This is a genomic window from Marinobacterium rhizophilum DSM 18822, from assembly GCF_000378045.1.
Taxonomy (GTDB): domain Bacteria; phylum Pseudomonadota; class Gammaproteobacteria; order Pseudomonadales; family Balneatricaceae; genus Marinobacterium_A; species Marinobacterium_A rhizophilum.
The window spans coordinates 230687-288357 of record NZ_KB899091.1 but is presented as its reverse complement, the minus strand read 5'-3'; the positions used below and the strand labels follow the sequence as shown (position 1 = coordinate 288357).

36 protein-coding genes (2 of these 36 running past the window's edge) are annotated in these 57671 nt (G+C 59.9%); 27 read left to right on the top strand and 9 right to left on the bottom strand.

What is annotated here, in order from left to right; genetic code table 11:
* Nucleotides 1-814: the 3' portion of a ferrochelatase gene (gene hemH / locus F451_RS0104705; RefSeq protein WP_020680195.1), read on the top strand. It extends 212 nt beyond the left edge of the window; the window shows 814 of its 1026 coding nt (coding positions 213-1026); its start codon lies beyond the left edge, outside the window; it ends in the stop codon at nt 812-814.
* A gap of 49 nt (nt 815-863) precedes the next feature.
* Here the strand turns inward: hemH and F451_RS0104700 are convergent, their stop codons facing one another.
* Entirely contained in the window at nt 864-2564 is a 1701-nt protein-coding gene (locus F451_RS0104700) for a VRR-NUC domain-containing protein (protein ID WP_020680194.1), read from the bottom strand.
* 122 nt (nt 2565-2686) lie between these two features.
* Here F451_RS0104700 and F451_RS0104695 point away from each other — a divergent pair, with 122 nt between their 5' ends.
* Nucleotides 2687-3454, top strand: coding sequence for a sulfite exporter TauE/SafE family protein (locus F451_RS0104695; RefSeq protein WP_020680193.1), 768 nt, complete (start codon nt 2687-2689; stop codon nt 3452-3454).
* Between the two features lie 856 nt (nt 3455-4310).
* Here the strand turns inward: F451_RS0104695 and F451_RS0104690 are convergent.
* The 4 genes from F451_RS0104690 to F451_RS0104675 form a co-directional block, all read right to left on the bottom strand.
* Complete coding sequence (locus tag F451_RS0104690) at nt 4311-7532, bottom strand: efflux RND transporter permease subunit (RefSeq protein ID WP_020680192.1); 3222 nt, start codon at nt 7530-7532, stop codon at nt 4311-4313.
* Nucleotides 7529-8602, bottom strand: coding sequence for an efflux RND transporter periplasmic adaptor subunit (locus F451_RS0104685; RefSeq protein ID WP_020680191.1), 1074 nt, complete (start codon nt 8600-8602; stop codon nt 7529-7531). Before F451_RS0104685 ends, F451_RS0104690 begins: the two co-directional genes overlap by 4 nt.
* A 75-nt stretch (nt 8603-8677) precedes the next feature.
* Complete coding sequence (locus F451_RS0104680; protein ID WP_020680190.1) at nt 8678-8899, bottom strand: YgaP family membrane protein; 222 nt, start codon at nt 8897-8899, stop codon at nt 8678-8680.
* A 26-nt stretch (nt 8900-8925) separates the two neighbouring features.
* Nucleotides 8926-9261 carry an ArsR/SmtB family transcription factor gene (locus tag F451_RS0104675; protein ID WP_020680189.1) on the bottom strand — a complete coding sequence of 112 codons (336 nt, stop codon included), beginning with the start codon at nt 9259-9261 and terminating at the stop codon, nt 8926-8928.
* A gap of 202 nt (nt 9262-9463) precedes the next feature.
* Here F451_RS0104675 and F451_RS0104670 point away from each other — a divergent pair, with 202 nt between their 5' ends.
* The 6 genes from F451_RS0104670 to F451_RS0104645 all read left to right on the top strand — a co-directional run bounded on the left by F451_RS0104670 (nt 9464) and on the right by F451_RS0104645 (nt 21208).
* The gene (locus F451_RS0104670; RefSeq protein WP_020680188.1) at nt 9464-10450 is read left to right on the top strand and encodes a permease; all 987 of its coding nucleotides are present in this window, start codon (nt 9464-9466) and stop codon (nt 10448-10450) included.
* A gap of 16 nt (nt 10451-10466) precedes the next feature.
* Entirely contained in the window at nt 10467-10703 is a 237-nt protein-coding gene (locus F451_RS0104665; protein ID WP_020680187.1) for a thioredoxin family protein, read from the top strand.
* A 164-nt stretch (nt 10704-10867) separates the two neighbouring features.
* The gene (locus F451_RS0104660) at nt 10868-12625 is read left to right on the top strand and encodes a transporter substrate-binding domain-containing protein (protein ID WP_020680186.1); all 1758 of its coding nucleotides are present in this window, start codon (nt 10868-10870) and stop codon (nt 12623-12625) included.
* Between the two features lie 52 nt (nt 12626-12677).
* Complete coding sequence (locus F451_RS0104655; protein WP_020680185.1) at nt 12678-14093, top strand: sigma-54-dependent transcriptional regulator; 1416 nt, start codon at nt 12678-12680, stop codon at nt 14091-14093.
* 563 nt (nt 14094-14656) lie between these two features.
* Complete coding sequence (locus tag F451_RS0104650) at nt 14657-16126, top strand: alanine/glycine:cation symporter family protein (RefSeq protein WP_020680184.1); 1470 nt, start codon at nt 14657-14659, stop codon at nt 16124-16126.
* Between the two features lie 261 nt (nt 16127-16387).
* Nucleotides 16388-21208 (top strand): NAD-glutamate dehydrogenase, encoded by a 4821-nt coding sequence (locus tag F451_RS0104645; protein WP_020680183.1) that lies wholly within the window; start codon nt 16388-16390, stop codon nt 21206-21208.
* A gap of 503 nt (nt 21209-21711) precedes the next feature.
* Here the strand turns inward: F451_RS0104645 and F451_RS0104640 are convergent.
* From F451_RS0104640 to F451_RS0104630, 3 genes are all read right to left on the bottom strand, one after another.
* Nucleotides 21712-22992: a TRAP transporter large permease gene (locus F451_RS0104640; RefSeq protein ID WP_020680182.1), complete on the bottom strand. Its 1281-nt coding sequence runs from the start codon at nt 22990-22992 to the stop codon at nt 21712-21714.
* Between the two features lie 17 nt (nt 22993-23009).
* Nucleotides 23010-23705, bottom strand: a complete 696-nt coding sequence (locus tag F451_RS24815; RefSeq protein WP_240476437.1) for a TRAP transporter small permease — start codon at nt 23703-23705, stop codon at nt 23010-23012.
* A gap of 201 nt (nt 23706-23906) precedes the next feature.
* Nucleotides 23907-24926, bottom strand: coding sequence for a TRAP transporter substrate-binding protein (locus F451_RS0104630; protein WP_020680180.1), 1020 nt, complete (start codon nt 24924-24926; stop codon nt 23907-23909).
* A 167-nt stretch (nt 24927-25093) separates the two neighbouring features.
* On the opposite strand from F451_RS0104630, the gene F451_RS0104625 reads away from it, so the two are divergent.
* Nucleotides 25094-25996, top strand: a complete 903-nt coding sequence (locus F451_RS0104625; RefSeq protein ID WP_240476436.1) for a LysR family transcriptional regulator — start codon at nt 25094-25096, stop codon at nt 25994-25996.
* A 218-nt stretch (nt 25997-26214) separates the two neighbouring features.
* A complete protein-coding gene (gene speB, locus F451_RS0104620) occupies nt 26215-27180 on the top strand; it encodes an agmatinase (protein ID WP_020680178.1) in 966 nt (321 codons plus the stop codon).
* Nucleotides 27181-27333: 153 nt separating this feature from the next.
* Here the strand turns inward: speB and F451_RS0104615 are convergent, their stop codons facing one another.
* Nucleotides 27334-28275: a LysR family transcriptional regulator gene (locus F451_RS0104615; RefSeq protein WP_020680177.1), complete on the bottom strand. Its 942-nt coding sequence runs from the start codon at nt 28273-28275 to the stop codon at nt 27334-27336.
* Between the two features lie 169 nt (nt 28276-28444).
* On the opposite strand from F451_RS0104615, the gene chvE reads away from it, so the two are divergent.
* From chvE to F451_RS0104525, 17 genes are all read left to right on the top strand, one after another.
* Nucleotides 28445-29503, top strand: a complete 1059-nt coding sequence (gene chvE / locus F451_RS0104610; protein WP_020680176.1) for a multiple monosaccharide ABC transporter substrate-binding protein — start codon at nt 28445-28447, stop codon at nt 29501-29503.
* Nucleotides 29504-29565: 62 nt separating this feature from the next.
* A complete protein-coding gene (mmsA, locus tag F451_RS0104605; RefSeq protein ID WP_020680175.1) occupies nt 29566-31089 on the top strand; it encodes a multiple monosaccharide ABC transporter ATP-binding protein in 1524 nt (507 codons plus the stop codon).
* Between the two features lie 13 nt (nt 31090-31102).
* On the top strand, nt 31103-32314 hold the full coding sequence (gene mmsB, locus F451_RS0104600; RefSeq protein WP_020680174.1) for a multiple monosaccharide ABC transporter permease: 1212 nt from the start codon (nt 31103-31105) through the stop codon (nt 32312-32314).
* A gap of 11 nt (nt 32315-32325) precedes the next feature.
* Nucleotides 32326-33291, top strand: coding sequence for an AraD1 family protein (gene araD1 / locus F451_RS0104595; protein WP_020680173.1), 966 nt, complete (start codon nt 32326-32328; stop codon nt 33289-33291).
* Nucleotides 33288-34088 carry an SDR family NAD(P)-dependent oxidoreductase gene (locus tag F451_RS0104590; protein WP_020680172.1) on the top strand — a complete coding sequence of 267 codons (801 nt, stop codon included), beginning with the start codon at nt 33288-33290 and terminating at the stop codon, nt 34086-34088. Before araD1 ends, F451_RS0104590 begins: the two co-directional genes overlap by 4 nt.
* Entirely contained in the window at nt 34085-35830 is a 1746-nt protein-coding gene (araD, locus tag F451_RS0104585) for an L-arabinonate dehydratase (protein WP_020680171.1), read from the top strand. Before F451_RS0104590 ends, araD begins: the two co-directional genes overlap by 4 nt.
* 85 nt (nt 35831-35915) lie before the next feature.
* Nucleotides 35916-37433, top strand: a complete 1518-nt coding sequence (locus F451_RS0104580) for an aldehyde dehydrogenase (NADP(+)) (RefSeq protein WP_020680170.1) — start codon at nt 35916-35918, stop codon at nt 37431-37433.
* Nucleotides 37434-37902: 469 nt separating this feature from the next.
* Complete coding sequence (locus tag F451_RS0104575) at nt 37903-39009, top strand: ABC transporter ATP-binding protein (protein WP_020680169.1); 1107 nt, start codon at nt 37903-37905, stop codon at nt 39007-39009.
* Nucleotides 39006-39935 carry a carbohydrate ABC transporter permease gene (locus F451_RS0104570; RefSeq protein WP_020680168.1) on the top strand — a complete coding sequence of 310 codons (930 nt, stop codon included), beginning with the start codon at nt 39006-39008 and terminating at the stop codon, nt 39933-39935. The genes F451_RS0104575 and F451_RS0104570 overlap by 4 nt, the downstream gene beginning before the upstream one ends.
* Nucleotides 39936-39951: 16 nt before the next feature.
* A complete protein-coding gene (locus F451_RS0104565) occupies nt 39952-40788 on the top strand; it encodes a carbohydrate ABC transporter permease (protein WP_020680167.1) in 837 nt (278 codons plus the stop codon).
* Between the two features lie 94 nt (nt 40789-40882).
* Complete coding sequence (locus F451_RS0104560; RefSeq protein ID WP_020680166.1) at nt 40883-42256, top strand: extracellular solute-binding protein; 1374 nt, start codon at nt 40883-40885, stop codon at nt 42254-42256.
* 105 nt (nt 42257-42361) lie between these two features.
* Entirely contained in the window at nt 42362-43879 is a 1518-nt protein-coding gene (gene arfA, locus F451_RS0104555; RefSeq protein WP_020680165.1) for an arabinosylfuranosidase ArfA, read from the top strand.
* A gap of 562 nt (nt 43880-44441) precedes the next feature.
* The gene (locus tag F451_RS0104550; RefSeq protein WP_026291503.1) at nt 44442-45308 is read left to right on the top strand and encodes an SMP-30/gluconolactonase/LRE family protein; all 867 of its coding nucleotides are present in this window, start codon (nt 44442-44444) and stop codon (nt 45306-45308) included.
* Between the two features lie 294 nt (nt 45309-45602).
* Complete coding sequence (locus tag F451_RS0104545; RefSeq protein ID WP_083928340.1) at nt 45603-46673, top strand: aldose epimerase family protein; 1071 nt, start codon at nt 45603-45605, stop codon at nt 46671-46673.
* 339 nt (nt 46674-47012) lie between these two features.
* Complete coding sequence (locus F451_RS0104535) at nt 47013-47405, top strand: hypothetical protein (protein ID WP_026291502.1); 393 nt, start codon at nt 47013-47015, stop codon at nt 47403-47405.
* A 649-nt stretch (nt 47406-48054) separates the two neighbouring features.
* Nucleotides 48055-49428 carry a TolC family outer membrane protein gene (locus tag F451_RS0104530; RefSeq protein WP_240476435.1) on the top strand — a complete coding sequence of 458 codons (1374 nt, stop codon included), beginning with the start codon at nt 48055-48057 and terminating at the stop codon, nt 49426-49428.
* A 70-nt stretch (nt 49429-49498) separates the two neighbouring features.
* Nucleotides 49499-57671 carry the 5' portion of a DUF4347 domain-containing protein gene (locus F451_RS0104525; RefSeq protein ID WP_020680160.1) on the top strand. The gene runs 12794 nt beyond the window's last position, so 8173 of the gene's 20967 nt are visible here — the first part of the coding sequence; its start codon is at nt 49499-49501; the stop codon falls past the right edge of the window.

Genomic DNA, 57671 nt, shown 5'->3' with positions numbered 1-57671 from the left:
GCCGCTTGTGGTGCTGAGTCAGCGCCTGCAGAAGGCCATGGGCGAGGCCTGGCTGCATGGCCCGGTGGAGCTGGCCATGCGTTATGGAGAGCCATCGATTGAAACACAGTTGCTGAAACTGGCCGGGCAGGGGATCAAAAAGGTGACCCTGGCGCCGCTGTATCCGCAGTTTGCCGACAGCACCGTGACCACCGTGGTTGAAGAAGCCCGGCGGGTATTGCGCGAGCGCAAACTGGCCGTGCAACTGTCGATACTGGAGCCTTTTTATGATCAGCCGGAGTACCTGGATGCGCTGGTGGCGAGCGCGAAGCCCCACCTGGCGCAGGACTTTGACCATTTGCTGCTGAGCTTTCACGGCTTGCCGGAGCGCCATCTGCGCAAGCTGGATGTGACCGGCAGCCATTGCTGTGGCAGCGCCAACTGCTGCGCCACGGCGCCGGCTGAAGTGCTTGAACACTGTTATCGCGCCCAGTGCATGCACAGTGCCGACGCGTTCGCCACACAACTGGGCCTGCCTTCCGACAAGTGGTCGGTGTCGTTTCAGTCACGCCTGGGGCGGGCCAAATGGATCGAGCCCTACACCGAACAGCGCCTCGAAGCCCTGGCGGCCCAGGGTGTGAAGAAGGTGCTGGTCATGTGCCCGGCCTTTGTCGCCGACTGTATTGAAACGCTGGAGGAGATCGGCGATCGCGGTGCCGAGCTGTTCCGCGAAGCCGGTGGCGAGGAGCTGGTGCTGGTGCCCTGCCTGAATGACCATCCGGATTGGGTGACGGCCCTGAATACACTGTGCGAGCGGGCGCATGTACGGGCTTAATGTCGGCAGTGAGGGGCTGCTGTAGCTGCATTGGTGCAGGCTGCGGCCCTCAGGTTTCACATTCGCTGTTGCCAGCGGCGCTCTCCCAACGAACGTGGCACAGCGCCACATCAATCCCGCTGGATAGACAGAATTCAAGCCAGCGGCGCTGGTGATCCTGCAGGCGATCGCCCGGGCCTTTTACCTCGATAAGACGGTAAGCACCGGATGCCGGCCAGAACTGGATCAGGTCGGGCAAGCCGGAGCGATGTGCCCGCAGACCTGCCAGCAGCCTTGAAAAGCAGGCCTGCAGGTCTTGCGGCGGGATGCAGTCCAGAGCCAGGCCCAGCAGTTCGCGGGTCAGTGTCGGCCAGTGAATAAAAGGGCAGGCGACCCCCTGTTTCTGTTCCCAGGTGTCGAACATGCGTGTTCGATAGTCCCCCGTATCCAGATCCGCCAGGCAGTTGTCGAACAGGGTCTGGCGCCGGGAGACGAAATCGTCCCGATCAAGGTCCGCGGGTGCCGCATGAAACGGGTGGAAAAAGGCGCCGGGCAGCGGGGCATAGAGCGCGGGCCAGCACAGCAGGGCAAAGAGCCCGTTCAGCAGCGTATTCTCGACATAGCACACAGGGGCATCGGGCTTCGACAGGTGGGCCACGACCGCCATTTCCACCGAGCCCTGCGCAGGCATGGGCAGCACCAGCTGGATGTCGGGGATCGCGGGTGGCCGGGGTACGCGTGCAATCGCCTTGCCAAGGCGCCTTGCCAGGCGCTGGCGAATCCGCACCAGGCCCTGCTGTTCGGCCGCATCGACGGGGGCTGCCAGGGCGTTACTGACCTGGCAAAAGACCTGTTCCGCCTCGCCGTGGCGCTCTTCCAGTCGCAGGCGCCGCAGCCGGGCCTCGCGATGGGCGCTGAGGCTGTAGGCTTGGCATGCCAGCGCTGCATCACCGGCGCGCTCTGCCATGCGCCCAAGGGTGAACAGCAGGCGTGCGCGGCGCGATTCCAGCCAGGGGTTAGGCGCCTGCTCGCGGGGGACTTCGGGCCAGATATTATCCGGGGCCTCACCGGCATCCAGCCGGTCGCGGCATGCCTGCAGGTGCAAATAACTGTCCACTTCACTGCGTTGGTGAAAGGCACGTGACTGCGGCGAGAAGGGCACGTTTTCATAGCGCTGTCGCCCGAGCTCAGCCAGCACGAACTCGGACCAGTCCTGGCGCAGGTTGCCGAAAAACATCAGCCGCAGGCGCTCAAACAAGGGGCCGCAGAGCAGCGCGACAACCGTATCCGCGATCTCCGGGCACCAGAGCTTTAGCGCAGCAGGGGCCGGCGATGTATCCGCCAGCGCTGCCAGCATGGCCTGCTTGGTGGCGCTGGGTTTAAGGCCGGCCTGTGCCAGCGGAATGCGCAGCGCTCGTGTCAGCTCAGCCCGGGTCAGCAAGGCAAACAGCTGCTCCAGCGACAGTGCAGGCTGAGGGTCGACCCACCCCTGGCTGATCAGCGGTTGCAGTGCCACTGCGGCCTGGCCGATCTCCGCATAGGCCAGTTTGGATGTGCGAAACTGATCCCCCTTGCGCATGACCATTCGCACCAGCAGTGCCTGGGACGCGTCGGGCAGCGCGTCGAATTGCTGCAGCCGGGCGGCTTCCCCGGGTGTCAACAGGTCGGCATGGTGTGTGGTTACCCATTGCACGACGCTGCGAAAATTCTGCAGGTAGTAGCGCGGGTTATCGAGGCTGGCCGTTACCGGCCGGTCGAATCCTGATTCCAAGCGGTTGTCCTTCTGTCGTGCAGGCAGCTGTCACGTTTAGCGATATCCTGTACACCTGCCGGAGCGTTCTATCGAGTAGAATGCCGCAAAAGCCTTTCCAATGCCCTATACCGGTTCGCTGCATGAGTGATATTGCGCACACCTTTTCGCTGCAGCTGGTGATGCTGCTGGCGTTTACCTTTGTTGCCGCCGGTTTCGTCAAGGGACTCTGCGGTTTCGGCATGCCGCTGATCGCAATTCCCGTGGCGACTTTGCTGACCGCTGTGCCGGTGACCACTGCAATGGGCTGGTCCATGGGGGCCATAGTGGCAACCAATGTGGTTCAGGTACTGCTGGGGCGTCGACATCTGCATGTCATCCGCAGACTCTGGCCACTGTTCGGCGCCATGTTGCTGTCGATGCTGGTGTCGGTCCAGCTGCTGGCCTACTTCAGCTCACAAGTGCTGTCGATGCTGGTCGGCATGATGATACTGGTAACGGTACTGTCGCAGCTGCTGCGACCCAGGCAAGTCAGCCCGCGCTGGCAGCCCGCGTTTCTGGGTGCGAGCGGGCTGATCAGCGGTGTGCTGGGTGGAATGACGTCCTTTTTCGGCTTTCCAGCCGTGCAGGCCCTGTTGGCGATGGAGCTCGAGAAGGGGGAATTCGTGTTTGCGATCAGCCTGATGTTCCTGTCGGGCAGCTTGATCATTGGTTCGGCGCTGGGGTCTCATGGCCTGATGTCATCGGACGATCTGATGATCTCCTTCAGTTGCGTGTTGCCGGCGCTGATCGGGCTCTGGCTGGGCCGCTTTGGCCGTGAGCGACTGTCGGTGGCGGCTTTTCAACGGATCGTGCAGGTGGTCCTGCTGGGCACGGGCAGCAGCATGGTGTTGAGTGGCTGGATGCACTAACAAGGCGGCGGGCCCCGGGTATTTTCTTCAGCCGCCTTTGGCATCCGCCTTGTAGTGGTAGGCGTACTACACCACCGGGATCACCAGCAGGGTCAGCAGTGTCGAGACCAGAATACCGAATATCAGTGAGACCGACAGTCCGCTGAATATCGGGTCATCGAGGATGAAGCCCTGACCGGCACCGGCACCGGCATGGCGGCCACCGCGGGCAGTTTAGGTCGCTGCATGTTGTCGTATTGTCATTTCACCGCCTTGTAGTGGTAGGCGTAGTACACGACCGGGATCACCAGCAGCGTCAGCAGTGTCGAGACCAGAGTACCGAATATCAGTGAGACCGACAGTCCGCTGAATATCGGGTCATCGAGGATGAAGCCCTGACTGGCACCGGCACCGGCATGGCGGCCACCGCGGTCAGTTTAAGGTCGGTGCATATTGTCGTATTGTCATTTCACCGCCTTGTAGTGGTAGGCGTAGTACACCACCGGGATCACCAGCAGCGTCAGCAGTGTCGAGACCAGAATACCGAATATCAGTGAGACCGACAGTCCGCTGAATATCGTGTCATCGAGGATGAAGCCCTGACTGGCACCGGCACCGGCATGGCGGCCACCGCGGTCAGTTTAAGGTCGGTGCATATTGTCGTATTGTCATTTCACCGCCTTGTAGTGGTAGGCGTAGTACACCACCGGGATCACCAGCAGCGTCAGCAGTGTCGAGACCAGAATACCGAATATCAGTGAGACCGACAGTCCGCTGAAAATCGGGTCATCGAGGATGAAGCCCTGACTGGCACCGGCACCGGCACCGGCATGGCGGCCACCGCGGGCAGTTTAGGTCGGTGTATGTTGTCGTATTGTCATTTCACCGCCTTGTAGTGGTAGGCGTAGTACACGACCGGGATCACCAGCAGTGTCAGCAGTGTCGAGACAAGAATGCCGAATATCAGTGAGACAGACAGTCCGTTGAAAATCGGGTCATCCAGGATGAAGAAAGCGCCCAGCATGGCGGCTACCGCGGTCAGTATAATGGGGCGCGCGCGTATGAGGGTGGCATCCACCACTGCCTGCTCCAGCGGCTTGCCGTCGCGCAGCTGCTGCTGGATAAAGTCCACCAGCAGGATGGAGTTGCGCACGATAATGCCGGCCAGGGCGATCATGCCGATCATGGAGGTGGCGGTGAACTGCTTGTCCAGCAGCGCGTGGCCGGGCAGGATGCCGATCAGCGTCAGCGGGATTGGCGCCATGATGATCAGCGGCAGGCTGTAGGAGCGGAACTGGGCCACCACCAGCAGGTAGATCAGGATCAGCCCCACCGAGTAGGCCAGGCCCATGTCGCGGAAGGTCTCAAAGGTGATCTGCCATTCGCCGTCCCATTTCAGGCTCCAGGCATAGGGGTTGTCGGGCTGCCCGGTGAAAAACTGCTGCAGCGGTGCGCCCAGGATTGGTTTTTCGGCCAGTTGTGACGCTACCTCGGCCATGCCATAGAGCGGGCTGTCCAGCGGCCCGGCCATGTCGCCGGTGACAAACATCACCGGCAGCAGATCCTTATGATAGAGCGTCTGGTCGCGGTTGCTCCAGCGAAAGTCGGTGACTTCGCCAACGGGCACCAGGGCGCCGGTGGCGCTGCGCACCCGCAGTGCGCCCAGCGCATCGATGTCGGCCTTGTTGCCCTCGCTGAATTCCAGCCGTATCGGTATGGGGTATTTGCTGTTTTCACTGTGCACGTAGGAGGCATCTTCACCGTGCAGGGCGGCACTGAGCGCATTCACCACGCTACGCTGGCTGACCCCCAGGTGCGAGGCGCGCTGCCGGTCGACGGCGACAATGAGTTTGCGCTGTGGCGCCTCGATGAAGTCGTCGACATCGACAATATCGGGGGTCGCTTCCATGAGCTGGCGCACGGCCCGCGCGGCCTCGATCTGGCCACCGTAGTCCAGCCCGTAGATCTCGGCCACCAGCGGCGCCAGCACCGGCGGCCCCGGCGGCACTTCCACGATCTTGACGTTGGCGCCCAGCGCGCGGCCGATGTCCTGCAACGGGGCGCGCAGGGCGCGGGCGATGTCGTGACTCTGGCGCTGGCGCAGATGCTTGTCGACCAGGTTGACCTGAATATCACCCTGATAAGGCGCGCTGCGCAGGTAATACTGGCGCACCAGACCGTTGAAATTGATCGGCGAGGCGGTGCCGGCGTAGGTCTGGTAGTCGGTGACTTCGGGGACGGTACTTATGCGGTCCGCCAGGGCATTGAGCACCCGGTTGGTGTCTTCCAGTGGCGTGCCCTCGGGCATTTCAACCAGCACCTGAAACTCCGACTTGTTGTCGAACGGCAGCATTTTCATGACCACCCACTGCATGCCCGCCATGCCGAAGGAGCCCGCGATCAGCAGCAGCAGCGCCAGCAGCAGCAGTACCCGCGCGGCGCGGCCGCGCCTTGCCCGCAGGAACGGCTGCATCAGGTGCGCGAACAGCACCTGCAGTTTGCTGCGGGGCTGTTGGGGTTCAGGGTGCTCATGGGCGGGGGGGGCCTTCAGAAACACCCGCCGGTACAGCCAGGGCGTGAAGACAAAGGCCACCACCAGCGAAATCAGCATGCCCATGCTGGCGTTGATGGGAATCGGCGCCATGTAGGGGCCCATCAGGCCCGATACGAAGGCCATCGGCAGCAGCGCCGCAATCACCGTGAAGGTGGCAAGAATGGTCGGGCCGCCGACCTCGTCGACGGCACCGGGGATTGCCTCGGTCAGGCTCTTGCCACCGAGGTGCATGTGGCGGTGGATGTTCTCGACCACCACGATGGCATCGTCCACCAGTATGCCGATGGAAAAAATCAGTGCGAACAGCGAGACCCGGTTCAGGGTGAACCCCCAGGCCCAGGAGGCGAACAGCGTGATCGCCAGCGTGACGATGACGGCCGCACCGACCACCAGCGCCTCGCGCCGGCCCAGGGTAAGCAGCACCAGTAGCACGACCGAGGCGGTGGCGAATGCCAGCTTCTTGATCAGGGTCTGGGCCTTGTCGTTGGCGGTTGCGCCGTAATTGCGCGTTATTGTGGCCTGTACCCCGTCGGGCAGGAAGGTGCCGCGCAGCTGCGCGAAGCGAGCGATCAGCTTGTCGGCCACCTCGACCGCATTCTCGCCGGGCTTCTTGGCCACGGCGATGGTCACCGCCGGCTGGCGTGCCATGGCCGCCAGGCCCTTGTTGCTGGCGGCAGGACCGGTGCCGAACTGCACGTAGCGCGCCGGCGTATCGGCCCCATAGCGAATGTCGGCGACATCGCGCAGAAACACCGGCGCGCCCTGGTTCAGGCCGACGACCAGGTCTGCCACCTCTTGCGCATTGATCAGAAAGGTACCGGCCTGGATCTGGATTTCACGGTTGTCCGCCACGGCGCGTCCGGCATCGCTGGAGGTGTTGGCCGCCAGCAGGGCGTGGCGCAGGTTGTCGATATCAATGCCGTGTCCGGCCAGGCGCTGCGGATCCAGCAGCACGTGCACCACGCGGTCGGGGCTGCCGATGGTGTCGATGTCGCGGGTGCCGGGCACGCGCTGCAGTTCCGCCTCGATGGCGTGGGCAATGCGGGACAGTTCATAGGCGCCGATGGCCGGGTCTTCGCTCCACAGGGTACCGGCGACGATCGGCACATCGTCGATGCCCTTGGGCTTGATCAGTGGCTGGCCGATACCGCTGTTGGGCGGCAGCCAGTCGCTGTTGGAATAGAAGGCGTTGTAAAGGCGCAGGATGGTATCGCTGCGTTTTTCGCCGACCTCGAACTGTACCGTCAGTACCGCCATGCCGGGCTGCGAGGCCGAATAGATGTGATCGACACCGGCCAGTTCCGACAGGATCTGCTCGGCCGGCGTGCTCACCAGCTGTTCCACCTCCTTGGCGGAGGCACCGGGAAAGGCAATGAAGACATTGGCAAAGGTAACGTCGATCTGCGGTTCTTCCTCGCGCGGCGTGACCAGCACGGCGAACAGGCCCAGCAGCAGACCGACCAGCGCCAGCAGCGGCGTTATTTCGGTGGTCAGAAAACGCCGGGCAACGGCGCCGGATATTCCCAGTCGTCTCGGCTCGCTCATGGGGTTACCGCGGTATTGAGGGCTGACTGCTGTTTCAGTGCGATGCCCGCGGCTATGGGTTCCAGCGCCACGCGCTCGCCGGCCACGAGCCCGGCCAGCACCGCAAGCTGGCCATCGGCGCGGGCGGTGCCGATGCGCAGCTGGCGAAACTCGATACGGTTGTCAGGGTGCACCACATAGGCAGCGGTGACTTCACTGCGCTGTACCACCGCGCTGGGCGGCAGCAGCAGTGCCTGTTCGCTGCCGCGCTTGAAGGCCACCTTCACCAGGGTGCCGGGGAACAGGCCGTGGTCGCCTTCCGGTAGGGTCACCTTGACCTGGAAACTGTGGGTCTTCGGATCCGCGGCCGGGGGAATGCGGACTTCGCTCGCCACCAGCTGTCCGCCACCGGGCAGGATAACGCGGGCCTGGCGATGTTCGCGCAGCGGGCCGATCAGGCTCTGTGGCACATCGACCAGCGCCCGCAGGTGCTCCAGCGACAACCCGGTCATCAGCGGCGTGCCAAGCGTGGCCATTTCACCGAGCTGGATATGCCGCTCTTCGACGATGCCGCTGTAGGGCGCGCGCACAACCATGTGCTCCAGGCGCTCTTTGGCCTGGTTGAGTACCGCCTGGGCCGCGTTTACCCGGGCCTTTGCTGAGGCATAGGCGGCGGTGGCGCTGTCCATCTGCGCTTTGGCAATCAGTTTGCGGGCATAGATGTCGCTGATCCGCTCGTAATCCTGGCGGGCCTCGTTGAGGCGGGCCTGGGCTTCGTGCAGGTTTGCCTCGGCGCTGCGTACCTGCTCCTGCTGTTCGGTGTCACGAAAGCGGACGATGACGTCGCCCTTCTGCACGTAGTCGTTCACATCAAAGGGCAGTTCGACGACTCGCGCATTGGTTTCGGCGGCCACGGTGGAGCGGTTGACGGCTTCCAGGCTGCCATCGAGCAGGGTTTCCCGATCGATGGTCTGCAACTGTGCGGTCATGGTCGCAAGCTGGGGTGCGCCGGGTGCCGGGTCGTCTGCAGCCGAGGCCAGCACGGCCGTCGCGGCCAGCACCCATCCGATAATCCGTTTCAAACGATGCATGAATGTCCTCCGGTCACACCAGCCTGGCGGGCCTTTGTGCCGCAAATCCGTATCAGGTCCGACCGGCTGTCAGGCTCAGTGGCTCTTGAACGCGGGTCCCGCGCTGAAGCCGAGCCATGCCAGTGCCCGTGCCAGCGGGCAGAAACCCGTGAATGAGGCCTGCAGCATGTTGGCGCCGACAAAGGCGGTGACCCAGAGCCAGTAAACCGAGTGTAGCTGCGAAAGCAGCAACGAGAGCAGGATAAAGCTGCCTGCCAGGCGGAAAATCAGGACGTCGATGTTGGTGGATGAAGTCATGGTGTCTCTCCTGCATGTGAGGCTGCTTAACAGTACTGTTCGTGCAGCAGTTCAATAATCTTCAGTGCCAGCCCGTTGGCGATACGGTAATGGATACTCTGGCTTTCGCGCCGGGTTTCCACCAGGCCATCGCGACGCAGCACTGACAGATGCTGCGACAGCGCCGACTGACTCAGTTGCACGCGGGCATTGAGTTCGCTGACCGACAGCTCGCCTTCGCTGAGCAGGCACAGAATCATCAATCGGTGTGGGTTGGCCAGTGCGCGCAGAAGCTGCGCGGCCGGTTCGATATGCTGGCCAATGCGAGACGGATCAGGGCGGCTTGGCGTGGCCGGGTTTCCTGCGCTGCGTGTACTGTTCATAGCGAACTCACATTGGTTTTTATTTACATATAATATTTCTAATTTAGTATAGTTGAATGTATCGAGTTGCACGCGGTTTGACAACGGTGCGCGCGAGTCGAAAGTCTCAGGACTGATCTGGATCAAGGAAGCGGGACGGTTTGCGGCTCAGACTGGCCGGGACCGGAATATTACAGGGTCACAAGCACTTAACGGAGCGATCATGCTGGAGATTTTTACCTACCTGGCCGATGTACTGGTGTACAACCTGGCCGGGTTGGATCCGTCGTTAAAAATCGCGGATGCACTGCATTTCTTTATTGAAGATACCACCAAGATCTTTGCGCTGTTGCTGTTGATGATCTATCTCATTGCGCTGGTTCGTGCCTCACTCAGGGTAGAGCAGATACGGCAGTGGCTGGGTGGACGCAATCGTGGGGCGGGTTATCTGCTGGGGTCATTTTCAGGCGCCGTCACACCCTTTTGTTCCTGCTCCAGTATCCCGCTGTTTCTGGGCTTCACGTCGGCGGGAATACCCATTGGCATCACCATGTCGTTTTTGCTCACATCGCCGCTGATCAATGAGGTGGCGGTTGTGCTGCTGGGCACCTTGCTGGGATGGAAATTTACGCTGCTGTATATCATCGTGGGCATGGCCGTTGGCATTCTGGGCGGCGCGGTGCTCGATCTGATCCGGGCTGAGCGGCTGCTGCAGCCCTTTGCGGCGAAAGCCTATCTACGAGCGGACCAGGCGGGAGTCACGGCTGAGCCGCTTCGCCTCACGCTGTTCGAGCGTCATCAATTTGCACTGGGTGAACTGCGCGATATTTTCACTCGAGTATGGAAATGGGTCATCATCGGTGTGGGTCTGGGGGCGGCACTGCACGGCTTTGTGCCCGAAGGCTGGTTTGAGCAGCACCTGGGGCAAGGGCAGTGGTGGTCCGTACCGGCGGCAGTGGTGCTTGGCATTCCCCTGTATTCCAACGCCACCGGCGTGATACCGGTCATGGAGAGCCTGATCACGAAAGGTTTGCCGATCGGAACCACACTGGCATTCTGCATGAGTACAGTCGCAGCCAGCTTTCCGGAATTCATACTGCTCAAGCAGGTCATGCAGTGGCGTCTGCTGGCGGTGCTTTTTGCGCTGCTGCTGGCCGCTTTCACGCTGGTGGGCTGGACCTTCAACCTGCTGGCCCCGTTTATTCTCTGACGACAGGCGTACAACGATGAAAACGTTCAAGGTACTGGGTTCGGGCTGCAGCAAATGTCAAAAGACGGCCTCCTTCATCGAAAAGGTCGCCGCGGACATGGGGGTCGAGGTGCGTGTTATCAAGGAAACCGACCCCATGGTGATCATGCAATATGGCGTCATGAGCACACCTGCGGTTGTGGCAGATGAAAAGCTGGTACATAGCGGATCCATCCCCTTGCGTGGCGCGATTGAAGGCTGGCTGGCCGCCTGACCGGGCGGCGGGACTCCGCTGACAGCAGGGTTGAAAGACGATGCTGTCACGGTCCCGCGTGTCCTTTGTCGTTCGTGATAGTAGGATAGGCAGGTTCGCTGAACCGGTGGCGGTGCCGGGCTCGGTGCTGATCCGTTTCCATCCTGACAAAGGCACAGTATTCCATGCAGTATTCCGCTAGCCCGGCTCCTTTTTGGGCACGGCTATTCAATGTGGTGGCGGTTGTCTGCCTTGTGGTGATCGCCAGCCCCGGCTGGGCCCAGTCGCGTGCGGTTGAAGGCGCCAGTACCCGGGCGCCTATTATCGTCGGCGGCGACCATTACCATCCCCCGTACGAGTTTCTCGACCAGGACGGCCAGCCGGCCGGGTACAACGTGGAGCTGACCCGTGCCATCGCCGAGGTGATGGGGCTCGAGGTGAATATCGTGCTGGGCGAGTGGGCCGATATGCGACAAGGCCTGGAGGACGGCCAGATCGATATCCTGCAGGGTATGTCCTATTCGCAGGAACGGACACAAGTCTTTGATTTCTCGCCACCCCACGCCATCGTGCACCAGTCGATATTCGCCCGCCGCGGTGATCCGGTGGTGGGTGTTGACGGGCTGCGTGGCAGGGAGGTGATCGTCCAGAACAAAGACATCATGCACGAGTACCTGCTGGCCCATCAGGTCGGTGCGCACTTTGTCACCACTGATACCCATGCCGATGCGCTGCGCCTGCTGGCGTCGGGCAAGCACGACTATGCACTGGTGGCGAACCTGCCGGCGCTCTATCTGAGCCAGCAACTGGGGCTGAGCAATATTGTGCCGGTGGCCAATCCGTTTTCGCTGCGTTACGGCTATGCGGTAAAAAAGGGCAATTCGGACCTGCTCGCCAAGTTCAGCGAGGGGTTGGCGATTCTCAAGAACACCGGCCGCCATCAGGCCATCTACGACAAATGGCTGGGGCCGCTGGAAGAGACCAGCAGCATTCCCTGGAAAAAAATCGGCCTGGTCGGGGCCGCAGCGTCGGCCGTCCTGCTGCTGATTCTCGGGGGCATCGTGGTCTGGAATCGCATGCTCAAGCGGGAAGTCGCCAGCCGGACCGACGAGCTGCGCCAGCAACAGCTGCAGCTGATCCAGGCCGACAAGATGACCTCGCTGGGCATTTTGGTGTCCGGCGTGGCCCATGAGATCAACAATCCCTGCAGCTTCCTGCTGTTCAACCTGCCGATCGTGCATGATGCCTGTCGGGACTCGCGCGAGATCCTGGAGGCGCATTACCAGGCGCACGGCGATTTCGAGTACGGCGGGCTGGCGTATTCGCGGATGCGGGACGAGATCCCGCTGATACTCGACGGCATGCATGAAGGGGCCCAGCGCATTCGGCGCATCGTCGGCGACCTCAAGGATTTCGCCCGCCAGGGCGATGCCGAGCTGAACGAGTCGCTGGATCTTAACGAGGTCGTGACCAAGGCGGTCCGCCTGGTCGACAAGTCGATCCATAGCGCCACCGACCGGTTCGAGACGGAGTTCGCGCCTGCCCTGCCTGCGGTCAGGGGCAACAGCCAGCGCATCGAGCAGGTGGTGATCAACCTGATCCTCAACGCCTGCCAGGCGCTGGACGGCCCCGGGCAGGGGATCTTCCTGCGCACCTATCAGGCCCCGGCCGCCAACCGCGTGATACTGGAGGTTCGAGACCAGGGCCGGGGGATCGATCCGGCCTCGAAGTCCCGGCTCACCGATCCCTTCTTCACCACCCGGCGCGAAAGCGGCGGCACCGGACTGGGGCTGTCCGTTTCCGCGGGCATCGTGCATGAGCATGGCGGCACCCTGACGTTCGATTCCAGCCCGGGGCAGGGGACCTGCGTCACGCTCTCGCTGCCGGCATTGGCCGCGAGTGGGTCCGATACCGTATTATCGGATCGGCCGGCTGCAGGCTGAATTTCGCCGCCTGCCGTTACCGCCCGTAAAAGATGCTTGGAAGTAGCTCCTGATGACCACAACCCTCTATCCCTCTTTCGGCCTGTTGCTGGTCGATGACGAACCGATTTTTCTGCACAGCCTGAGCCTCACGCTGGAGCGTTCCTGTGGTATCACCCATGTGCACCGCTGCGAGGACAGCCGGGACGTGATGGCGGTACTGGCCCAGGAGAATATCGGCCTGGTCACGCTCGACCTGACCATGCCGCACCTGTCCGGGGAGGCGCTGCTCAGCCAGATCGTGGAAGAGCACCCGGAGGTCGGTGTCATCGTCATCAGCGGTTTGAACCAGGTGGAAACCGCCGTCAACTGCATCAAGCTCGGGGCTTTTGACTATTTCGTCAAGACCGATGAACAGGACCGGCTGATCGACGGCATTCGGCGCGCCATTGAGCTGCAGGAACTGCGGCATGAAAACCAGGCGCTGCGCCGGCGCGTGCTGTGTGACAGGCTGGAACAGCCGGAAGCCTTTGCGTCGATCGTGACCGGGGACAAGGGCATGCGTTCGGCGTTCAAGTACCTGGAGTCGGTCTCTGTGAGCCGGCAGCCGATCCTGATCAGCGGTGAAAGCGGCGTGGGCAAGGAACTGATTGCCCGAGCAGCCCATCACTTGAGCGGGCGCAAGGGGCCACTGGTCTGCGTCAACGTGGCGGGGCTGGACGATAACGTCTTTGCCGATACCCTGTTCGGTCATCAACGCGGTGCCTTCACCGGGGCGGATTGCGCGCGTGCAGGCATGATCGAACAGGCGGCCGAAGGGACGCTGTTCCTCGACGAGATCGGTGATCTGAGTCCGGCGTCCCAGGTGAAACTGCTGCGGCTGTTGCAGGAAGGCGAATACTATCCGCTGGGCAGCGACCGTCCCAAGCGGATGCGTGCCCGCATCCTGGTCGCAACCCATCAGGATCTGGCGCAGAAGCAGGCGGCTGGGGAGTTCCGCAAGGATCTTTACTACCGGCTGCGAACCCACCAGGTGCATATACCGCCGTTGCGTCAGCGCAGGGGCGACATAGTGCTGTTACTGGATCATTTCCTGGCCGAGGCCGCGGCCGAACTGGGCAAGCACAAGCCGACGATACCGCGGGAGCTGCCCGTGCTGCTTGCCAATTTCGCCTTTCCGGGCAATGTGCGCGAGCTGCGCGCGATGGTGTTCGACGCCATGAGCGTGCACCGCTCGCGGATGCTGTCGATGGAGGTGTTCAAGCGCGCCATTGATCAGAATCAAACGGGCCTGAGTCATGAGCCGGTGCAAGGACAGTCTGTTTTCGTCGCCGACGAGCCGTTGCCGGCGCTGCACGACGTGGCCGACCTGCTGGTGGAGGAGGCGATGCGCCGTGCCGAGGGCAATCAGTCCATCGCATCGCGGCTGCTGGGTGTCTCGCAGCCGGCATTGAGCAAGCGCCTGAAGAAGCTGTCAACTGGCGACTGAACCCCTATAACCTGCGCATTTCCTATAACCTCGAAAGAATTCACATAACACTTTGATTAGTAAGTGCTTATTGTTTTTTTGTGAAATTCCGGTGTATTTGGTTATACCCCTTCGATATTAAACTCGATCTCCTCGTTCGTTCTTTAGTTATTTAAAAACAAAGAGTTAGTCGGTGTCCGTGAGGCTGGCACACTGCTTGCTCTATTCAATTGGACGGCTACCCGCCTGTGGCACTCAGCAGCGCTCGACGCCAGAACGCCAGGGCAGGGAATATCTGAGCGATATTCCCTGCCCTGGCGTCGGTACTGAATTCGGTAGCGGTGATCTGCACAGCCGCGCTCGAAGAGACGCGGGATGCCGTCACGCAGCGGGGGTGGTTTCCATGTGGCCTGTCCAGCAGTGTGCCGGGCCTGGCGTTTTCCGATGTGTCGGGGAACGGGCAGAGTCTTGGCGTCCGTGTTACGGCCGTGGAGCCTTCGCGCACCTTCAAGCGCTTTGCGTGTAGCCCTGCGGTGTAAGCGGGCCTGCACTTCTCTCAATAATAAAACAACGGGGCTTTTTTGATGCTGGATTTTCTCAATGACATTCTCTGGGGCAAGGTACTGATCGCATTGCTGATCGCCGTCGGCATTGGCTTTACCGTCGCATCACGCTTCGTACAGTTTCGCTACTTCGGCCGCATGTTCCGGATCCTCAGCGCCAGCCAGGCGTTTCAGCGCGACAAGCACGGTCACCTGAGTTCGTTTCAGGCGCTGCTGCTGTCGGTCGCCGGCCGTGTCGGTGGCGGTAATATCGCCGGCGTCGCCGTTGCGATCACCCTCGGTGGACCGGGTGCCATCTTCTGGATGTGGATGGTCGGCCTGATGGGCATGGCCACCAGCTACCTCGAGTGCACCCTGGCGCAGGCCTACAAGCAGGCGGAACCGGACGGCTCCTACCGTGGCGGACCGGCCTACTACATCGCCCGCGGTCTGGGCAGCAACTGGAAATGGCTGGCCGGTCTGTACTCCGTGCTGCTGCTGCTGACCTTCGGTTTCGGCTTTACCGCCCTGCAGTCCTACGCCGTGGCCACCTCCTTTGAGGATGCCTTTGGTGTGCCGGTGTTCTATTCCGGTATTGGTCTGGCGATGATCGTCGGCCTGATCATCTTCGGCGGCGTCAAGCGTATCGCCAAGGTGTCCGAGGTGCTGGTACCGGTCATGGCCGGCGGCTATATCCTCACTGCGCTGGTGGTGCTGGGCATGAACCTGGAGCGCATTCCCGATGTCTTCATGCTGATCGTCAAGAGCGCCTTTGGCCTTGAGCCGGCTATCGGCGGCGGCATCGGTGCCGCCATCATGATGGGTCTCAAACGCGGCCTTTTCTCCAACGAAGCGGGCCTGGGCAGTGCTCCTAACGTGGCGGCGGTGGCCTATGTGCCGCACCCGGCCAACCAGGGCATCGTGCAGTCGTTCTCGGTGTTTATCGATACCCTGATCATCTGTTCGGCCACGGCCTTCATCATCCTGCTCAGCGGCGTCTATGACCCGGCCAGTATGAGCGACATCGGTGGTGTGGCGCTGACGCAGGCTTCCCTGGCCGAGCACGTCGGTGAATGGGGCCGCAGCTTCGTCAGCGTTGCGCTGCTGCTGTTTGGTTTCAGCACCATTCTGTACAACTACTACCTGGGTGAAAACAGCATCAACTACTTCACCGACGACAACCAGAACCTGTTCAATGGCTTTCGGGTCGCCATCATTGGCCTGGTGTGCTGGGGCGCCACCACGGACCTGGGCACGGTGTTTGCCTTCGCCGATGTGACCATGGGTCTGCTGGCGGTGGCCAACCTGATCGCCCTGATCATGCTGATCAAGCCGGGCCTGCGCATCATGCGTGATTTCGATGACCAGATCAGCGCCGGTATTGAGCAGCCGATCTTCGACGCCGCCAAGTTTAGCGACCTGAACATCGATGCTGCTGCCTGGGAGATCGAGCCGGAAGACCTCGAGCAGGTTCCGCAGGGCGCTGCCGCAGGCGCTGTCAGCTCCAACTGATCCGAGCACCCCAAGCCAAGGGCGACGCGCGGCTGGCTGCATGCCCGTCGCGCGTCGCCGGCGGCTTTTTATGTTCAGGACGAACAGTTCCTGTAAATCGCTGCTGCGTTTACAGGATTTCCGCCATCCATGGCGGTCACTGACTTTGTGCTCCTGCAAAGTCAGGTTTCCCGCCATCCATGGCGGTCATGCCGCGGGTGCAGGGATGCGCAGGCGCGGCGATCCATTGCCAACCTTTACCGAGCTTCACGCAGGTGTTATATGCCCGACTCCGGTCTTCTCAATAATAAAGAACAACTCCTGACCCGTCTTACCGAGTGCCTGGAGGCACGCTTTCCCATGCAGGAGGTGACTGCGATCAGCGAATTCGCCCGCCAGTACTACCAGGTCGTACCAGTCAATGAACTGATGCAGGCCCCGCCGGAGGATCTGCACGGCGTCACCCTGTCCGCCTGGCAGTTCCTGCAGCAGTATGATGCCACGGCGCCGAAAGTGCGGGTGTTCAATCCCGACTACGAACAGCACGGCTGGCAGAGCCAGCATACCGTGATCGAGATCCTGCAGGGCGACACGCCGTTTCTGGTGGACTCGGTACGCATGGAGCTGAACCGGCGCGAGCTGGTCATACATGGCATCTGCAATACGGTACTGCGGGTGGCTCGCAACGACGGCCGGCTGGAGGTCTTGCAGCCGGCGGGCGAGTGCGACGCGGGGGGGCGGCTCGAGTCGCTGATTCACCTCGAGATCGACCGGCAATCCGATCCCGAGGTCATGAAAACGATTCAGCAGGGGATACTCGACGTGCTCGCCGATGTGCGGATCGCCGTGGCCGATTTTCCGGCGATGCAGGCCCGTGCGGCGCAATTGCTGGACCGGTTGCCGCAGCCTCCGGCCGAAGGGGAGATCGATGAGTCCCGGGCCTTCCTCGACTGGCTGCTCGATGACCGCTTCATTTTCCTCGGCGTCGAGGAGTTCGATCTCGCAGACGGCGCCAACGCGGTACAGTCGCCCGCCGGGCCGTCACTCGGGATCGCCAAACGGTGCCGTGGCGAAACCCTGACCGGGGAGCTGAAAGCCGCGCCGGGCAATGCACCGCTCGATTTCGCCAGGGCCGGCCGGCGTTCGCGGGTGCACAGACCCGCCTACCTGGACGTGGTCCGGGTGCGGCACCTGGACGAGCATGGCGAACCGGTCGGCGAGTGCCGTTTCATCGGCCTTTACACCTCGTCGGTCTATCGGCAGTCACCGCTGCAGATCCCGGTCGTGCGCCGCAAGATCGAGGCGGTGATCGAACGGGCGGGCTTTATCCACGCGGGCCACAGCCGCAAGGCGCTGCTGGACGTGCTGGAGGACCTGCCGCGTGAGGAGCTGTTCCTGGCGTCCCCGGAGGAGCTGTACCGCATCGCCATGGGCGTGTTTGATCTGCAAGAACGGCACAAGGTGCGGCTGCTGGTGCGCCGGGAGGCGTGCAGCCGCTTCTATTCCTGTCTCTACTATGTGCCGCGGGAGCAGTTCAGCAGCGCGCTGCGCCAGCAGGTGCAGGATGTGCTGACCGAGCAGTTGCAGGCGCAGGAAACCGAGTTTCGCACCCGCCTCAGTGAATCGACACTGGCCCGGGTGCATTTTGTTGTCCGCGTGGATCCGCAGACCGCGGTGGCCTTTGATGGCGCGGCGCTCGAGGGGCGCGTCGTCGACGTCTCGCGGGCCTGGAACGATGAGCTGCGGCGGGAACTGCTGGAAGCCAGCGGCGAAGAAACCGGCAATCGCCAGAATCAGCTGTTCGGCCAGGCGTTCCCATCGGCCTACCGCGAGCATTTCTCGCCGCGCAGCGCCGTCATCGATATCCAGCACCTCGACGGCCTGACGGCGGCCCGGCCGCTGGCCATGAGCTTTTACCGTGCGCTGGAGCCGCAATCCGATCTGCTGCGCTGCAAGCTCTACCGGGCCGGCGAGCCGCTGGTACTGTCCGATGCGTTGCCCATCCTCGAGCAGCTGGGGTTCCGGGTGCTGGGGGAACATCCCTATCCGGTGCGGGCGCGCGATGGCCGCAGCCTGTGGCTGCATGACTTCACGCTGACCCCCGCGACGGCCGGGCCGGTGGAGCTCGAGGCGATCAAGCCCCTCGTGCAGGAGACCTTCCTGCGACTGTGGAACGGCGAGGCGGAAAACGACCCCTTCAACCGGCTCGTGCTGGCGGCGGGGCTGCCCTGGCGCGAGGTGGCACTGCTGCGCGCCTTCGCGCGCTACGCCAAACAGCTGGGCTTCGGTTTCAGCCAAACCTACATGGCCGAGGCGCTGGGCCGACACCCACATATCGCCCGCCAGCTGGTGGCACTGTTCCGCGCCCGGCTGGAACCGGTGCGCCAGGCCAGCGCCAAGGCCAGGACGCTGGCCGGGCGGCTCGAGCAGAGTGTCCTCGATGCGCTGGACCGGGTCGAGAGCCTGGATGACGACAAGATCCTGCGCCGCTACCTGGTGCTTATCCAGGCGACGCTGCGGACCAACTATTTCCAGAGCGGCAGCGACGGCCAGCCCAAAGGCTACTTTTCGTTCAAGTTCGATCCGCGGGCGATTCCCGACGTACCGCCGCCGCGGCCGATGTACGAGATCTTCGTCTATTCGCCGCGCGTCGAAGGCGTTCACCTGCGCGCTGGCAAGGTGGCTCGGGGCGGCCTGCGCTGGTCCGACCGGCTGGAGGACTACCGCACCGAAATCCTCGGCCTGGTGAAGGCGCAGCAGGTCAAGAATGCGGTGATCGTGCCGGTCGGCGCCAAGGGTGGCTTCGTGGCCAGGCAACTGCCGGCGGGCGGTGGGCGCGACGAGGTGCTGGCCGAGGGCATCGCCTGCTACCGGACTTTTATCAGCGGCCTGCTGGATCTGACGGACAATCTTGTCGGCGGCGAGCTGGTGCCGCCGGTCGATGTTGTGCGGCACGACGGCGACGATCCCTATCTGGTGGTGGCGGCCGACAAGGGCACCGCGACCTTCTCCGATATCGCCAACGACCTGGCATCGGATTACGGCTTCTGGCTGGGTGATGCCTTTGCTTCGGGTGGCAGCCAGGGCTACGACCACAAGAAAATGGGCATCACGGCGCGGGGCGGCTGGGAGTCGGTCAAACGCCACTTCCGCGAACGGGAGCTGGATGTCCAGAGCCAGGCCTTTACCGTGATCGGCATCGGCGACATGGCGGGGGACGTGTTCGGCAACGGCATGCTGCTGTCACGACATATCCAGCTGGTGGCGGCCTTCAACCATCAGCATATCTTCATCGATCCCGACCCCGATGCGGCGACGGGCTTCGCCGAACGGGAGCGCCTGTTCGGGTTGCCGCGTTCGTCCTGGGCCGACTACGACAGCAGCCTGATCTCGGCCGGTGGCGGCATCTTCTCCCGCAGTGCCAAGTGGGTTGCGATATCGCCACAGATGCGCGAGCGCTTCGATATCGCCGAGGCGCGCTTGTCGCCGGCCGAGCTGATCAGCGCGCTGCTGCGCGCGCCGGTCGATCTGATCTGGAACGGCGGCATCGGCACCTACGTCAAGGCCAGCCATGAAAGCCAGACTGACGTTGGCGACAAGGCCAACGACGGCCTGCGCATCGACGCCCGGCAACTGCGCTGCCGCGTGCTGGGCGAGGGTGGCAACCTCGGTTTCACCCAGCTGGCACGGGTCGAGTTCGGCGGCCGCGGCGGTGCCTGCAACACCGATTTCATCGACAATGCGGGCGGCGTCGACTGCTCGGACCACGAGGTCAATATCAAGATCCTGCTCAACGAGCTGGTGGCCGGCGGCGACATGACGATGAAACAGCGCAACCGTCTGCTGCAGGAGATGACCGATGACGTCGCGACCCTGGTGTTGCGCAACAACTATCGCCAGGTGCAGGCGCTAAGCCTGGCCGAGCGCCAGGCGCAGCGGGCGCCTGACGAGTATCTGCGCCTGATCCATCAGCTGGAGGCCGGCGGGCGGCTCGACCGGGGGCTCGAGGGGCTGCCGGATGACACTGCCCTGGAGGAGCGCAGGACCCGGGGACTGAGCCTTACCAGGCCCGAGCTGTCCGTGCTGCTTGCCTATGCCCGGGCGCAGCTCAAGGAGGCGCTGATCAAGGCCCCGCGATTCATGGACGATGACTGCCTGATGCAGGCGCTGGAAAGCGCCTTCCCGCAGCGGATGGTCGCAGAGTTCCGCGAACCGCTGTACCGGCACCGGCTGCGACGGGAAATTGTCGCCACCCAGCTCGCCAACGATCTGGTCAATACCATGGGGTCAACCTTCGCGCATCGGCTGCAGCAATCGACCGGCATCGACCTCGCCGAGATCGTCATTGCCTACGTCATCGCCCGCGATCTCTTCGCGCTCCCCGACCTTTGGCAGCAGATCGAGGCCCTTGACAACCAGGTGCCGGCATCGGTACAGCTTGACATGATGGCCGATCTGATCCGACTGGCGCGCCGGGCCTGCCGCTGGTTCCTGCGTCAGCCCGACATGCTGCGCAACGCCGCGAAGACCCAGGCACGCTTCCGTGACGGCGTGGCGGCGCTCAGCCAGGGCCTCGACCAGCGCCTCAGTGGCGACCGGCTGGAGTCCTGGACGCTGCGCCATGCCGGCCTGATGGAGAAAGGGGTGCCGGAGGCGCTCGCCAAGATCGTTGCCGGTGCCGACTGTCTGTATCCGGCGCTCGCGATCATCGAAGTGGCTGAAAGGTCCGGCATGCCGGTCGAACAGGCCGCCGACGTCTACTATGGCCTGGGCGAGCGGCTGGATCTGCACTGGTTCGACCAGCAGGTGAAGGCGCTGATGGCCGACAGTCACTGGCAGGCGCTGGCGCGCGATGGCTATCGCGATGACCTGGACGCACAGCAGCAGGCACTGGCCCTGAGCGTCCTGCGCCTGGAGCAGACCCCGGACGCTTGCGGTACGCCGATCGAACGCTGGCTCTCGCGGCACGCCGCGGCGCTAGAGCGCTGGCAGCAGATGCTGGCGGACCTTAGGGCGGTCGGGCAGCAGGAAAGCGCGGTCTTTTCGGTGGCGTTGCGCGAACTCGCGCAACTGGCGCATCAAAGTGGAACGGTGGCGGACTGAGGTCCCGCACAGCTTGCAGACGGTAGTGGCTATCAAGGGATATCCAGGCGGGTAAAACGGCCTCTATTGAACGTGAAGCCAGGCTCGCAGGGCGGCCATTGGCGGGGCTTTAATCAGCGAGCGGGTCAGACGCTCCCGCGCAACGTTTAGCCGATCGGGGGCGAGTGGTGCTGAACGGTTGCGTGGCGCGGGTGGCGCCAGCCTGAATGATCAGGCCGACGGCGTGTCTGCCCTGAGGCGCCGGTTCGTCCGCCGTTAAGCGTCGCGCCCGGCGTCATCAAGTGATTCCTGAGCTTTTCCTTTTCAGCTGACATCAGTTGATTCCAGCCAACCCGCAAACGGCCAGACCGTTTGCGGGTTTTTGCGTTATGCGTCCCTTTTTATGTTCTTCGAAACCCTGAAGGCGCACCCTGGAGTGCAGCGCTGTGCAGGCTGGATCCTGCGCCTATCGTGGAGACTGAATCAACCAGGGGCCCGAAGGCCCCGAACAGGATGCTCCCGCCTCAGCGGAACGCGATGTCCCGCAGGAAGAGCGAGATCTGCGGGAAAGTTACCAGCAATACGGTGGCAAAGAGCAGGATCACGAGAAAGGGTGGCACGCCGCGGATTACGTCAATGAACGGGCGGCGGAATACCGCGACGGCCGTGAAGATGTTGCAGCCAAAGGGAGGTGTCGCCGCGCCGATGGCGACCTGCAATGTGATCAGTACGCCAACCAGTACCGGATCGAGCCCTGCAGTCTTGATCAGTGGTGCAAAGATCGGCACCAGAATCAGGATGACGACAATCGAGTCGACAAACATGCAGCCGATAAAGAAGGCGATGTTGATCGCCACCAGCGTCATGACCGGGCTGGCGCCTTCCAGCCCGATCGAGGCGATGAGCTGTTGCGGGATCTGGGCGTAGGACAGCACCCAGGAGAAGGCAGCACCGGCTGCGATCAGGATAAAAACCACCGACGTCACGGCGCCGGTCGACAGGGCGATCTCGAAGATATCGCGCGGCTTTATCGAGCGGAACACGATGACTTCCAGAACCAGCGCATAGAGCACACAGATGGCCGCGGCTTCGGTCGGGCTGAAGATACCGCCATAGATGCCGCCGACAACGATGGCCGGGAAGCCCATGGGCCAGATGGCCCGGCGAATAGAGGCCAGGCGTTCGCCCCAGCTGGCTTTCGGCTCGACCGGAATATTGTGCCGTTTGGCGTACCAGATGCAGTAGATCGAGAACAGCACGATTATCAGCAGTCCGGGTCCGAGGCCGGCGATGAACAGTTCCGATATGGACGTGCCGGAAATCACCCCGTAGATGATCATGCCGATCGAGGGCGGGATCAGGTAGGCCAGGTCAGCCGCATTGATGATCAGACCGATCGAAAATCCATCGTTGTAGCCGGCCTTAAGCATACGCGGGCGCATGGCTCCCCCGACAGCGACCACGGTGGCCTGCGTTGAACCGCAGACCGCGCCGAACAGGGCACAGGCGACGGTGACCGATACTGCAAGGCCACCACGGATATGGCCCATGAAGCGCATCACCACATCGACCAGTCGGTCGGCCGAATGGCCGCGAGTGATGATATCGGCGGCAAGGATAAACATCGGGACGGCAATCAGGGCGGCGGGTTTGACGCCACCAATCATCTGCTGGACCACTTGTTGCAGGCTCAGGTCCGGGAGATAGAGAACAAAGGCCAGCATCGCGGCGGCCAGCAGGGGCATCATCATCGGAAAGCCGGCGAGCAGCAGAACAATCATGATGCCGAGCATTACCAGGGACATGGCGGGCACTCCTCTTATTATCGGCAGTTATCGGATGGCCGTTCACCGTCGTCATCGACGGCGGGGTGGTCCTGGTTGTAGAGGTGCATCACTTCGGCGATCTCCGGGTCTTCGTATGCATCGACGGTCGTGAATGAGACATAGACTTCCGGGTCGGTCAGGTCGAGGTTTTTGAACACCGTCAGCAGGTACTGGATGCCGGTTAGCAGGAAGCCGATCACTACCCAGACATATGTCAGGTAGAGCGGAAACTGCAGCGCCGGCGTGACGCGGCCGCGGCGGGCGATCTTGGCCACGTACTCAAAGGCGTACCAGGCCAGCACGAACATGGCCACGGCTGTCACGGCGGCGATGACGATCATCAGCAGTTTCCTGGCGCGGATCGGCAGCACGTCATACAGCGCCGACATGCGGATATGGCGACCCTTGCGGGTTGCATAGCCCAATCCCATGAACGTGATGATGACGATCAGGAATTCGTTGAGCTCCTCGGTGAAATAGATGCTCTGCGAAAAAAGATATCGCCCGAACACGTTGGCGATGGTATTCAGCGCCATGATGATAATGCCCCAGCCCAGTACCAGCATTTCGGCCTTGCCAAGGATCTCGTCAAGCAGGGTAAAGATGTGGCGGGCTATTGAGCGCCAGGGATGCATCATTTTCCCCTTGGGTTGGGTAATCGCCTGATGGGAGATCATGTCTCGTTGGCTCATGGGTGACGTCTCCAGACGCAGTGGTGCGGCGCCTCTTAAGCCAGGAATTCTGATGCATAACTCTGCTCGGGATGGGCCAAAGTTACAGCGACACCCTCGTCGGAAGAAGCCGGTTCAGAATCACCTGATGCATTAGAGGGACGTTCAGTTGGCGCCACCATCATTGGATGGCGGCGTCCTCGGGAGGTCCTGGTCGGGCGCTTATTGAAGTGTTTCGACCTCAGCCAGCAGGGCGTCGAGCAGCGACTGTCCGCGGTCGCCGGCGATCTCGATGTAGGCCGAATGGGTGGCCTGACTGCGCTCGCGGAAAGCCGCGCGTTCCTCTTCATTCAGACGGATCATCTTGATGTCGGGGCGGGCCGTCTTGATCTGCTCGAGCTTTGTTTCATTGAACTGCTCGACGATACCCCGGATATAGTCCTGCAGTTCTGCAGTGGTCTCGCGGATCAATTGCTGGCGCTCCGTCGAAAGGGTTTCGTACCAGTCGGTGCCGGACATCACCGAGGTGACCAGCTCCTGTTCACCGGCCCAGATCATGTAGTCAGTGACTTCGTAGAACTTCATCTCCTCAATGGCCGAAACGGGATTGATCTGGCCGTCCACCTGCTTGAGCTGCAGGGCGCCATAGACCTCGCCGAAGGGCAGCGGTGTCGGACTGGCCCCCAGATCCTCATAGGCCTTGAGCAGAATCGGCGAGACCATGACCCGCATCTTGAAATTGTCGAAATCGGCCGGGTTGTGAATTTCGCGGTTGGTGGTCCAGACCTGCGGTCCTTCGGAATACAGGGTGTGGAGTTGCAACCCCTTGTGCTCGAAGTCCTGACTCAGGTCGTCGTAGATTACTTTGCTTGAGCCCAGCAGATTCGAAATGGCGGACGAGTCGGAGGGCAGGGTGTAGGTCAGCAGAAAAAGCTGGGACTCGGGCACGATGGTACCCAGGTTGCCGACCGAGACATTGGCGAACTGGACTACGCCATCGGCGACCTGTTCGACCAGCTCGGTGGGCGTGCCCAGGGTGCCCAACGGGTAGATGCGGATGCTGACATCACCGTGGGTCTTGGCTTCGATACGTTTTTTGAACTCCTGGGCGTAGCTGTCCATGATCGAGCCCGGGATCTCTTCTATCGCAAATTTCCACTCTTCGGCCAGCACCTGCGTTGATGCCAGGGCGATGGATGCCGACAGCATGGCACCTTTGAGCAGTGTCTTCAGCGTTCGCATGGTGAATACCCCCGTCGTTTTTTTTGGATTTATATAGGTTCGGTTCGTAACGGGGTCAGTATTGCAAATGCCTATTCATCTAAAAATATAAATTTTAATATGTTTATATTAAGTAATATTATGTAACAACGCCTGCTTTTGCAGTGGCCAAGCTTGGGATCTCCGTTATGTCAGCCTATTCGATGAAGCATATGCAGACCTTCTGTATGGTGGTGGAGTACGGCGGCTTCGTCGGTGCACAATCCGCACTGGGCATGAGTCAGCCGGCCATCAGTACCCATATCCGCGATTTCGAAATCCGCCTGGGTTTCCAGCTCTGTCATCGCGGTCGCAGCGGTTTCAGCCTGACGGAAAAGGGAGAGGTCGTGTACCGCAAGTGCCGGGAGATGCTGAACTCCATCTCGGATTTCGAAGCAGACCTTGGCGAGCTGCGCAATACGCTGACCGGTACCCTGCGTGTCGGGCTGGTCGACAATGTCATTACCAACCGCGATCTGCCGGTAGCTGATGCGATCCACCGTTTCTACAGCCGTAGCAATGATGTCTCGATCAAGCTGCTGGTGCTGGCGCCGGAAGATCTCGAGCGCGAGCTTCTCACCGGCAACATTCATCTTGCGATCGGCCTGTTCCAGAACCGCAGCAGTGCCATGACCTATCGTCACCTCTGCAGCGAGCATCACGGTTTCTATTGTGGCCGCCGGCATCCGCTGTTTGAGCGGCCCGCTCAGGAGATCAGCGTCGAAACGATCCGGCAGTTTCCGATCTCGTCCCGAACCTATCTGCAACATGCCGATCTGCAGCACATCAAAAAGAGCCGTAACGTCGCCTTCGTCTCAAATATGGAAGCCCAGGCGATACTGATTACAAGCGGCAGTTTTCTCGGTTTCCTGCCGACACATTATGCGCACCAGTGGGTCGAAAGCGGCGAAATGCGCGCCTTGGATCACCTGAATCTGTCGTGGGAGTCGGAGTTCAGTCTGGCGGTGCGGGCTTCGCCAGCCCCGCAGAATATCGTCCAGGTTTTCGTCAAGGACATTGAAGCCGCGCTGGGCGCCTTGGCGCAGAAGTAGGTTTTTCCCAACGCCAATGCGGTTTGAGCCTGAGCGCACTGGCATTTTTGCATCAAAAATCATGATGTAAACATTCTGTAATTTATATTTTTTGATGAAATTCCTTTTGCAATACTGCCCCTGTCACACGCAGCCCGGCCCCAAACGATCCGGTGTCAGGGCTCCTCATCAACAATAAATGCCGGTCGTTGACCGACCGCACACAGGGGTCATCAACTATGAGTGACAATGCCTACGAAACGGGTCGCCTGAACCTGCCATTTGTCGGATTCTGCACCTTCGGCAAGAACCGTACCTGCGAGGACTGGGACAACATCAAGGCCGACGTGGCCTTTATGGGCGCGCCCTTTGACTGCGGTACCCAGTGGCGTTCGGGTGCTCGCATGGGGCCCCGCGCCATTCGCGAAGCCTCCACGCTGTTTTCGTTCGGTCATGGCGGCGCCTATTCCTACGAGGAGGACACCCTCTATCTGGAAGGCGTTAATATCGTTGATATCGGTGATGCCGACATGGTGCATACCAACACCGAGAAGAGCCACGCCAACATTGAATATGGTGTGCGCAAGATTCTTGAGTCCGGTGCGCTGCCCGTCGTGGTGGGGGGGGATCATTCGGTCAATGCGCCCTGTATTCGGGCCTTCGAAGGGCGCGGTCCGATCCATATTATTCAGATCGATGCCCACCTTGACTTCGTCGACGAGCGTCACGGCGTACGCTTCGGTCACGGCAATCCGATCCGTCGCGCTTCCGAGCAGGCCTTCGTTACCGGCATGACACAACTGGGCATCCGCAATGTGTCGTCGTCCAACCGTACCGATCACAAGGACGCGGAAGCCGCGGGCTCAACCATTCTGTCGGTGCGCGACGTGCGCCGGCTGGGCACCCAGGGTGTGCTGGATCTGATTCCCAAAGGGGTCAATTACTACATCACCATCGATATCGACGGTTTCGACCCATCGATCGCACCGGGTACCGGTACGCCAAGCCATGGCGGCTTCAACTACTACGAGGTGATGGAGGTTCTGCAGGGCGTGGCTTTCAGTGGCGATGTGGTTGGAATCGACCTCTGCGAAGTGGCGCCGGACTACGATCACAGCGGCAGCACCAGCATCCTGGCCGCCCAGGTATTGATGAACCTGATCGGTTATGTCTTTCACGGTCGCAAGCTGCGCCAGCAGGGCTGACAGAGCTAACCAATTCCAGCAGTGTTCTTCAAAAAAAACGCGGCCCCTGAATTCAGGGGCCGCGTTTTTGATTCAGGATGAGTCGGATAGATGTAGCGATATTGCCGGAGCAGGGGGGGAGGGTTCGGGCAACGGGCCGGTCCGTCAGTCTTGTCAGCGCCGGTTTCCCCGGTTCAGCTCGGCGTTGACCAGGGCGCGCAGGCGGTTGGCGATGGGGGAGAGCTGGCGGCCTTTCACCAGCATCAGGTAATAGGGCGTCAGCACAATGGGCCTCTTGACCGGCAGTACGCTGAGTTTGGCGCCGACGCGGTTGCCGGTCAGCAGCTCCGAGACTTCACTGGCCAGCGGTGCAATGGCGGAGGTCGACACCAGCGCGGCAATCATGGCCAGCAGGGAGGTGGTGTTGATAATGTTGGTGGGCGGCTGCGTTCGGGCCTCCAGAAAGGCTGAGTCCACCGCCTCGCGAATCGGTGCGCGGTGGGTTTGCATGACCCATTCATAGTGCGTCAGATCGCCAATTGAGACTTCGTTGGCCCGCGCCAGCGGGTGATCATCCCGTACCAGCAGCTTCACCGTTTCGGTGCGTGCCGGCGTCAGCTCGAATTCACTGGCGTCAAAGCCTTGTGGCAGTCGGGCCAGTACGAAGTCGTTCTTGCCGGAGACAAGGTCCCGCACCAGTACCTCGCTGGCCTCCACGTTGACATGGATGTCAGCCCTGGGCGACGTGGCCTTGAGCTGGTTGATGGCTGGAATCACAAATCCTACGGCGGCACCCGTCACGGCGCCCACGGTCGCGATACCTCCTTCGCCGCTTTTCAGTTCATCCAGGTCCCTGGACAGATCCCGCAGCTCCACCAGCAGGTTGTGTGCCCGCTGTGCCAGCGCGCGGCCGATCAGTGTCGGCACCATCCCCTTGGGATGACGTTCGAACAGCCGAGCGTCCAGTTGCTGTTCCATGTCGGCCAGCAGGCGCGATGCTGCCGGCTGGGTGATGGCCAGTTCATCGGCCGCCAGTCGAATCTGGCCATGTTCGGCGATGGCACAGATCAGGCGCAACTGGTTGATCTTGAGGTTTTTGGCACGTCCGAGCTCCATAAAACGTTCCTCATACCGATGTTGGTATGTATTTATACACAGAATGAATTTGATTGGTATGCCTTTGGCGCACTATCTTGAGGGGGCTAGATTGGCTCAACGATAAAAATAATGTGTGCCCGGCAGTTCTGATTAAGGTTCGGCGGTGGGCGCAACACTGGAGAAGCTAATGAAACAGTTCAAGAAACTCATGGCCACCATCGCAATCGGTACCGCCATGCTGTCCGGCGCCGCACTCGCAGCAGAGGGTTATGTCGGTATTTCCATGCCCACCAAATCCTCGGCACGATGGATCTCCGATGGCGACTCCATGATCAGCCAGCTCGAAGCCGCAGGCTTCAAGGCCGATTTGCAGTATGCCGAAGATGATATTCCCAACCAGCTGGCCCAGATCGAGAACATGATCGTGAAAGGGGTCGATGTGCTGGTGATTGCAGCCATCGACGGAACCACGTTGTCGAATGCGCTGGAAAATGCCCATGCCTCCGATATCAAGGTCATTTCCTATGATCGCCTGATTCGCGAAAGCGAATATGTGGATTACTACGCGACCTTCGACAACTTCAAGGTCGGTGTGCAGCAGGCATCTACCCTGGTCGAGGGCATGAAAAAGCGTGGCGCTGGCCCCTACAACGTTGAGCTCTTTGGCGGCTCGCCGGATGACAACAATGCCTACTTCTTCTACAACGGTGCCATGTCGGTGCTGCAGCCGCTAATCGACTCGGGCGAGATCGTGATTGTGTCCGGCCAGATGGGCATGGATACCGTCGGCACGCTGCGCTGGGACGGGGCTGTTGCCCAGGCGCGCATGGATAACCTGATGTCGGCGCACTACACCGACAAGAAAGTGGATGGCGTGTTGTCGCCCTACGATGGCCTGTCCATCGGCATACTGTCGTCGCTCAAGGGTGTGGGTTATGGCTCCGCCGATATGCCGATGCCCGTGGTGTCGGGACAGGATGCCGAAGTGCAGTCCGTAAAATCCATCCTGGCCGGTGAGCAGTACTCCACCATTTTCAAGGATACCCGTGAGCTGGCCCGCGTCACCGTGGGCATGGTCCAGGCCGTGCTGTCTGGCACCGATCCTGAAATCAATGACACCACCACCTATGATAACGGCGTTAAAGTCGTGCCCTCCTATCTGCTGGAGCCTGTTCCGGTAGATGCGTCCAACTGGGAAGAAGTCCTGATCGGCAGCGGCTACTACAGCATGGATCAGATCAAGTAACCCGCTATACGCAACCAGGCTCGCCGGATACGCCGGCGAGCCAGCAGGATCGGGCTATTCCTATGCAAGACATTATTCTGGAGATGCGCGGCATCACCAAGACTTTCCCGGGCGTAAAGGCGCTGAGCGACGTCAGTATCAAGGTGCAGCGTGGTGAAATCCATGCGCTGTGCGGCGAAAACGGCGCGGGCAAGTCCACCCTGATGAAGGTCCTCAGCGGCGTTTATCCCCACGGCAGTTATGACGGCGATATCGTCTACGAAGGCAAGACAGTCGCGTTCGGCGGCATTGCCGACAGTGAAGATGAAGGCATCATCATTATTCACCAGGAACTGGCGCTGGTGCCGCAGCTCTCGATTGCCGAAAACATTTTTCTGGGCAACGAAATTGCCGCCCGGGGCATTATCGACTGGCCCCAGGTGTATTCAACCACCGAAGCGCTGTTGCGCAAGGTCGGCCTGACGGAGTCGTCGTCCACCCATATTGGCAAGCTCGGCGTGGGCAAGCAGCAGCTGGTGGAGATCGCCAAGGCCCTGTCCAAAAAAGTAAAACTGCTGATTCTGGACGAGCCCACGGCGGCGCTGCAGGAAAACGACAGCCAGAAGCTGCTGGATCTGCTGCTGGAGTTCAAGGCGCAGGGCATCTCGTCGATTCTGATCTCCCACAAGCTGAACGAGATCAGCCGGGTGGCCGATACCATCACGGTGATTCGCGATGGCATGGCGGTGGCCACGCTGGATTGTCACAACGAAGAAATCAGTGAAGACCGCATTATTCGCGGCATGGTCGGGCGGGATATGGAGCATCGTTATCCGCACCGTACGCCCAACATCGGCGCTAACCTGCTCGAAGTATCGGACTGGAATGTCTGGCATCCCGAATCGGCCGAGCGTCAGGTGATTCGCGATATCAACCTGAAGGTAGCGGCCGGCGAAGTGGTGGGCATTGCGGGGCTGATGGGGTCCGGGCGCACCGAGTTTGCCATGAGCCTGTTTGGCAAGAGCTACGGCCAGAATATCAGCGGCACGGTACGACTCAAGGGCGAGGCGGTGGATGTATCCACGGTCAGCAAGGCGGTAGCCAATGGCCTGGCCTATGTCACCGAAGATCGCAAGGAACTCGGGCTCGTGCTGGACGAAACCATTCTGCGCAACACCACGCTGGCAAACCTCGAAGGGGTCTCGACGCGCGGTGTCATCGACGATACGCAGGAGCGGCGCATCGCAGAGGATTATCGCAAGGCCCTGAACATCCGCACGCCCAGCGTGTTTCAGAAGGTCATGAACCTGTCCGGCGGTAATCAGCAGAAAGTGGTACTGAGCAAATGGCTGTTCACTCAGCCCGATGTACTGATTCTGGATGAGCCGACCCGGGGTATCGATGTCGGCGCGAAATTCGAAATCTACAGCATTATCAATCAGCTGGCTGATGAGGGTAAAGGCGTGATCGTGATCTCGTCCGAGATGCCAGAGTTGCTGGGTATTTGTGATCGTATCTATGTCATGAACGAAGGCGCTTTCCTGGGTGAACTGGCGGCGGCAGAGGCCAGCCAGGAAAAAATCATGTCCATGATCGTGACGGCGTAAGCGGAGAATAATAATGGAACAAGCTAAACCCCTGAGCGAGACGGGCCCGGAGCCCCAGGCAAAACTTTCCGTTGGTGCCTATCTGGCGAACCATCTGCGCGACTACGGCATGTTGCTGGCGCTGGTGGTGATCATGGTGCTGTTCGAGTTTCTGACCGACGGCACCCTGATGCGCCCGGTCAACCTGACCAACCTGTTCTTGCAGAACAGCTACATCATTATCATGGCCATCGGCATGCTGCTGGTCATTGTGGCCGGTCATATAGACCTGTCCGTGGGCTCGGTGGTGGGCTTTATCGGTGCCCTGGCAGCGGTGATGATGGTGGAATGGAACATGCCGCCGATACTGGTGGTACCAATCTGCCTGGCGGTCGGCTTTCTGATCGGGGCGGCCCAGGGCTACTGGATCGCCTACTGGAAAATTCCGTCCTTTATCGTGACCCTGGCCGGCATGCTGGTGTTTCGTGGTCTGACGCTGGCGCTGCTGGAAGGGCAGTCGGTGGGGCCTTTCCCGAAGAACTTCCAGCTGCTGAGCACCGGTTTCGTGCCCGACCTGTTCGGTGGCGGCAAACCTAACGTCACCGCCATTTTGCTGGGGGTGATTGCGGCCACTGCAATCGTGATGCTGGCGGCGCGCTCACGCTCCCGGGCGATGAAATTCGGCATTGAAGACGAGCCTTTCAGCTTCTTTGTGGCCAAAAATGCGCTGGTCGCGGCCGCCATCATCTTTATCTCCTATCTGCTGGCCACCTACCGCGGCCTGCCGAACGTGCTGATCACCATGGCGGTACTCATCTCAGCCTACACCTTCCTGACCAACAGCACGACCATTGGTCGGCGCATTTATGCGCTGGGCGGGAATGAAAAGGCAGCCAAGCTGTCGGGCATCAACACCGAACGCCTGACCTTCCTGACCTTTGCCAACATGGGCATGCTCGCCGCCCTGGCCGGGCTGATCTTTGCCGCTCGGCTGAATACCGCAACGCCCAAGGGCGGGGTCGCGTTCGAGCTGGATGTGATCGCCGCTGTCTTTATCGGTGGTGCCTCGATGTCCGGCGGTGTCGGCAAGATTATCGGCGCAGTGGTCGGAGCCTTCATTATGGGCGTCATGAACAACGGCATGTCGATTCTGGGTATCGGCATTGATTGGCAGCAGGTGATCAAGGGTCTGGTGCTGCTGGCGGCCGTTATTTTCGATGTCTACAACAAGAACAAGTCTCGCTAAGGAGTTCACCAATGCATCTTTCTCAGTTAAAAGGCGGCGGTGTGATCTGCCGCCAGGGCGACGACGCGCGCCTGGTCAGGGAAGCCAGCAGCACCTATGCACTGGCCATGGAGGCCATCGCCGCCGGCACCACGCTGGAAGCCATTATCGGGCAGCACGGTTTGGGCGAGCAGGTTGACCTGCTGGCACTGGCAGAGCAGGGCAGGCTCGATTGCCCGGTACGTCATCCGGACCCTGCGCACATGTTTCTCACCGGGACGGGCCTGACCCATCTGGGTTCGGCCTCAACCCGTGATGCCATGCATGCCTCGGGCGAGGGCATGAGCGATTCGATGAAGATGTTCCGCATGGGGATTGAGGGCGGCAAGCCCGCCCCCGGCGAGACGGGCGTGCAGCCCGAGTGGTTCTACAAGGGGACCGGTAATGTCGCCGTGGCGCCGGGCGATGCGCTGTTGTCACCTTCCTTTGCGCTGGATGGTGGCGAAGAGCCCGAGATCGCCGGTGTCTATGTCATCGGGCCGAACGGCGCGGCGCATCGCATCGGTTTTGCGCTGGCCAACGAGTTTTCCGATCACGTCACCGAGCGGCTTAACTATCTGTTCCTGGCCCATTCCAAGCTGCGCCCGGCTTCTTTCGGTCCCGAGCTGTTGATCGGGGATTTGCCACGGGACATTCAGGGTACCTCGCGCATTGTGCGTGATGGCACCGTGCTGTGGGAAAAGCCTTTCCTGTCGGGCGAGGACAACATGTCCCACACGATTGCCAACCTGGAATATCACCACTTCAAGTACGGGCTCTTTCGCCAGCCCGGCGACCTGCATGTGCACATGTTCGGCACCGCGACCCTGTCGGTGGCCGATGCCATTGTGACTGAGCCGGGCGACCGGTTCGAAATCGAGGCGCCGGATTTTGGCCTGACACTGCGCAATCCGCTGCAGCTGGATGAGCCCCAGGATGTCGAGGTACGGATGATATGACTGAGCTGAATAGCGCCTCGGGTCGCGGCCAGCTTGGCCCCAAGGCTATCTACCCGGATCTTGAAGGACGCACGGTGTTGATTTCCGGCGGTGCCACAGGGATCGGCCAGGCGGTGGTGGAGGCGTTTGCCCGCCAGGGCGCGCGCACCGCGTTCGTGGATCTGGCCGATGCGCCCGGTCAGGCGCTGCAACGCCAGCTGCAGGCCGAGGGTCATGAGGTGCTGTTCAAACGGTGCGATATCACCGATACCAAGGCGTATCAGCAGGTGATTCAGCAGGTGGCGGAGCAGTATGGCCCCATTACGGTGCTGGCCAACAATGCGGCCAATGATGTGCGCCACTCGCTGGATTCCCTGGGGTTTGAGCAGTTTGATGCCCTGGTTTCGGTGAATCTCAAACACGCGATGTTTGCCGCCCAGGCGGTGGCGCCGATGATGCGCAAGGCAGGTGGCGGCTCCATCATCAATTTCGGTTCCGTGGGCTGGATGATGGCCACCGCGGGCTATCCGGTCTATGCCGCCAGCAAGGCGGCGGTGCATGGCATGACGCGGGGCCTGGCCCGGGAACTGGGCGTCGACAACATCCGTGTGAATACCCTGGTGCCCGGCTGGGTGATGACTGAAAAGCAGCTGCAGCTGTGGGTCGACGAGAGCGCCAGGGATCTGATCAAACGCAGCCAGTGCATGGCCGGCTCCGTGATGCCGCAGGACATAGCCGACATGGCGCTGTTTCTGGCATCCGATGCTGCTGCCATGTGCTCGGCACAGAATTTCATTGTTGACGGAGGCTGGGTATGAGCGAATTCAAGCCCGCAAAATGGCCGCGCAAACTGCGCTCCACCGAATGGTTTGGCGGTACGTCGCGCGATCATATCTATCATCGCAGCTGGATGAAAAACCAGGGCCTGCCGGCGGACCTGTTTGATGGCCGTCCGGTCATCGGTATCTGCAACACCTGGTCCCAGCTGACGCCCTGTAATGCGCATTTGCGCGACCTGGCGGAGCGTGTGGCGCATGGCATCTATGAAGCGGGCGGTCTGCCGCTGGAGTTTCCGGTGTTCTCGGCCGGTGAAAGCTCGCTGCGTCCCACCGCCATGATGTACCGCAACCTGGCGGCCATGGATGTGGAGGAAGCGCTGCGCGCCAATCCGCTGGACGGAGTGGTACTGCTGGCCGGCTGCGACAAGACCACGCCGGCGCTGTTGATGGGCGCAAGCAGTGTGGATATCCCCTCGATCGTGGTGTCCGGCGGGCCCATGCTCAACGGCTGGTTCCGAGGTGAGCGCGTCGGCTCCGGCACCGCCCTGTGGCAGATGTCGGAAGAGATCAAGGCCGGCACCATGAGCCGCGACGATTTTCTCGAAGCCGAGCAGGCCATGTCCCGTTCGTCGGGGTCCTGCAACACCATGGGGACCGCCAGCACCATGGCGAGCATGGCCGAGGCGCTGGGCATGGCGCTGTCGGGCAACGCCGCCATCCCCGCCGTCGACAGCCGGCGCCGCGTGATGGCGCACCTCACCGGGCGGCGCATCGTGCAGATGGTGAAGGACGACCTCAAACCGTCCGACATCCTGACCCGCCAGGCGTTCGAGAATGCCATTCGCGTGAACGGTGCCATCGGCGGTTCCACCAATGCCGTGATTCACCTGCTGGCCATTGCCGGCCGTGTGGGCGTTGATCTAACGCTGGATGACTGGGATGCGCTGGGGCAGGACATTGCCACCATCGTTAACCTGATGCCCTCCGGCAAGTACCTGATGGAAGAGTTCTTCTATGCCGGCGGTCTGCCGGTGGTCATGCGCATGCTGGGCGAGGGCGGCAAGCTGCACAAGGATGCCATCAGCGTATCCGGTCAGCCGATCTGGGATGAAGTCAAGGATGTGCGCAACTGGAACGAGGATGTCATCCGGCCGGTGGACAGGGCGCTGACGGCCAAGGGCGGCATCGCGGTGCTGCGCGGCAACTTGGCACCCAAGGGGGCGGTACTGAAACCTTCGGCCTCGACACCCCATCTGCTGCAGCATCGCGGCCGGGCCGTGGTGTTTGAAGGCATTGAAGACTACAAGGCGCGCATCAACGACGAGAACCTGGATATCGACGAAAACTGCGTCATGGTGCTCAAGTATTGCGGCCCCAGGGGGTATCCCGGCATGGCGGAGGTCGGCAACATGGGCCTGCCGCCCAAGGTGCTGCGCAAGGGCATCAAGGACATGGTGCGCATTTCCGATGCCCGCATGTCCGGTACGGCCTATGGCACCGTGGTGCTGCATACTTCGCCTGAAGCGGCGATGGGCGGACCGCTGGCGGTGGTACGCGATGGCGACATGATCGAGCTTGACGTCGAAAACCGTCGCCTGCACCTGGACATCAGCGACGACGAGCTGGCAGCCCGGCTGGCCGACTGGTCGATACCCGAGGCAGCGCCGCAAAGCGGCTATATCAAGCTGTTCCACGACCACGTACAGGGCGCCGATACCGGCGCGGATTTTGACTTCCTGCGCGGTTGCCGCGGGGCCGCGGTACCCAAGGACAGCCACTGACGGCCGAATCCAGGCCAGGGGTCCGACGCCGGGCACATATCCGTGCCCGGCGTCGGGCGATTGCAAATCGAGAGTTGAGAATCTGATGACGTTAACAGGCAAGCACTACCTGGCAGGCACCTGGGTGTCCGGGGACACCACCTTCATGTCGGCACCCGCGTCGGGTCCTGCGCGAGAATTTTCCGTTGGCACGCCCACCCTGGTCGATGAAGCGGCCCGGGCGGCAGAGGCGGCCTTTGAGGCATACGGCTACTCCACGCGGGCAGAACGAGCGGCCCTGCTTGATCGCATCGCCGATGAAATCGATGCCCGCGGCGATGCCATTACCGAAATCGGCAGCCAGGAAACCGGCCTGCCCGAGGCGCGCCTGATTGGTGAGCGCGGTCGTACCGTGGGTCAGCTGCGGCTGTTTGCACGCCATATCGAGGCCGGCGATTATCTGGATCGCAAGCACGATGCGGCGCTGCCGGAGCGCGCACCGCTGCCGCGGCCCGATCTTCACCTGATGCAGCGCCCCATTGGTCCTGTTGCCGTGTTTGGCGCCTCCAACTTCCCGCTGGCCTTTTCGGTGGCCGGCGGCGATACGGCGGCGGCGCTGGCGGCGGGGTGCCCGGTGGTGGTCAAGGGCCACGGCGGGCATCCGGGTACCAGCGAACTGGTGGCCCAGGCCATTGCCGCGGCCGTTGAGGCCTGTGGTGTGCACAAGGGCGTCTTTTCGCTGATCCAGGGCGGCACCCGGGAAGTGGGTCAGGCACTGGTGCAGCACCCGCTGATCAAGGCGGTGGGCTTTACCGGCAGTCTAGGCGGTGGTCGTGCGCTGTTTGATCTCTGTGCGCAGCGCCCCGAGCCTATTCCGTTCTTCGGCGAGCTCGGCTCGGTGAACCCGATGTTCCTGCTGCCCCATGCCGTGACGGCACGCGGTGCGACCCTGGCCGCCGGCTGGGTGGGCGCGCTGACGATGGGGGCCGGGCAGTTCTGTACCAACCCGGGTCTGGCGATTGTCTTTGACGGGCCCGAGGCGGATGCGTTTGTCGCGGCCGCAACCGAGGCGCTGGCAGCGGTCGGTGCCCAGACCATGCTGACCGATGGCATCGCTGATGCCTATCGCACGGGTGCTTGCCGGTTGCAGCAGTCCGATGGCGTACGGGACGTTCTCACGACCAGTTGCGACCTGCGTGAAGCCACGCCCTACCTGTTCGAAACCACCGGCAAGACCTGGCTTGCCAACGAGGCGCTCGGTGAGGAGGTCTTTGGACCCCTGGGGCTGGTGGTGAGGGTATCGGACTTTGACGAAATGCTGGCCATCGCCCGCGCGCTGCAGGGGCAGCTGACCTGTACGCTGCAGCTGGATGCCGCCGACAATGCCCAGGCACGCGCGCTTCTGCCGATTCTAGAGCGCAAGGCTGGCCGGGTGCTGGCCAACGGCTTTCCCACCGGGGTGGAGGTGTCCGACACCATGGTGCATGGCGGGCCTTATCCGGCGTCCACCAATTTTGGAGCCACCTCCGTGGGCACGATGTCGATCCGTCGCTTCCTGCGCCCGGTGTGCTACCAGAATATCCCAGCGGATCTGTTGCCAGCCGACCTTCAGGTTTGTGCTTGAGCGGATGTCGAAGATGAACTGGGTCCCGGCCAATGGCCGGGTATCGAGGGTTCTGGGCTTTGGCCTTTTCCGGTGACGGTCGAGGGCTGGATCAGGTTGCATTCTGCACCGGTCGCTGGGCGAGTAGTTACCTGAGAGCATTGAGAATGCTTAGCTAAACCTGATCTGACGTCAAGCTAATCGTAGGGGCTTTTTCAGGATAGTGCAGGGACATAAGTGAGTTCCGAATTTATCAAATACGTCGGGCCTTAAGTCGACTTTTCTGAACTATTGTAGCGCATCGTCGCCGTTCTACATTTGCCGGATCGTGCTACTCGAAGGCTTATAACCTCACGAGGGGCGGATCATTAATAAGAGAATCAAAACTTTCTCATTAAAATTTAGAGAAATTGACGATCAGGAATACAAATATTTTATAAATTCGCTCTCACGTCAATCCAAGTAATAAATAGAATTAATGGAGATAAAAATGACAGGTATCAACCTCAGGGGTATTGACAAGCGTTACGGGTCTGTCGACGTTATTAATAATTTCGAGCTTCAGATTAACCCGGGCGAATTTCTCGTATTTCTCGGTCCATCTGGGTGTGGAAAATCCACTTTAATGCGGATGATTGCCGGTCTTGAGGAGGTGTCAGCGGGTGAAATTCACGTCGCTGGGCGTGATGTAACACATCTCGCTCCCGGCGCACGAGATATCGCGATGGTTTTTCAGCATTACGCGCTTTATCCGCACATGACCGTGTATGACAACATGGCATTTGGTTTGCGTAACGTTGGTGTGCCGCGTGATGAGATCGACCGCCGCGTGCAGGAAGCTGCCCGCATGCTCGAACTGGTCCCGCTGCTCGAACGCAAGCCAGTAGAGATGTCGGGGGGACAGCGCCAGCGCGTAGCAATCGGCAGGGCAGTAGTCAAGGAACCACTCGCATTTTTATTCGACGAACCGCTCTCGAATCTGGATGCGGCTTTGCGTGGGCGCACGCGGATCGAGCTGGCGCGCCTGCACCAGCGCTTGAAGACGACGATGATTTTTGTGACCCATGATCAGGTCGAGGCGATGACTCTGGCGACGAGGATCGTCGTTATGAATGCAGGACGAATTGAGCAGCTCGGCCGACCAATGGAAATCTACCACCGACCTGCGACACGGTTCGTTGCAGGATTCATCGGCTCGCCGGCGATGAACTTCCTTGACGTCGATCGGATTGAGGCGCCGAACGGCTTTGTGGCCGTACGCCTGCCAGATGGTACGACTGTCCAAACGAGCGTACCGGCAGCGGGTCTGCCAACGCAGTCGAAACTTACACTCGGTGTGAGGCCCGAAGCCTTGAGTATAGGTGCTGCGGAGGAGTCAGATGTGCTAGTTGGCAACGCAGAAGTAGTAGAGCGGCTGGGCGACCAGACGTTCGCGCACATCGCGTTGCGCAATGGCGAACTGGTCATAGTGCAGGCTGGGGCCGACAGCACGATTTCTGTCGGTGACCTGGTCGGCGTGCGGCTTGACCATTCGGCCGTACATCTGTTTGACCAGAGCGGTATTGCCTATCACGCCCAAGCCAGGAGTGTAGCATGACCGTTGCGATGAAGGTGGAGGCCTCGGCTGACCGTATCCAGGCCCGTAAGCGGGGCGCTCGAGCCGGCCAGCGTTGGGGCAATGCGTTGTTTATCTTGCCATTCCTGGTCGTGTACCTGTTGATGCTTGTCATACCTCTGTTCAAAGGCATCTGGATCAGTCTGCTGGAAGTGGACATGTTGTCTAACTCGGCGGATTTCGTCGGACTTGATAACTATGTCGAGCTGTTCAGCGACGAGATTTTTATTGGCGCAGTACTCAATACGTTCTACTTCGTCTTGATTTCGACTCCGGTATTCATCGCCTTGGGCCTTGCGCTGGCACTCGCGCTGAATAGGCCCGGACGCACTGGCGCAACGTTGCGGGCAATCTTCTTCGGCTCATCGGTATTATCGGTGACTATCGTAACCCTGGTGTGGAAATTGGTATTGATGCCGCACCATGGGATGCTCGCCAACATAACCGAGTCAGTGGGACTTCCCTCGTTGTCGCTGCTGACCTCCGAGACCTGGGCGTTGCCGACTATCGCCGTGGTTACGGTGTGGTGGATCATCGGCTTACCGATGATGCTGTTCCTCGCTGCACTACAGCAGATTCCACGCGAGATCTACGAGGCTGCGGCCCTAGATAACGCCAGTCGCTGGCGCACGTTGTGGTCAATCACGCTGCCGTCGATTCGTCGCACAGTCGCACTAGTGGCAATCATCGAGGTCATTCTGCAGTTCCAGCTGTTTGGTCAAGCTCAGTTAATGACTCAAGGTGGCCCGAATAACAGTTCGAGACCCATCGTGCAATTTATCTACGAGGCAGGTTTCAGGAACTGGGAGCTGGGCTACGCAGCTGCGGCGTCGCAGGTATTGTTCGCAATGATGCTGGTCGCGATGGCATTTCAGGTGTGGCTGTCGAGTCGCAAGCAAGCCTACTAAATCCAGGAGTACAATCATGCATTTAAAGGTTGGAAACAAATTTGGCGACCGCTTGATCCTTGCAGCCGTGATTGCGTTGGCAATCGCCTGGATTGCGCCACTCGTCTGGGTATTTGCTCTTTCATTCAAGCCTGACGAATTTCTGGCGCAGCGGACAGACGTCATGCTCTCGCCACCGTTCACCCTCAAGAATTACCTCAATATTCTTGGCACTTCACAGGTTTTCGGCTGGACCATAAACAGCCTGATCGTAGCCTGCACCCAAACCTTGGCAACGCTCCTGCTCGCCTCGCTTGCTGGGTATGGCTTCGCACGTACCGAATTCAGGGGCAAGAACGTACTGTTCTTTATCGTGCTGGCCGGGCTGGCGGTGCCTGAACAGGCGATCATCGTGCCGTTGCATGCTATGTTCGCCGATCTGCAAATGCACAACACCTACTCGGCGTTGGTGCTGCCTCGGCTGGCTTTGCCATTCGGTGTATTCCTGATGACGCAGTACTTCAAGGCGATTCCGAAGGATATCGAGGAAGCTGCGATGCTCGATAATGCGTCACGGTTGAAGATCTTCTTCCGAGTGATCCTGCCCCTGTCGATCCCGGCGCAGGCGACACTAGGCATATTTACGTTTCTGAATGCTTGGAACGATTACCTGTGGCCGCTGGTTTCGGCATCTAACCCAGAAATGTACACGCTGACCTTGGGGCTTGCGTCCACTCAGACCAACTTCGCGCAGTCTGAGGGCCTGGGTTTTCTGATGGCACAGGCGGTGTTCGCAAGCTTACCAGTGTTCATCGTCTATCTGTTCTTTCAGAAATACATTGTTGCAGCTGTGTCGGGTAAAACCGTACGTTGAGGAGACCACCACGGGCTCACTGCGATGTATTGGTGATGCGCTTAATCCAGTTCTGCGTCGCATCCGGCGCGGTTTTCATCCAGGGGAAATCGAAATGAAAAAGAAAAAATATGACTATAACTATAAGGAGAGTGTCATGACGAAAAAATCCCTTATCAAGAGTATTGTCGGCGTCGCGTTGGCCGCCGCCCTCACCCAACCGGTTGCAGCTCAACAGGAGACCGAGGTTACGCTTTCGCGTTTTTTCGGCTCCTGTGAGGCTGATTATGGAAGTGTGGCTGACGTAACCAAGGCGCGTGGCGAATGTGGAATAATCACTGCGCTTGTCAACAAGTTTAATACGACGAACGAACTTGGAGTCGTCGTTAAACCACAGGTCGCTGAATGGGCTACCTACTACGATCAGCTTACCGCTCGGCTGGCGGCCAGAGACGTACCGACCATTGCAGTAATGCACGAGTCGGTACTCGGCGACTTTGTTGCGCGCAAATTAGTTGAACCTCTCGATGAGGGCTTCGAGCAGGTTGGCATCGACACCGCAAATTTCACTGAACAGGCCGCCCGTGGCACGATAATCGATGGCACGACCTATGCGATGCCATTCGATACCTGGGCCTGGCTGTGGCACTTTAATCTGAACTTGTTCGAACAGGCCGGTTTAACCCAAGCCGATGGTTCCCCGGTGTTACCAAAAAATCCTGATGAGCTCTTAATTCAAGCTCGCCAGTTCAAGGACGCTACTGGTAAACCGTACTTCGGATGGATTACTGCTGGCGAAAGCGTTGCGCCGACACGTACTTTTCTTACGCTGGTCAATCAGCAGGGGGGAGAACTGTTCAGGGATAATGGTCATCGTATCGACATGCAAGGCAAGGAAGCCGACATCGCGCTCAATTTGATGAAACAGCTCTGGAACGAAGGCCATATAAAGCAGGGGCTGGACTACAGCGGCGCTCAGCAGGCCTATCTGAATGGTGATGTAGGCATCAATGTCAATGGAACTTGGGTTATCGATAATTTTGTGGCCGCCTCACAAAAGGCTGGCTCGCCACTCGAAGATGGATATACCGTGGTCCCGTTCGCGACCCTGTATGATCAGAAGGCGGTATTCGCGGATGGCCACAGCTGGGTCATGCTCAAAGGTGGAGCCAAGAATGAGAAGGAGCGCGCCGGGGCGCTGGCGTTCTTGAAGTTCCTATGGGATCACAACTACGAGTGGTCGCGTACCGGCCACCTCCCTGTGAGTAAAAGTATCATCGACAGCGAGGAGTTCCACTCGTTGCCATTCCGTACCAATATCCTCGAAATCTCCAGCACCGGCAGAACAATGCCGAGCAATGTAGCGCGTCAGCGCGCAGTAGAGACGATCATTGGCGAAGAAATCTCGAACATGATGCTCAGTGACAAGCCGGCAGATGACGTGAAGCAGTCGATCGAGAAACGAGTCAACAGATTGATCTCCAAGTGATTAGCACTGGGCGCATAACTCCCATTGTAGCGGCGTATTCGGTTCCCTTAACTTGCATCCGGCTAGATGCCGGCTGCGGTTGTTCTCTCAGAAAGGAGTGAAGACATGTTTTCGACACGACTGGTCATCGACGGTGACTTCTCTATAGCACAGTTGGATCGGCGAATTTTTGGTACCTTCGTCGAGCACATGGGCCGCTGTGTTTACACCGGTATCTACGAGCCCGGTCACCCCACAGCGGATGAAAATGGCTTTCGTGGTGACGTGATGACTCTCACCCGAGAGCTTGGTGCAACGGTCATCCGCTATCCGGGTGGTAATTTTTTGTCGGGCTATAATTGGGAAGATGGTGTGGGGCCGAAGGAAAAGCGGCCAGTCCGCTTGGACCTAGCATGGTATTCGACTGAGACTAATCAGTTTGGCACTAACGAGTTTATGCAGTGGTGCCGTGATCTCGATGTCGAGCCTATGTTTGCTGTTAACCTCGGTACCCGTGGTCCCGACGAAGCACGGCATTTTCTCGAATATTGTAACCATCCGGGTGGTACTGAGCTATCGGAGTTGCGACGCCAGCATGGCGTTGAAGAGCCTCACGGCATCAAGTTCTGGTGTCTGGGCAATGAGATGGATGGCCCCTGGCAGATTTGCCAGAAAACTGCTGACGAATATGGGCGTATCGCCAAGGAAACTGCCAAGCTAATGCGCATGGTCGATCCGAGCATACAGCTTGCGGCATGCGGATCATCGAAACATGACATGCCTACATACGGTGCCTGGGAAGACCGAGTGCTTGAGCACTGTTTCGATGAGGTCGACTTCATTTCACTGCACCACTATTTCGAAAACCCGCATGAGTCGACCGCAGAGTATCTCGCCAACATCGAGCAGACCGATCTTTTCATCAAGGAAATCGTCGCGGTGGCCGACAGTGTGGCTGCACGGCGGCACTCGTCGAAGCGTATTATGTTGTCCTTTGACGAGTGGAATGTCTGGTACAAGGCACGGACGCCAGAGCATCTTCGCCAGCCGGGTTGGCCGCAGGCGCCGCGATTGCTCGAAGAGGTTTACAATCATGAGGATGCGTTGCTCGTTGGCGGTGCGCTGATTACTATGATGAACAATGCCGATCGCGTAAAAACCGCTTGCCTCGCCCAACTGGCTAATGTCATCGGGCCAATCATGACAGAGCCCGGCGGCGCGGCGTGGCGGCAGACGATCTTTTTTCCATTTGCACAAGCCGCAAAATACGCGAAGGGGCGTGTCTTGCGCAGCCTTATCGAGTCGCCGAGTTACCAGGCGGAGACATTTCCAGAGGTTAAGTATCTTTGTGCAACCGTTGTGCACGATGACGAGAGCGGGCAGACAGCCGTCTTCGCGCTTAACCGGCACCTCAGCGAGACCCAGGAAATCACCGTTGAGCTACGGGGCTTGGGCGAGGAGTTACGATTGGTAGAGGCGACCGAGCTTCACCACACTGATATGAAGGCGATAAATACGCAGTCGTCGCCTCATGAGGTGTGGCCGGAAACAAATGCTGCAATAACGATTGACGGCGCTTTTGTCAAAGCGCGCTTCAAGCCCGGGTCTTGGAACGTAATTGTACTGAGTAATACAGCCGCGTGATGAGGAATACCCTGTTGGCCGGGTTTCAGACCTGGCCGACAGGGTAGTACCTTAAACGGGCTACCATTAATCAGAGTAGTGATATTCAGGTATCTTGGTTGTTTGGCGAATAGAAATGTGAACTCTAAAAATAATGGTTAGCCAGTTGTATTTAATCTTTTTCTTTGGCTTAAAGGCTATTTTTATTACTGGTATGATTGACTTTAATAGTTATAACTTTGGAGTTCTATTTTTAGGTTTCTATATTCTTCATGGTTGAAGTGTGTTAGTAATGCCGTATGACCGTTTACGACCATAGAAAGTTTTTACCTATACATGGCTGTTACGGTTGAATATTTTAATGTTTTATTTTATTTTTTATTTATCTGAAAATGTTATCAGTGAAAACGAAAGCATCGTGAATGTTTTAGTATCTAATGACATGTTTGTTAAAGATTTTTGCAGTATATATGGATTGTTCTCTTAAGTATTTAAAATCGCCCTCCAAGGATGAACTTATTGAATTTATTTGACTGCAGGCTCAAGTGTTATTTTCTTTGTTGGTCTTAGGAGTAGATTGAGAATGGCGGTTACCATAGTTGATAACAGGTCCTGCCTTCTTGGTGAGGGACCCTTGTGGCATCCTGAGCGGCAGCAGCTGTTCTGGTTCGACATTATCGGCAAGACGTTGCTGACCAGGCCCAAAAGCGGGGAAGAGCAAGAGTGGTCTTTCGATGAATACGTCTCGGCTGCGGGCTGGGTCGACGGCGATAGCCTGCTGATTGCCGGCGAAACCGGCCTGTTCCAATTCGATCTGCAGAGCGGAAACCGTCAGCCTGTATGCAAGCTCGAAGCTGACAATCCCGTGACCCGCTCGAATGATGGCCGCGCCGACCCTTGGGGCGGTTTCTGGATCGGCACCATGGGCAGGAATGCGGAACCCGACGCAGGCGCCATCTACCGTTACTACCGGGGCGAGTTGCGCCGGCTTTTTGCACCTATTACCATTTCCAATGCAATCTGTTTCTCGCCAGATCGACGTTACGGTTATTTTGCCGATACGGCACGGCGGATCATCTGGCGCCAGACGCTTGAATCCAGGAACGGGTGGCCAGCGGGAGAGCTGGAAGTCTTTCTCGATTGCCGCAAGAAGGGGTTAAATCCGGACGGGGCTGTCGTGGACAGTGTTGGACGGCTTTGGAATGCCCAATGGGGCGCCTCACGTATCGCCTGTTACGATGCTGATGGCTCCTTTGTCTCGGCCATTACGTTTCCGGCAGAGCAGATCTCCTGTCCTGCCTTCGGTGGTATCAAACTCGACAGACTTTATGCAACCTCGGCCACCGAGGGGTTGTCAGGGGAGCGTTTGAAGCAGCTGCCTACTGCAGGTCAAACCTTTGCCATAGATACCAACGTACAAGGACAAGCAGAGTACAGAGTTCTGTTGTAGTTATTAACCCGACGGGTTAATACATGAAACGGGGATGTTTCATCATTGGCCGCAGGCCAATGCGGACCCCATCTATTCACCCAAGAGAATCCAGCATGTATGCGCACTTGCGCCCATTAGTTTAGGGTGAAAAATTTGGGGTGACCGCGCGTACGCATCCATGCGTTCGCGGCATACCGAACTTCCTGTATATAACTGGAAAATAGGTAGGGCAACCTATTTGCCAACCAGGTTAATAACTAGCCGGTTTGATGCCTGGTTTCATTCTCAATGCTGATCTTATAGAGCCCGATAATGATAATAGAAAGACAACTATACGCCCGTGATGCGCAATTGGGGGATATTCAGCAGTACTGGCTGAGCAATGACCGCGGCGTCCGCGTCGGTGTGCTGAATTATGGCCTTACCCTTACCGATTTTATCGTTCCGGATTGCGAAGGCAACTCCGTGAACGTGGTACTGGGCTTCCCGAACTTTGCCACTCTCAGGCACCAGACGGCTTTTGTTAATGCCACAATCGGACGCTATGCCAACCGTATCGCCCATGCCCGGCTACCGGTATTGGATGAAGACTTCAATCTGGCCAAGAATGAAGACCAACACCATCTGCATGGTGGTCCAGGCGGTTTTGATAAATGCATCTGGGCTATTGAAAGGATATACAGCGATAAGGAGGGGGCTACGCTAACCGCACGATTGCTCTCGGCGGACGGCGATGAGCATTATCCAGGCACGCTGGATTGCGGTGTGACACTACGCCTGGACAATGATAACCGCCTGACGTTCACAGTGCTAGCCACCTCTGATCGCGCCACCCATGTCAATATTACCAGTCATCTCTATTTCAATCTGTCAGGCCGCGATGACAACAGCATCAAAGACCACCGCTTCTTAATTCCCAGTAACCAGGTTGTTGAGATAGACCGTTCTGGCATTCCAACCGGCTCGATTGTGCCGATCAATGACACAGCCCTGGACTTCAGCCGGGCAAGATCCCTTGAGGAGGCGCTGGCACCCTCTGATCCACTCCTTGCACTGCGCGGCGGAATCGACCACTGCTATGTCTTCAAGTGTCACAATTCCGCGGAAAATCTGAGAATGGCGAGTGCTTTCTGTGAGGCGACGGGGTTGCAGCTACAGTTGGTTTCGACGCAGCCGGGTATGCAGTTCTATACGGGCCAATATCTGCAGAGTCTGGCTGGTCGTGGTGGTAAAGACTATGGCCCTTTCGCCGGCTTTTGTCTGGAACCCCAGCATTTTCCGGACACACCGAATCAACCGGCCTTTCCGTCGACTCTGCTGATGCCTGGTGACACCTATAAACAGTGTTTCAGTTATCGTGTCGAAGCATTGAAAGGCGTTTGATATTTGATCAGCTTGTGAGCTGTTGGGCATTAAACTGAAGGAGTTCCTTCGTTTGCAGCCCCGCGCGGTACATTACAAGCCAAGCGGTTGTACGCGAATCAATATCCGGGATATCGGGTGATGTTGTTCGGTTTTGGGCGTGCTTCCCAGGAGCTTCCGCCGTGCGCTCAGGGTTTCGGCATGGTGGCCGTTTCGGCTTGTCTTTCGGTATATCCATCGGAGGGGCCGTGCCGCGTAGTTGCGCCTCGAGTTCGTCGCCGAACCACCAATTCAGGTCTTCGCCGCAGAGGGCGCTCAGTACCGGCAGCTGCGCCTGTTTGCACGCCATATCGAGGCCGGTTGCTAACCTGTACGCTGCAGCTGGACAGCGCCGATACGGCACAGGCGCAGGCCCTGCTGCCGATTCTTGAGCGCAAGGCTGGCCGGGTGCTGGCCAACGGCTTTCCCACCGGGGTGGAGGTGTCCGACACCATGGTGCATGGCGGGCCTTATCCGGCGTCCACCAATTTCGGCGCGACGTCCGTCGGAACGCTGTCCATACGTCGCTTCCTGCGACCGGTGTGCTACCAAATATCCCGCCGGAGCTTCTGCCGGCGGATTTCACCACCTGTTAATTCAGCACCCCATACCGCAGCGAGATTGCCGGTCAGCAATCTCGCTGCGGCACCTGATCTTTGCACAGCATTATTTCCCCTCTTCGGCACATTTGTTTACCAGCCTCTGCTTTTTTGATAGGCGTATTCCGTTGCCGGTACGGCGCTGAAATACCGGATTTGTGGTATCGGTTTGAAATTAATATGGCATATTAGATGCCTGTTTTATTGTCGTGAAGGATTAATCCTTATATATCAATATCTAGCGCAGGAGTTCGGACTCTGTAAGACGCTATCAGCCTTAATGTTCGTTACTTTTCTTGAAAAAATTCAATAACTAACCTTCGTTGCTTATGGCATTTTTGTGACTGGAAACGGTGAAAAAACGTTGCTTCCCGGGCGGTAGAAATATAGGGTTAGAGCCCTTGGTAGAGAACCGTTCAGCCAAGGTTAACCCCGGCGTTAGTTCGGTCGGTGTTTCCTGGCTTTCCGAACCGGGTGTACTTTGTTGTTTGAATTCAGGGCGCTGAAACGATTGCCGGAGTGCAGTTTATTTCATCGCTGTGCCGAGCATTAGAACAGGGTGTTTGATCAGCTGTTGTCCTGTTTAAAGATTCAAGTCCCTGTGGGGCTGCGGATAAGGAATGTTGTGCAGACCTCTATTCCCGATCGATTTAAGCGACCGTCTGTCGTGCCATGGCGCGACAGACACGCTTTTGTGGTGGATTGGACAGAGGCTGTCGGTATTCAGGCTGAATCCGTGCAAGGGATTAACAGGATAACGGCCCGTGAATACTTCCGATAAAAGAAAAATAAAGCCACTCAACCAGTGGGTCCGAGGGTGCTTGAGTATCGGCGCCCTGTGGTTGAGCGTTGTGGCATCCCCGGTTCAGGCCGAAGACCTGCTGGATCTTTACCGGTCGGCGCTGGAATCCGATCCGCGCCTGGGCAGCGCCACCTATGATCATGCCGCCGGCGCCGAAGTGCTTCCCCAGGCCTGGGCGGGGTACAGACCCGTGGTCACGCTCGATTACGATTACATCGATACCTCCCAGGATGTGCTGAGCAGCGACAATGCGGCCTTCGCGCAGGGCGGCGCGTCCTTTCCTACCCATACATGGACCCTCAGCGTAACGCAGCCGATTTTCCGCTGGGCCAACTACAAACGTATCGGTCAGGCCAAGGAAGAGTTGCTGCAAGCCGATGCCGAACTGATTCAGGCCGAGCAGGACCTGATTCTGCGGGTATCTGAAGCCTACCTGGGCGCCTTGTCCGCCGCCGATGAACTTCGCTTCCTCGATGCCGAACGCAACGCCGTTGCAAAGCAGCTGGAGCTGGCCCGCGGCCGTGAACTGGCGTCGATCGGACGCGCGGTGGATCGCTACGATGCCGAAGCCCGCATGGCGTCGGTGGATGCCGACTATGCCGTGGCCGAAGTGGCGCTGCGCGATGCCTACGAGGCGTTGTATGAAATGGCCGGCCGTGATCCACAGGCCCTTGCCACCTTGCAGGACGATATCGATCTGCAGTCGCCGCAGCCGGCTGACGACCAGTACTGGATCGAGGCCGCCATGCGCAACAATCCGGCCCTGGTGGTGCAACGTCACGTGGTGAATGTGTCCCGTACCGAAATTTCCCGCCAGAACGCCGGTCACTACCCGACCCTGGATGCGGTGCTGCGCAAGAACAACCGCGATACCGGGGGCACGCTCTTTGGCGGCGGCAGCGAAGTCGAAACCGAGGAACTGATGCTGCGCCTGAGCGTGCCGCTCTATGCCGGTGGTGCCGTCAGTTCCAAGACGCGCGAGGCGCAGGCGCGTTACCAGAGTTCCGAACAGGAGCTGACACGGCTGCTGCGCGAGTCGCGCCGCCAGTCCCGCGATGCCTACTGGGGTGTCATGAACGCGGTGAAGCGCACCCAGGCGCTGAACAAGGCGGTGGCCGCGCAACAGGCCACGCTGGACCTGCGCCGTGCCGCCTACAAATCCCGCCTGGAAACGGCCATCAGCGTACTGGATGCCGAGCGCGACCTTTACTCGGCCAAGCGCGACCTGGCCCGGGCAAAATATGATTACCTGCTCAACAGCCTGCGCCTCAAGGCGCTGGTGGGTGTACTGACACAGGATGACCTTAATCTGGTCAACGACTGGCTGCAAAGCTGAACTTACTCGGTGTTTTTGCCCGCAGTTTCGGTAAAGACATAGCAAGGATGAATAACGCGGGGGCGTTGCTATGAACAAGATTTTTTACCAGGGCAAAAAGGCACGAAAGGCCGGCAAGAAAAAACAGAACCTGCAGTTTGAGGCGCTGGAAAACAGAGTGCTTCTGTCGGCGGACCTGGGCATTTCCGCCACGGATCTGCAACAGCCGGATACGGTCACCGACAGCTCGGTAATCGAGTCCGAGCTGCAGCTGGCAGGTTTTGACAGCAGCGAGTTCGAGCCCGAAACCATTGCCGTTGATGCCAGCCTGACGCGGCTGGCGGACAGCTTTTCGGCGACGCCGCAAGCAGCGGCAGATGGCGAGATCGCCGAGACGGCGCCCGAGGACGTTGTTTCCGTCGAAGAGGTGCCCGCCGACGAGGTGCAGGCAGAACCGGGCCCCTCGCTGACGCCTGATGAGCTTTACCTGGTTGAGCGCATGATGGCCTCCCAGGTGGTGATTCTCGATGCCAGCGTCCCCCAGCTGGAATCGGTCATCAACGAGCTGTTCAATACACCGGAGGCAGAGCTGGCCTCCACGCTTGAAACCCTGCAGGCCCGTCCGCTGGACCTCTTCGGAGCTGTCGTTGCGGATGCCACGGCCGAACCGGCGACAGCGGATATGGCGGACGCCCTGGTTGGGGCCACCCTGTCGCAGCAGTTGCTGGTCAACGCCGATCGTGACATCAAGGTCTTTGTGCTGGACGCCGAACGTGATGGCGTTGAACAGATCAGCAGCCTGCTCGATTATTTCGAAAATGTCGCCGCCATTCACCTGCTCAGCCATGGCTCTGCCGGTGCCCTGTTCCTGGGCAGTAGCAAGCTGAGTACGCAGCAGCTGAAAAACAGTCAGCAGCAGCTCAAGCGCTGGGGCAGTGCGCTATCCGAGGATGGTGACATTCTGCTGTACGGCTGCGATGTGGCCGAGGGTGAGCTGGGGCTTGAGTTTGTCGAAACGCTGGCCAGCCTGACCGGTGCGGATGTGGCGGCGTCAACCGACGACACCGGCAACCTGCCGGGTGCGGACTGGGACCTGGAGCGGACCGTCGGGCAGGTTGAAGCCCAAAGTCTCAGCAGTGCCGCGATGCTGGGTGTGCTGGCGACCACTCCCACCGACACTAACGATACCCTGACCAATCCGACCGGAACCATCGCTGGCCTCAAAGGCAATGATGCCTATGTATTCACGACCAACAGCTTTGGTGTTGTCACGGTCAAAGAACTGAAAAACGAGGGCACCGATACCCTCGACCTGTCCGCGCTGACAGTGGATCTGACCTTCACCATCAAGAAAGACAATGTGGTTGTGGTGACCTATTCCAGTGGCGGTACGGCCAACAAGATCACCGCCACCCAGGTTGAGAACATCAAGGGCGGCACAGGCAACGATACCTTTATCGTGCAAAAAGGTGCCGTGCTGAATGGCTATCTCGATGGCGGCGCCGGCACCAACACCCTCAGGTATACCGACCCTGATGCAGGGCTGATCTTCGACAAGAGCTATACCGGCTCCGTGGCGGTCGATTTCAGTGTCGGCACCGCCGCCGACAGTGCGCGGGCCACGGCCATCGACGGCTTTGCCGTGGGCAAGGTGCTGAACATCCAGAAGGTGATTGGCGGCAATTCCGACGACCTCCTCAAGGGCCATACGGCGGCGGATGACCTGTCCGGCGGCAAGGGTGACGATACGCTGCAGGGCGCCGGTGGCGCCGATGCCCTCAAAGGCGATGCCGGCGACGACCATCTGGACGGTGGCGCAGATACCGACACGCTGGAAGGCGGCGCGGGCAATGACACCCTGGTGGCGAGCGCGGGTGGCGATACGCTCATCGGTGGCACCGGTGATGATCTTTATGAGTTCAGTGACGCCGCCAACTGGACTGGCACCACGGTCACTGAGCTCAGTGCCGGGGGCAACGATACGCTGGACTTCAGCGGCGTGGCAGCGGCGCTGACCTTTACCGTCAACGACCTGGCCGTCACCGGGCTTACCGCGGCAGCCGGTGGCAGTACCCTCAGCGGCGCCAAGTATATTGAGCGCATCATTGCCGGCAGTGGCACCAATACCTTCAATTTCAAGAATGCCTGGGCGAACAAGCTGTTTATCGAGGCGACAGCCGGTGCCTCGGTGTCGGTCGATTTCAGTGCAGTCACCACAGATCTTTTCTTCACCATCAAGGCCAATGGCACCGTACTGGTGTCCGATACGGACAGCCGCAGCGGCGGCCATCGCGTCACGCTGAGCAATGTCGATAACCTGATCGGCGGTCAGGGTAGCAACACCTTCCGCTTCGCCGAGGGCGGCTCCATCAGCGGCAACCTGGACGGTGGCAGCGGTACCGGCATTCTGGATTACAGCCAGTTCGGCCTGACCATGGTGGTTGACCTGTCCAGCGGCGCCACCCCGGTGCCGGGCGTGGGCGGTACGCTCAGCAACATTGATGAGGTTGTCGGCAGTGCAAAGCAGGATCTGCTGACGGCGGCCGACAGCGGCCAGAGTTTGTCCGGTGATCGCGGCGACGATGTGCTTTTCGGCGGCGCCGGTAGCGATGTGCTGGCCGGGGACCAGGGTGACGACACCCTGGTGGGCGGCGGCGGCAATGACAGTTTTGACGGTGGCACGGGCGACGATACTTACCTGTTCAGCGGCAGCTGGGGTCAGGACACGGCCGTGACCGAGCTGGCCAATGGTGGCAGCGATACCATCAGCTTTGCCGGTATGGATCTGCAGGCGGCCACGGGGACACTGCCGCAGATCGATGCGATAGCGGCGGTCAGCGCCGATTTGACCCTTACGTTTAATAGCGATGGCTCACTTAACGTGACCGACGACAGCGCCACGGCCAACACCCTGGCCGTGGCCGCCAGCAGCCTGCCCGAAATCGAAAGCCTGCTCGGTGGCAGCGGCAGCAACACCTACCTGTTCAACGATGACTGGGGTCATGGTCGCAGTACCAATATCCTGCTGGATGACACGGCATCTAGCGACGGTACCCTGGATTTTTCCGCCCTGACCAGCGATCTGCAGTTCGTGATCAGCGATGACAACGGCGTTACGGTGGTTACCGTAACTACCGCCGTTGGCGGCAAGGTCTACACCGTCACGGCCCGCGGGGTTGAAAACCTGATCGGCGGCCTGGGCGATAACCAGTACCGCTTTGAAGGCGCGGCGGTGCTCGGTGGCAGCCTCACGGGCTTCTCCGGCGCAGGTACCGCGACGCTGGACTTCTCCGACTATGATGGCGGCAGCAGTTATGGCGTGAAGGTCGATCTGGCAGCAGGTACCGCCAGGGCGACGGTCGATCCGCTGGATGCCACCCAGGATACCGCGCTGATCACGGGGACCCTGAGCAATATCAATGACCTGGTCGGCAGTGCCTTTGGCGATGAGCTGACCGGCGATGCCGAGGTCAACGTACTGGAAGGCGGTGCCGGCGACGATACCCTCAAAGGTGGCGCCCAGAACGACATGCTGATCGGTGGCAAGGGCAGCGACAGTCTGCAGGGCGAGGGCGGTGACGATACCTACGGCGTCGAAGCCAAGTGGGCCTCGCTGGACCTGAGCCTGACACCCACCCAGACCGATACCATCAGCGACAGCGACGGCGCCAATACGCTGGACCTGTCCGACATCAGCAAGGACCTGCAAATCACCTTCACCGATGCCACCAGCGGTACCGATGTGGCGGTCAAGGTGGCGCTGAATTCGCTGCTCAGCAACCGGATCAATATCGATCAGGCCGGCAGCGGCACCGATACCTGGACCCTCAAGACCGGCAGCGGTGACGATACCGTCATCATCAAGGATGGGGTGGACTCCACCGTCAGCCTGGAAGCGGGCGAGGGCAGCAATACCCTGGATTACTTCAGCGGCAGCGATATCAGCGGCGGCTACAAGTCGTCGGTGACGGTGGATCTGGCGGCCGGTACCGCCACGGGCCTGGCCGGTATCAGTGATTTCCAGCACATTTTCGGCTCCTTCAGCGGTGGTGCCGATCAGCTCATCGGGGATGCCGAGGACAACAATTTCTATGTCGGCATCTGGGGCGAACTGGATGGCACGGCGGCGCGCAACCACGATATCCAGGGCGGCGATGGCAACGACACCATCAGTTTCGTCAACTTCGACCAGTCCGACTTCGATCTGGTCATGGACCTGGGCAACAACATCGTCACCCATACCGATGCCGCCAATACGGTGATGACCGTGGCGGTGCTGGGTGCCATCGAAAACCTCACCGGCGGTGCAGGCAACGACACCCTGATCGGCGATGCCGGCGCCAACATCCTCAATGGCGGTGCGGGCGACGACAGCCTCGAAGGCGGAGAGGGCGATGATACCTATGCCTTTGATTCCGACTGGGGGCTCGACAGCATCGTCGAGAATCTCGTGGAAGGTACAGACGTACTCGATTTCTCCGGCGTGAGCGAAGCGCTGACGTTCAACAACGGCCGTGGCGATGGTACAGAGGTTGACCTGGCCACGGCGCTGACGCGTAACGTGACCGTCACCGATGGCGTCAGTACCCTGACGGCTGATCTCAATGTTGAAAATTTCGCCGGCGTCAAAGAGACCGATACGCTTGAGCAGGCCAACGTCACCCTGACGGTCGCCGTGCAGGACGAGATGATCCGCGGTCTGGAGGCGCTCAAGGCGGTTGCCACGGGGCTTTCCAGTGGATATTCCGAGTTCAGCAGCCTGCTGGATCTGCAGCTGCCGCTGGTGGGCGAGAACCTGTCCGGCCTGCTGGTGGATGACAGCGGCGTGGCGGTCAATATTGCCGATCAGCTGGCGCTGCGGATACAGGCGCAGATCGATGCGCTCAAAACCCTGTTCTGGGGCAGCACCACGGAGCCGGATGCGGCGGATAAAACGGATTCAAACACCGATGCGTTGCTGGCCCTGACCGATGCCGATGGCGCCTTGTTCAGCATCACCGAAAATACCCGCCTGCTGGAGTTTGGCAGCAGTCTTGAGCTGTTCACCCGTACCCAGCCGCTGGATCTGAATCTGGGCGATAGCCTGAGCCTGATCCCGGGGCTCAGTGTCGATCTGAGCCCCAATGTCACCACCACCCTGACCTTCAATTATGCCTTTGGGGTATTGCCCGCAGATCCTGCGGACCCTGCTGCCGACCTTGGCTTCCATGTGTCGAACCCGGGGTTGAACTTCGCGGTCTCGCTGTTTGACGATCAGATCTACGCCGGGCTCGATTTCGGCGTGATTGCGGCCTCCATCGGCGGCCCCGGCGTTGATGATGCCAAGGGACTGCTGGCGCTGAATATCGACCTCACGGTGGGCGCAGAAGGGGATCTTGGCGAACAGATTCTGCTGGACACCGTCACCAACAACAGCTTCGACAGCCTGTTCAGTCTGCAGGCCGGCAAGGATTTGGGCATCACCGCCGAATTGCCGGTGGTGGTGGATGTCGCGGGGCTGGGGCTGGATGTTCCGGACTTGCCTACCATCAGCCTAACCACGCCGGCCCTGGGGGAATTCCCCAGTCTGGCCGAGCTGACATCGCTGTTCAGCAACCTGGACTGGAGCCTGCCGGATCTTTCCGAACTGTTCGATCTGGGCTCGATCAGCCTGGATCAGCTGTTCGATATGATGCGCGGCGGCCTCAACTATCTGGTGGACAACTTCGACTTCAGCCTTAATATTCCGGGGCTGAACCTGTCGCTGGATGATATTTTCGGGAACATTCCCGGGTTTGATCTGGGGCTGCAGGACTTCCTCTCTGGCCTGGTGCCATCGCTGGAGTTCTTCGATGTTTCTCTCGGTCTGCAGGGGCTGGAAGACTGGCTCAATGCACGGCTCTCCGACCTGCTGCCGGACCTCTGGCCGGACTGGTCGCTGCCGAGCTTTGACTTCAGCTACGACGGTTTTGACCTGGGCATCGACTTCGACTTCGACCTGAACCTGGGTGACCTGTTCGCGGCCCTGGGCCTGCCGGATCTGGAGCTGGGTTTTGATTTCGACCTGGCTGACCTGGCGAATTTCCTGAACCTGCCGGATGGCTTTGACCCGGCGGCACTGGGCATCACCATGGCGGCGGATGGCACCCTGCTGGTGGATGCGGATCTGGATATTTCACTGGGTCTGGACTTTGCCGCCAAGGACTACGCCCAGGCGGTTATCGGCAACGGCGGGCCCGGCAGCCTGAATATCCAGGACTATGCCTTTATCGGCGACGATACCCAGGTGTCGCTTGCAGTGCGGGCAGGTGCCGACGACATTGATGTCGAAGCGTCCCTGAGCATCAGCGACAGCCTGCCGGCCATCGGTTTCTGGATCGAAAACGGCAGCGCCATTATCGAGGCCGTGGCCGCCATTTCCCTGCCCCAGGTGGCTAATGGCCGCTACCAGCTCAGCAGCTTCAATGCCGGCGACCTCAGCTTCGAGGCCGGCGGTGAAGCCAGCCTGGACCTGCCCATGTACCTGGGTACCGGCAGCCTGCCGATGGGCGGCTCCGAGCTCGATCTCAACGGCGACGGCTATGCCGACAATGTGCTGCATGCCGGCTTTGATTTCGACCTGTCCGGCCTGTCGACGCCTGAGGTCATCGCGCCGAACTTTGCAGGCTTCAGCCTGATCGCCTTCCTGAATGATCCGGCCACCATTTTGGCCGGTCTGGAGGGCATGTTTGCAGGTATCAAGAACGTCATGGCCGGCGAACTCGGCCGTCTTGGCCTGCCGCTGATCGGCGATGTGCTGGATCAGTCCGGTGCCTTTGTGGACCAGTTGCGCGACAGTTTGCTGGGCGACAAATCCAGCGGAGACTACGTCGACGGTTTGGGCAAGGAGCTGATGGATGCCGCCGCCAATGGCGATGATGTCATCAGCCTGATCCGCGATGCACTGTTCAATGCGCTGGGCGACTATCTGCAGGTGGCTCTAACCGACGGCAACGGTGAGCCTCTCTACAACGAGCTGGGCAACCTGATCTACGGTGATGTCGAAACGGCCGACGACATCGGTCTGGTGCTCACAGCCGAAGGCGAGCTGACCTTCAATGTGCTGCTGGCTGGCAGCGTATTCGAGGGCCTGGCGGACTATGTCGAGAGGACGGACCCGGACACGGGCGCGATCATCAAGCGTTTCCTTACGGTGCCAATCAACTTCGACCTGTCAGCGCCGGGCCTGGGCCTGAAAACGGGCCCCACCGATACAATCGAAGTGAGCCTGGATTACTTTTTCGGGCTTGGCTTTGGCCTGGACAGCAGCGGTTTCTTCCTCGATACCGCGGGTGTGACCGAGGCCGGCGAAGAGCTGGGCCTGACGCTGGATGCCTCCCTCAGTGATGGCGCCAGCCTGCTGGGGACCCTGGGCTTCCTGCAGATGCGCCTGAGTGAAGTCGACGATGACGACGGCAACAGCGGCCTGCGCGGCAAGATCGCCATGGACCTCAGGGCCACGGCGGACCGCTGGCGCTTCGGCGAGGCGCTGACCATGGCAGCGCAGATCTCTGCCGAGGCCAATGTCGATCTCTTCGCCACCCTGGAAATGGATTTTGGCGCCGATATCGCACTGCCCAATGCCTTCACCACGGTGCACTACGATCAGCAGCTGGCGGATATCACCTGGGAAAGTGGCAGCAGCTTCAGCGCCGACTTCCTGGCTCCGCCGGAAGTGGTGCTGGAAGACGTGACGCTGGATGTGGGTGATCTGTTCAGTGGCTTTATCGGCCCTATCGCACTGGAGCTGGATCCGTTCCTGGGCCAGGATTCCGAATTGCGTCGGGTGATCGATATCCTGACCACCGACATCGACCTGGGCGTCGACAAGATCAACCTGCTGGATATCGCCGTGCTGGCGATGAATACCAGGGCGTCGGGTACCGGCGATCTACTGCGCACCACCGTGACGGCGCTGCTGGAAGTGTCGGACTTCATCACGCTGGCGGCCGATGCGGCGCGCGACGGTGGCTCCATTGAGGTCAACTTCGGCACCTTCGCGCTGGGCGCAAGCCTGGTGACCTCGGACAGCACCGCAATATCCAACTCCGATCTGAATCAGTCCGGGGGACAATCCGCCACCGATACCGTGGCCAACGACCCCAATGCATCGACCAACCAGAAAAACCTGGTGGCGAACCTGGGCACAAGCCCTGGCTCCATCATGTTCCCGATACTGTACGACCCCATGACGGCGGTCGGACTGTTGCTGGGCAAGGACGTCGATCTTTTCATCTACGACACGC

What these genes read in the sequence shown, in the direction of transcription:
- F451_RS0104695 (WP_020680193.1), top strand. Translation starts at nt 2,687, where the DNA reads ATGAGTGATATTGCGCACACCTTTTCGCTGCAGCTGGTGATGCTGCTG.
- F451_RS0104690 (WP_020680192.1), bottom strand. Translation starts at nt 7,532, where the DNA reads ATGAGCGAGCCGAGACGACTGGGAATATCCGGCGCCGTTGCCCGGCGT.
- F451_RS0104685 (WP_020680191.1), bottom strand. Translation starts at nt 8,602, where the DNA reads ATGCATCGTTTGAAACGGATTATCGGATGGGTGCTGGCCGCGACGGCC.
- F451_RS0104680 (WP_020680190.1), bottom strand. Translation starts at nt 8,899, where the DNA reads ATGACTTCATCCACCAACATCGACGTCCTGATTTTCCGCCTGGCAGGC.
- F451_RS0104675 (WP_020680189.1), bottom strand. Translation starts at nt 9,261, where the DNA reads ATGAACAGTACACGCAGCGCAGGAAACCCGGCCACGCCAAGCCGCCCT.
- F451_RS0104670 (WP_020680188.1), top strand. Translation starts at nt 9,464, where the DNA reads ATGCTGGAGATTTTTACCTACCTGGCCGATGTACTGGTGTACAACCTG.
- F451_RS0104665 (WP_020680187.1), top strand. Translation starts at nt 10,467, where the DNA reads ATGAAAACGTTCAAGGTACTGGGTTCGGGCTGCAGCAAATGTCAAAAG.
- F451_RS0104660 (WP_020680186.1), top strand. Translation starts at nt 10,868, where the DNA reads ATGCAGTATTCCGCTAGCCCGGCTCCTTTTTGGGCACGGCTATTCAAT.
- F451_RS0104655 (WP_020680185.1), top strand. Translation starts at nt 12,678, where the DNA reads ATGACCACAACCCTCTATCCCTCTTTCGGCCTGTTGCTGGTCGATGAC.
- F451_RS0104650 (WP_020680184.1), top strand. Translation starts at nt 14,657, where the DNA reads ATGCTGGATTTTCTCAATGACATTCTCTGGGGCAAGGTACTGATCGCA.
- F451_RS0104645 (WP_020680183.1), top strand. Translation starts at nt 16,388, where the DNA reads ATGCCCGACTCCGGTCTTCTCAATAATAAAGAACAACTCCTGACCCGT.
- F451_RS0104640 (WP_020680182.1), bottom strand. Translation starts at nt 22,992, where the DNA reads ATGTCCCTGGTAATGCTCGGCATCATGATTGTTCTGCTGCTCGCCGGC.
- F451_RS24815 (WP_240476437.1), bottom strand. Translation starts at nt 23,705, where the DNA reads ATGAGCCAACGAGACATGATCTCCCATCAGGCGATTACCCAACCCAAG.
- F451_RS0104630 (WP_020680180.1), bottom strand. Translation starts at nt 24,926, where the DNA reads ATGCGAACGCTGAAGACACTGCTCAAAGGTGCCATGCTGTCGGCATCC.
- F451_RS0104625 (WP_240476436.1), top strand. Translation starts at nt 25,094, where the DNA reads ATGTCAGCCTATTCGATGAAGCATATGCAGACCTTCTGTATGGTGGTG.
- speB (WP_020680178.1), top strand. Translation starts at nt 26,215, where the DNA reads ATGAGTGACAATGCCTACGAAACGGGTCGCCTGAACCTGCCATTTGTC.
- F451_RS0104615 (WP_020680177.1), bottom strand. Translation starts at nt 28,275, where the DNA reads ATGGAGCTCGGACGTGCCAAAAACCTCAAGATCAACCAGTTGCGCCTG.
- chvE (WP_020680176.1), top strand. Translation starts at nt 28,445, where the DNA reads ATGAAACAGTTCAAGAAACTCATGGCCACCATCGCAATCGGTACCGCC.
- mmsA (WP_020680175.1), top strand. Translation starts at nt 29,566, where the DNA reads ATGCAAGACATTATTCTGGAGATGCGCGGCATCACCAAGACTTTCCCG.
- mmsB (WP_020680174.1), top strand. Translation starts at nt 31,103, where the DNA reads ATGGAACAAGCTAAACCCCTGAGCGAGACGGGCCCGGAGCCCCAGGCA.
- araD1 (WP_020680173.1), top strand. Translation starts at nt 32,326, where the DNA reads ATGCATCTTTCTCAGTTAAAAGGCGGCGGTGTGATCTGCCGCCAGGGC.
- F451_RS0104590 (WP_020680172.1), top strand. Translation starts at nt 33,288, where the DNA reads ATGACTGAGCTGAATAGCGCCTCGGGTCGCGGCCAGCTTGGCCCCAAG.
- araD (WP_020680171.1), top strand. Translation starts at nt 34,085, where the DNA reads ATGAGCGAATTCAAGCCCGCAAAATGGCCGCGCAAACTGCGCTCCACC.
- F451_RS0104580 (WP_020680170.1), top strand. Translation starts at nt 35,916, where the DNA reads ATGACGTTAACAGGCAAGCACTACCTGGCAGGCACCTGGGTGTCCGGG.
- F451_RS0104575 (WP_020680169.1), top strand. Translation starts at nt 37,903, where the DNA reads ATGACAGGTATCAACCTCAGGGGTATTGACAAGCGTTACGGGTCTGTC.
- F451_RS0104570 (WP_020680168.1), top strand. Translation starts at nt 39,006, where the DNA reads ATGACCGTTGCGATGAAGGTGGAGGCCTCGGCTGACCGTATCCAGGCC.
- F451_RS0104565 (WP_020680167.1), top strand. Translation starts at nt 39,952, where the DNA reads ATGCATTTAAAGGTTGGAAACAAATTTGGCGACCGCTTGATCCTTGCA.
- F451_RS0104560 (WP_020680166.1), top strand. Translation starts at nt 40,883, where the DNA reads ATGAAAAAGAAAAAATATGACTATAACTATAAGGAGAGTGTCATGACG.
- arfA (WP_020680165.1), top strand. Translation starts at nt 42,362, where the DNA reads ATGTTTTCGACACGACTGGTCATCGACGGTGACTTCTCTATAGCACAG.
- F451_RS0104550 (WP_026291503.1), top strand. Translation starts at nt 44,442, where the DNA reads ATGGCGGTTACCATAGTTGATAACAGGTCCTGCCTTCTTGGTGAGGGA.
- F451_RS0104545 (WP_083928340.1), top strand. Translation starts at nt 45,603, where the DNA reads ATGATAATAGAAAGACAACTATACGCCCGTGATGCGCAATTGGGGGAT.